49 protein-coding genes are annotated in these 56,128 nt (G+C 64.5%); 26 read left to right on the forward strand and 23 right to left on the reverse strand.

Annotated elements, in window-relative coordinates:
- Positions 1-84: 84 nt before the first annotated feature.
- Entirely contained in the window at positions 85-1,506 is a 1,422-nt protein-coding gene (locus tag NK214_RS10300; RefSeq protein WP_235087745.1) for a PLP-dependent aminotransferase family protein, read from the reverse strand.
- 208 nt (positions 1,507-1,714) lie between these two features.
- On the opposite strand from NK214_RS10300, the gene NK214_RS10305 reads away from it, so the two are divergent.
- Both NK214_RS10305 and NK214_RS10310 read left to right on the forward strand, forming a co-directional pair.
- Complete coding sequence (locus NK214_RS10305; protein WP_107799736.1) at positions 1,715-2,344, forward strand: LysE family translocator; 630 nt, start codon at positions 1,715-1,717, stop codon at positions 2,342-2,344.
- A gap of 144 nt (positions 2,345-2,488) precedes the next feature.
- Positions 2,489-3,121 (forward strand): bifunctional 2-polyprenyl-6-hydroxyphenol methylase/3-demethylubiquinol 3-O-methyltransferase UbiG, encoded by a 633-nt coding sequence (locus NK214_RS10310; RefSeq protein ID WP_107799735.1) that lies wholly within the window; start codon positions 2,489-2,491, stop codon positions 3,119-3,121.
- 186 nt (positions 3,122-3,307) lie between these two features.
- On the opposite strand, the gene NK214_RS10315 is transcribed toward NK214_RS10310, so the two are convergent.
- Positions 3,308-3,727 carry a nucleoside triphosphate pyrophosphohydrolase family protein gene (locus tag NK214_RS10315; RefSeq protein WP_253314412.1) on the reverse strand — a complete coding sequence of 140 codons (420 nt, stop codon included), beginning with the start codon at positions 3,725-3,727 and terminating at the stop codon, positions 3,308-3,310.
- Between the two features lie 118 nt (positions 3,728-3,845).
- Positions 3,846-5,138, reverse strand: a complete 1,293-nt coding sequence (gene aroA, locus NK214_RS10320; RefSeq protein ID WP_227104005.1) for a 3-phosphoshikimate 1-carboxyvinyltransferase — start codon at positions 5,136-5,138, stop codon at positions 3,846-3,848.
- A 229-nt stretch (positions 5,139-5,367) separates the two neighbouring features.
- Here aroA and cmk point away from each other — a divergent pair, with 229 nt between their 5' ends.
- The 13 genes from cmk (at position 5,368) to yfcF (ending at position 16,931) form a co-directional block, all read left to right on the forward strand.
- Complete coding sequence (gene cmk, locus NK214_RS10325; RefSeq protein WP_107799732.1) at positions 5,368-6,036, forward strand: (d)CMP kinase; 669 nt, start codon at positions 5,368-5,370, stop codon at positions 6,034-6,036.
- 92 nt (positions 6,037-6,128) lie between these two features.
- On the forward strand, positions 6,129-7,820 hold the full coding sequence (gene rpsA / locus NK214_RS10330) for a 30S ribosomal protein S1 (RefSeq protein ID WP_085951937.1): 1,692 nt from the start codon (positions 6,129-6,131) through the stop codon (positions 7,818-7,820).
- 7 nt (positions 7,821-7,827) lie between these two features.
- Entirely contained in the window at positions 7,828-8,142 is a 315-nt protein-coding gene (locus NK214_RS10335) for an integration host factor subunit beta (protein ID WP_019104286.1), read from the forward strand.
- Between the two features lie 135 nt (positions 8,143-8,277).
- On the forward strand, positions 8,278-8,571 hold the full coding sequence (locus NK214_RS10340; RefSeq protein WP_019104285.1) for a lipopolysaccharide assembly LapA domain-containing protein: 294 nt from the start codon (positions 8,278-8,280) through the stop codon (positions 8,569-8,571).
- 120 nt (positions 8,572-8,691) lie between these two features.
- On the forward strand, positions 8,692-9,852 hold the full coding sequence (lapB, locus tag NK214_RS10345) for a lipopolysaccharide assembly protein LapB (RefSeq protein WP_199225882.1): 1,161 nt from the start codon (positions 8,692-8,694) through the stop codon (positions 9,850-9,852).
- A gap of 183 nt (positions 9,853-10,035) precedes the next feature.
- Complete coding sequence (pyrF, locus tag NK214_RS10350; RefSeq protein WP_107799730.1) at positions 10,036-10,773, forward strand: orotidine-5'-phosphate decarboxylase; 738 nt, start codon at positions 10,036-10,038, stop codon at positions 10,771-10,773.
- 3 nt (positions 10,774-10,776) lie between these two features.
- Complete coding sequence (locus tag NK214_RS10355; RefSeq protein WP_107799729.1) at positions 10,777-12,096, forward strand: UDP-glucose/GDP-mannose dehydrogenase family protein; 1,320 nt, start codon at positions 10,777-10,779, stop codon at positions 12,094-12,096.
- Positions 12,097-12,104: 8 nt separating this feature from the next.
- Positions 12,105-13,067 carry a D-glycero-beta-D-manno-heptose-7-phosphate kinase gene (rfaE1, locus tag NK214_RS10360; RefSeq protein ID WP_304502833.1) on the forward strand — a complete coding sequence of 321 codons (963 nt, stop codon included), beginning with the start codon at positions 12,105-12,107 and terminating at the stop codon, positions 13,065-13,067.
- A 36-nt stretch (positions 13,068-13,103) separates the two neighbouring features.
- A complete protein-coding gene (locus NK214_RS10365) occupies positions 13,104-13,682 on the forward strand; it encodes a DUF924 family protein (protein ID WP_253314413.1) in 579 nt (192 codons plus the stop codon).
- A 55-nt stretch (positions 13,683-13,737) separates the two neighbouring features.
- Positions 13,738-14,733 carry an ADP-glyceromanno-heptose 6-epimerase gene (rfaD, locus tag NK214_RS10370; RefSeq protein WP_107799726.1) on the forward strand — a complete coding sequence of 332 codons (996 nt, stop codon included), beginning with the start codon at positions 13,738-13,740 and terminating at the stop codon, positions 14,731-14,733.
- Positions 14,730-15,173, forward strand: coding sequence for an NUDIX hydrolase (locus NK214_RS10375; RefSeq protein ID WP_253314414.1), 444 nt, complete (start codon positions 14,730-14,732; stop codon positions 15,171-15,173). The genes rfaD and NK214_RS10375 overlap by 4 nt, the downstream gene beginning before the upstream one ends.
- Positions 15,174-15,267: 94 nt before the next feature.
- Complete coding sequence (gene cysM, locus NK214_RS10380) at positions 15,268-16,152, forward strand: cysteine synthase CysM (protein ID WP_107799724.1); 885 nt, start codon at positions 15,268-15,270, stop codon at positions 16,150-16,152.
- A gap of 155 nt (positions 16,153-16,307) precedes the next feature.
- Complete coding sequence (yfcF, locus tag NK214_RS10385; RefSeq protein WP_235087755.1) at positions 16,308-16,931, forward strand: glutathione transferase; 624 nt, start codon at positions 16,308-16,310, stop codon at positions 16,929-16,931.
- Positions 16,932-16,966: 35 nt separating this feature from the next.
- On the opposite strand, the gene NK214_RS10390 is transcribed toward yfcF, so the two are convergent.
- From NK214_RS10390 to NK214_RS10400, 3 genes are all read right to left on the reverse strand, one after another.
- Complete coding sequence (locus tag NK214_RS10390) at positions 16,967-18,154, reverse strand: patatin-like phospholipase family protein (protein ID WP_107799722.1); 1,188 nt, start codon at positions 18,152-18,154, stop codon at positions 16,967-16,969.
- The gene (locus NK214_RS10395) at positions 18,151-18,933 is read right to left on the reverse strand and encodes a 3-hydroxybutyrate dehydrogenase (protein WP_253314415.1); all 783 of its coding nucleotides are present in this window, start codon (positions 18,931-18,933) and stop codon (positions 18,151-18,153) included. The genes NK214_RS10390 and NK214_RS10395 overlap by 4 nt, the downstream gene beginning before the upstream one ends.
- Before the next feature lie 112 nt (positions 18,934-19,045).
- On the reverse strand, positions 19,046-19,786 hold the full coding sequence (locus NK214_RS10400) for an acetoacetate decarboxylase (protein ID WP_107799720.1): 741 nt from the start codon (positions 19,784-19,786) through the stop codon (positions 19,046-19,048).
- A 323-nt stretch (positions 19,787-20,109) separates the two neighbouring features.
- Between NK214_RS10400 and NK214_RS10405 the strand changes: the two genes are divergently transcribed.
- Positions 20,110-20,889 (forward strand): HAD-IIA family hydrolase, encoded by a 780-nt coding sequence (locus tag NK214_RS10405; RefSeq protein ID WP_107799719.1) that lies wholly within the window; start codon positions 20,110-20,112, stop codon positions 20,887-20,889.
- A gap of 146 nt (positions 20,890-21,035) precedes the next feature.
- Here the strand turns inward: NK214_RS10405 and NK214_RS10410 are convergent, their stop codons facing one another.
- Entirely contained in the window at positions 21,036-22,301 is a 1,266-nt protein-coding gene (locus NK214_RS10410) for a DEAD/DEAH box helicase (protein WP_253314416.1), read from the reverse strand.
- Positions 22,302-22,462: 161 nt separating this feature from the next.
- Here NK214_RS10410 and hflX point away from each other — a divergent pair, with 161 nt between their 5' ends.
- Positions 22,463-23,851: a GTPase HflX gene (hflX, locus tag NK214_RS10415; RefSeq protein ID WP_253314417.1), complete on the forward strand. Its 1,389-nt coding sequence runs from the start codon at positions 22,463-22,465 to the stop codon at positions 23,849-23,851.
- Between the two features lie 294 nt (positions 23,852-24,145).
- Here the strand turns inward: hflX and NK214_RS10420 are convergent, their stop codons facing one another.
- Entirely contained in the window at positions 24,146-24,904 is a 759-nt protein-coding gene (locus tag NK214_RS10420; RefSeq protein WP_253314418.1) for an SDR family NAD(P)-dependent oxidoreductase, read from the reverse strand.
- A 127-nt stretch (positions 24,905-25,031) separates the two neighbouring features.
- Here NK214_RS10420 and NK214_RS10425 point away from each other — a divergent pair, with 127 nt between their 5' ends.
- Together NK214_RS10425 and NK214_RS10430 are read left to right on the forward strand one after the other, a co-directional pair.
- Positions 25,032-25,931 (forward strand): LysR family transcriptional regulator, encoded by a 900-nt coding sequence (locus tag NK214_RS10425; RefSeq protein ID WP_253314419.1) that lies wholly within the window; start codon positions 25,032-25,034, stop codon positions 25,929-25,931.
- 226 nt (positions 25,932-26,157) lie between these two features.
- Positions 26,158-27,075: a bestrophin family protein gene (locus NK214_RS10430; protein ID WP_107800197.1), complete on the forward strand. Its 918-nt coding sequence runs from the start codon at positions 26,158-26,160 to the stop codon at positions 27,073-27,075.
- A 111-nt stretch (positions 27,076-27,186) separates the two neighbouring features.
- Here NK214_RS10430 and NK214_RS10435 read toward each other — a convergent pair whose 3' ends face one another.
- The 4 genes from NK214_RS10435 to NK214_RS10450 all read right to left on the reverse strand — a co-directional run bounded on the left by NK214_RS10435 (position 27,187) and on the right by NK214_RS10450 (position 29,095).
- Entirely contained in the window at positions 27,187-27,759 is a 573-nt protein-coding gene (locus tag NK214_RS10435; protein WP_253314420.1) for an isochorismatase family cysteine hydrolase, read from the reverse strand.
- Positions 27,760-27,784: 25 nt separating this feature from the next.
- Positions 27,785-28,243, reverse strand: a complete 459-nt coding sequence (locus NK214_RS10440; RefSeq protein WP_253314421.1) for a MarR family winged helix-turn-helix transcriptional regulator — start codon at positions 28,241-28,243, stop codon at positions 27,785-27,787.
- A 78-nt stretch (positions 28,244-28,321) separates the two neighbouring features.
- Positions 28,322-28,732: a VOC family protein gene (locus NK214_RS10445; protein WP_253314422.1), complete on the reverse strand. Its 411-nt coding sequence runs from the start codon at positions 28,730-28,732 to the stop codon at positions 28,322-28,324.
- 39 nt (positions 28,733-28,771) lie between these two features.
- Positions 28,772-29,095, reverse strand: a complete 324-nt coding sequence (locus NK214_RS10450) for a thioredoxin family protein (protein WP_107800193.1) — start codon at positions 29,093-29,095, stop codon at positions 28,772-28,774.
- 153 nt (positions 29,096-29,248) lie between these two features.
- On the opposite strand from NK214_RS10450, the gene NK214_RS10455 reads away from it, so the two are divergent.
- On the forward strand, positions 29,249-29,608 hold the full coding sequence (locus NK214_RS10455) for a translation initiation factor Sui1 (protein ID WP_107800192.1): 360 nt from the start codon (positions 29,249-29,251) through the stop codon (positions 29,606-29,608).
- Between the two features lie 203 nt (positions 29,609-29,811).
- Here the strand turns inward: NK214_RS10455 and NK214_RS10460 are convergent, their stop codons facing one another.
- From NK214_RS10460 to NK214_RS10470, 3 genes are all read right to left on the reverse strand, one after another.
- Positions 29,812-33,702, reverse strand: coding sequence for an amino acid adenylation domain-containing protein (locus tag NK214_RS10460; RefSeq protein ID WP_253314423.1), 3,891 nt, complete (start codon positions 33,700-33,702; stop codon positions 29,812-29,814).
- Positions 33,703-34,404: 702 nt separating this feature from the next.
- On the reverse strand, positions 34,405-34,878 hold the full coding sequence (locus NK214_RS10465) for a single-stranded DNA-binding protein (protein WP_107800189.1): 474 nt from the start codon (positions 34,876-34,878) through the stop codon (positions 34,405-34,407).
- A 47-nt stretch (positions 34,879-34,925) separates the two neighbouring features.
- Complete coding sequence (locus NK214_RS10470) at positions 34,926-36,287, reverse strand: MFS transporter (RefSeq protein WP_253314424.1); 1,362 nt, start codon at positions 36,285-36,287, stop codon at positions 34,926-34,928.
- Positions 36,288-36,464: 177 nt separating this feature from the next.
- Here NK214_RS10470 and uvrA point away from each other — a divergent pair, with 177 nt between their 5' ends.
- Positions 36,465-39,296 (forward strand): excinuclease ABC subunit UvrA, encoded by a 2,832-nt coding sequence (gene uvrA, locus NK214_RS10475; protein ID WP_227103974.1) that lies wholly within the window; start codon positions 36,465-36,467, stop codon positions 39,294-39,296.
- 142 nt (positions 39,297-39,438) lie between these two features.
- The gene (locus NK214_RS10480; protein WP_081545504.1) at positions 39,439-39,885 is read left to right on the forward strand and encodes a VOC family protein; all 447 of its coding nucleotides are present in this window, start codon (positions 39,439-39,441) and stop codon (positions 39,883-39,885) included.
- A 55-nt stretch (positions 39,886-39,940) separates the two neighbouring features.
- On the opposite strand, the gene NK214_RS10485 is transcribed toward NK214_RS10480, so the two are convergent.
- Together NK214_RS10485 and NK214_RS10490 are read right to left on the reverse strand one after the other, a co-directional pair.
- Positions 39,941-41,287 carry an HD-GYP domain-containing protein gene (locus NK214_RS10485; protein ID WP_253314425.1) on the reverse strand — a complete coding sequence of 449 codons (1,347 nt, stop codon included), beginning with the start codon at positions 41,285-41,287 and terminating at the stop codon, positions 39,941-39,943.
- A gap of 159 nt (positions 41,288-41,446) precedes the next feature.
- Positions 41,447-42,226 carry an HAD family hydrolase gene (locus tag NK214_RS10490; protein WP_253314426.1) on the reverse strand — a complete coding sequence of 260 codons (780 nt, stop codon included), beginning with the start codon at positions 42,224-42,226 and terminating at the stop codon, positions 41,447-41,449.
- A 183-nt stretch (positions 42,227-42,409) separates the two neighbouring features.
- On the opposite strand from NK214_RS10490, the gene NK214_RS10495 reads away from it, so the two are divergent.
- Entirely contained in the window at positions 42,410-42,919 is a 510-nt protein-coding gene (locus NK214_RS10495; protein WP_253314427.1) for a GNAT family N-acetyltransferase, read from the forward strand.
- A 134-nt stretch (positions 42,920-43,053) separates the two neighbouring features.
- On the opposite strand, the gene NK214_RS10500 is transcribed toward NK214_RS10495, so the two are convergent.
- The 4 genes from NK214_RS10500 to NK214_RS10515 all read right to left on the reverse strand — a co-directional run bounded on the left by NK214_RS10500 (position 43,054) and on the right by NK214_RS10515 (position 48,040).
- Positions 43,054-43,257, reverse strand: a complete 204-nt coding sequence (locus NK214_RS10500; RefSeq protein WP_253314428.1) for a hypothetical protein — start codon at positions 43,255-43,257, stop codon at positions 43,054-43,056.
- A 188-nt stretch (positions 43,258-43,445) separates the two neighbouring features.
- Positions 43,446-43,667 (reverse strand): hypothetical protein, encoded by a 222-nt coding sequence (locus tag NK214_RS10505; protein ID WP_082151202.1) that lies wholly within the window; start codon positions 43,665-43,667, stop codon positions 43,446-43,448.
- A gap of 520 nt (positions 43,668-44,187) precedes the next feature.
- Positions 44,188-45,663, reverse strand: coding sequence for a YdiU family protein (locus tag NK214_RS10510; protein WP_253314429.1), 1,476 nt, complete (start codon positions 45,661-45,663; stop codon positions 44,188-44,190).
- A 97-nt stretch (positions 45,664-45,760) separates the two neighbouring features.
- Positions 45,761-48,040: a YgiQ family radical SAM protein gene (locus NK214_RS10515; protein WP_253314430.1), complete on the reverse strand. Its 2,280-nt coding sequence runs from the start codon at positions 48,038-48,040 to the stop codon at positions 45,761-45,763.
- A 538-nt stretch (positions 48,041-48,578) separates the two neighbouring features.
- On the opposite strand from NK214_RS10515, the gene NK214_RS10520 reads away from it, so the two are divergent.
- The 3 genes from NK214_RS10520 (at position 48,579) to ushA (ending at position 53,357) form a co-directional block, all read left to right on the forward strand.
- Positions 48,579-49,433: a Kdo hydroxylase family protein gene (locus NK214_RS10520; protein ID WP_253314431.1), complete on the forward strand. Its 855-nt coding sequence runs from the start codon at positions 48,579-48,581 to the stop codon at positions 49,431-49,433.
- A 469-nt stretch (positions 49,434-49,902) separates the two neighbouring features.
- The gene (locus tag NK214_RS10525) at positions 49,903-51,588 is read left to right on the forward strand and encodes a glutamine--tRNA ligase/YqeY domain fusion protein (RefSeq protein ID WP_227103963.1); all 1,686 of its coding nucleotides are present in this window, start codon (positions 49,903-49,905) and stop codon (positions 51,586-51,588) included.
- 122 nt (positions 51,589-51,710) lie between these two features.
- Positions 51,711-53,357, forward strand: coding sequence for a bifunctional UDP-sugar hydrolase/5'-nucleotidase UshA (ushA, locus tag NK214_RS10530; protein ID WP_253314432.1), 1,647 nt, complete (start codon positions 51,711-51,713; stop codon positions 53,355-53,357).
- 66 nt (positions 53,358-53,423) lie between these two features.
- Here ushA and NK214_RS10535 read toward each other — a convergent pair whose 3' ends face one another.
- The gene (locus tag NK214_RS10535) at positions 53,424-54,806 is read right to left on the reverse strand and encodes an FAD-binding oxidoreductase (protein WP_253314433.1); all 1,383 of its coding nucleotides are present in this window, start codon (positions 54,804-54,806) and stop codon (positions 53,424-53,426) included.
- 21 nt (positions 54,807-54,827) lie between these two features.
- Positions 54,828-56,081 (reverse strand): amino acid permease, encoded by a 1,254-nt coding sequence (locus NK214_RS10540; RefSeq protein WP_253314434.1) that lies wholly within the window; start codon positions 56,079-56,081, stop codon positions 54,828-54,830.
- Between the last annotated feature and the right edge of the window lie 47 nt (positions 56,082-56,128).

The following is a 56,128-nucleotide window of genomic DNA, read 5'->3' on the forward strand; positions in this document are numbered from 1 at the left end:
CGGCGGTGGCGCCGTCGTCCGCGCCGTCCTCTTCGCGCGCCGCGGTGCGCGCCCAGCCGCCGCGTAGCGGCCGTCCGGCCTGATTCAGTCGGCCATCTCTCCCGCCAGTTCCCCCACGCGCCGCAAGGCGCGTTCGTACGCCGGGTTCCACGGATAGCAGCAGGACAGCCGCACGCAATTGCGGTAGCGCCCCTTGGCCGAGTACAGCGTGCCGGGCGCGATGGTGATGCGTTCGGCCAGCGCCGTCTGGAACAATGCCATGGTGTCCACGCCGCTGGGCAGCTCCACCCACAGCAGGCAGCCGCCGGACGGCGAGGTGGCCCGCGTCTGAGCCGGGAAGCAGCTGGCGACGGTGCCGCGCAGCCTTTCCATCTGGCTCATGAAGTGGCGGCGGATCAGCCGCAGGTGGTGGTCGTAGCCGCCGGTTTCCAGATATTCCGCCAGCGTTTCCTCCAGTAAGCGCGGCTGGGCCAGCGAGCTGGCGAACTTCAGCCGCGTCACTTCCCGCAAGAAGCGCCCGGGCGCGATCCAGCCGATGCGAAAACCCGGCGCCAAGGTCTTGCTGTAGCTGGAGCACAGCAGCACCCAGCCGTCGCGGTCATAGGCCTTGACCGCGTCCGGGGTGGCGCCGTCGTAGTGCAGATCGGCGTGCGGCACGTCCTCGATCAGCGGCACCTGGTGCTCGTTGACCAGCGCCGCCAGCCTTTGCTTGGCCTCGGCCGGCATGGTGCAGCCCAGCGGATTGTGCACGGTGGGCATGGCCACGATGGCGTTCAGCCTTTTCTCCGACAGCAAGAGTTCCAGCGCGTCCAGCGACAGGCCGTTGGCCGGATGGGTGGGAATTTCGATCACGCTCAGGCCCAGGTTCTTCAGCGTGGGCAGCAGCGCGAAATAAGTGGGCGATTCCAGGCCCACGGTGTCGCCCGGCTTGCAGCAGGCGCGCAAGGCCAGTTGCAGCGCCTCGGTGCAGCCGTTGGTGATCACCAAGTCCTCGGCGGCCAGCACGCAGCCCCAGCTGACCGCGCGCTGGGCGATCTGGCGGCGCAGCCGTTCCGAGCCGGGCGGAAACGGGTAATCGGTGGTCAGCTCCGGGTGCTGGCGCAGCAGCCGCCCCATGATGTGCTTGAAGCGGGTGGTGGGGTAGAAGTCGCTGCCGCGCGGGCTGGCCAAGGACAGGTCGATGAAATCCTCCCGTGTCTGCGCCGTCATCACCGCTTCGATCTGGTCCACCACCTCGCCGGCGTGGTGGGCGGCGCTTTGCCGGCGCATGCGCGGCAGCGGCAGGGTGGCGGCGGATTTGACGTAGAAGCCGGATTGCGGCCGCGCCTCGATCAGGCCGCGGTCCTCCAGCGTGCGGTAAGTCATCAGGATGGTGGACGGGCTGACCTTGTGCATTTCGCAGGCCTTGCGCACCGAGGGCAGCCGTTCTCCAGGCTGCACCACGCCGGTCTGGATCAGGGTGATCCATTCGTTGACCAACTGCTGATAGAGGGGTTCGTCGCTCATGCTGGGGGCCTCGCTGACAGATGTGGGGTCGCCATCGGTACAATTTTCCGCAAAAACGACCATAACAGTTTTGAAATTGTAAAACTGTTATGGTTCCAATTCAATTTTTCTGAATCTGTATTCGATGTTGCGGCGGCGTTATCATGGCCAGCATTGAAAACATGTCGCGTCCGGATTGTCCGGCCGCTGGCTATGGTTTGGAGCGGTAATGAACTTTGTTGCGTTGGTGACTTATCTGTTGGTGATGTCGATCACGCCGGGGCCGAACAATCTGGTATTGGCCTCGTCCGGGGTCAATCACGGTTTTTCCCGCACGGTGCCGGCCTTGCTGGGCATGTCGCTGGGCCTGTCGGTGCAGGTGGGCCTGTTGACGGTGTTCCTGGGCAGCCTGGTCGCCGTCATCGCTTCGGTGCAGATTTACCTGGCCATGGCCGGCTGCCTGTATTTGCTGTGGCTGTCCTGGGGCATGGCGCGCTCGGCGCCGGCCGCGGGCGAGTCCGGCGGCGCGCCTATGGGGTTTTGGGGCGGGGTGCTGTTCAACTGGTTGAATCCCAAGGTGTGGCTGATGGGTTTCAATATCGCGATGGTGTTTCTGCCGGCCAAGATGAACGCCTGGCATGCCGGCCTGCTGTTCGCGGCGCTGACTTTCGTCATCGGCCTGCCGTGCATCGCGCTGTGGGCGGGGTCCGGCGTGGCCGCGCGCCGCTTCCTGGCGTCGCCGCGCCGGTTGAGGGTTTTCAATTGCGGCATGGCGGCGATGCTGGCGGGAACCGCGATCTGGCTGTTGCTGGAAATGCTGCCGGCGCAGTCCTTGCACGCGCTGCCGCAAATGATTTGATGAATAGCTAAATCGATAGGGATGTTCTTGCTGGGGACATCGTCTATGCTGTCCAAAAGGGTAGGTGGCTTATCGTACAGGTATCCTGGGACGCACCCGGGCCGGGGTAGGCCGTAGGCGGGCAGCCGAGACGGGGGCATCATCATGACAGCAGCGGGTTTCGACGGCGTGTATCGTTCGAGCACGTCCTTCTACGGGGACAAGCCGTCCCCATCCTTGGTCCAGTATCTGGAAAAATATCATGTGGCGGGCGACGGAGCCGGCCTGGATCTGGGCTGCGGCCAGGGTCGCAACGCCTTGTTTCTGGCTCAGCGGGGCTTCGCGATGACGGCGGTGGACGGTTCGGCGGAGGCGATCGCGAGTCTGGGCGAGGCGGCGGACGAGCGCAGGCTGAACGTGAGCGGCAGGGTGGCGGATCTGGCCGGCCTGGAACTGGAGCCGGGGCGTTTCCGGCTGATCGTCGCGAATACTTCGCTGGATCATTTGGGTGCGGACGAGGGCGAGGCGCTGGCGCGCCAGATGGCCGCCGCGCTGGAGCCGGGCGGCCATCTGTTCGTATCGGTGTTCACGGTCGACGATCCGGGGTGCGACGCCCTGGGCCGGGTGGCCAGCGAGACGGCCTCCTACGTCAAGCATTACTACCAGCCGGGAGAGCTGCGCCGTCAGTTCTCGGCGCTGAGCCTGCTGGCCTATCAAGAGGAGTATGCGCTGGATGTCGGCCATGGCCAGCCGCATTACCACGGCATCGCCCGGCTGTTCGCGCGGCGGGATCACTGAGCGCCGTTGCCGCCGACGCGCGGCGGGCTTTATCGGGCTCTCAGAACCTGTTTACGATCTCGCGAGCTCAAGGTGAGGCAAGGCGTTGCGGCTGAGAAAGCGGAATGTACACGTGGTGCATGAGCATTTCGAAGCGGTACTCGCCGCGTCACGTTTCACGACGCGCAGCAGAACGTAAACAGGTTCTCAGGACTCCAGCGCCCGGCGTATCACTCCTTCCTTGTCGGCCGGCCGCCAGTCGGCCGGCTTCAGCACCTTGCCGTCCTCGCGGCGCACAATCTTGCCGTCCACGCATTTGCGCATATTGGCGGCGTGGATCTCCCGCGTCATCTCTTCCAGCGGCAGGCCTTGCGACATCAGCAGGCCGCTGAGCACATTGAGCACGTCCACGCCCTCGGCCAGCAGCTCCGCCATCCGGCGCGCGCGTTCCGCTTCATCGCCGTCCTGGCGCTTGTAGTCGGCCAGCGCTTGCTGGAATTCCGCCAGCTCTTCGCCCAACATGGTCTCCCACATCGCCAGCTGCTGCGGCTGCCATTGCGGCTGAGCCGGGCTGGGGATGTCGAACTGCTGCATGAATTGGCGGCGTAGGGCGAAGAAGTTTTCCATTATTTAGCGTCTTTCTGTTTTTGTGATCCATATATTGTGTTTTATCGGCGGGCGGGGCGCAAGCGGCGGGCAAAACAAAGCCCCGCCGGGGCGGGGCTGGATCGGGGCGCCGCGGGGTTTATGCCTGAGCGCTCAGCGCGGCCAGCGCGTCGAAGTAATCGGGGAAGGTCTTGGCCACGCATTTGGGGTCGTTGATGGTGACCGGGGCGCCCAGCAGCGAAATCAGGGAGAAGCACATCGCCATGCGGTGGTCGTCGTAGGTGTCGATCTCGGCGTTCGGCGTCAAGGCCGGCGGCGGGGTGATGCGGATGTAGTCCTGGCCTTCTTCCACCACGGCGCCGACCTTGCGCAGCTCGGCGGCCATCGCGCTCAGGCGGTCGGTTTCCTTGACGCGCCAGCTCTCGATATTGCGCAGCGTGCTGGTGCCGTCGGCGGCCAGCGCCGCCACCGCCAAGGTCATCGCCGCGTCCGGGATGTGGTTGAAGTCGGCGTCTATCGCCTTGAGCGGGAGGCTGGCGCGGGCTTCTATCCAATTGGGCCCCATGCTGACTTCGGCGCCCATCAGGCGCAGCGCGTCGGCGAACTTGACGTCGCCCTGAATGCTGTCCGCGCCCACGCCTTCCACCCGCACCGGGCCGCCCGCCAGCGCGCCGGCGGCGAGGAAATAGGACGCGCTGGAGGCGTCGCCTTCCACGTGAACCTCTCCCGGGGAAATATAAGTCTGGCCGCCGGGGATGGTGAAGCGGCGCCAGCCGTCGCGCTCAACCCGCACGCCGAAGCGCGCCATCAGATTGAGGGTGATTTCGATATAGGGCTTGGAGATCAGCTCGCCGCTGACTTCGATGACCGCGGTTTCGCCGGTCAGCGGCAGCGCCATCAGCAAGGCGGTGAGGAACTGGCTGGACACATTGCCCTTGACCGGGATGATCCGGCCGGCCTCCAGTTGCGCCGGCGCGATGGTCAGCGGCGGGTAGCCGGGCTGGCCTTGGTACTGAATCTTGGCGCCGGCCACGCGCAGCGCGTCCACCAGATCGCCGATCGGCCGTTCGTGCATGCGCGGCACGCCGCTGAGTTGGTAATCGCCCTGCATCAGCGCCAGCGCGGCGGTCAGCGGGCGGAAGGCGGTGCCGGCGTTGCCGAGGAACAGGTCTGCGCTTTTAACCGGAAATTCGCCGCCCACGCCCTGCACGCGGAAGTCGCGGCTGTCGCCTATCTGTTCGATCTCCACGCCCAGCAGCTTCAGCGCCGCCAGCATGTGGCGGATGTCGTCCGAATCCAGCAGATCGCGCACCAGGGTGCTGCCGCTGCCCAGCGCGGCCAGCAGCAGGGTGCGGTTGGAGATGCTTTTCGAGCCGGGGAGCTTGATGGCGCCGGACAGGCGGAGGACGGGGGCGAGATGCAGTTGTTCCATGGCGGTTCGGGATCTTGTGTTCTTGGGGTTGGCGAAGGGCGACGCGGCGCCCGTCGGACAATGTAACCGCCAGGAAGGTCTTTGCGCAAACCCGCGTGGCGGCGCGTCGGCGCGGCGCGCGTCGTAGAATCTTGCTGCGCCGGCCCGCGGCTTTGAGATAAAATCGACGGTTTGGCCGGTTGCCCGTCGCGGCGGCCGGCGCGAATTTCTGCAAGGACATCGTCTGTACATGACCGCACCTGTCATCGCCATCGACGGCCCGTCCGCCTCGGGCAAGGGCACCGTCGCCGCCCTGGTCGCCGCGCGGCTGGGTTTTCATTATCTGGATTCGGGCTCGCTCTACCGGCTGCTGGCGCTGTTCGCGCAGCGTCACAATATAGGCTGGGACGACGAGCCGGGCCTGGCCGCGGCCGCCTCCGGCTTGCCGGTGGAGTTCGCCGACGGGGCGGTGTGGCTGGAGAGCAACGACGCCAGCGCGGCGATACGCAGCGAGGAAATCGGCATCGGCGCGTCCAAGGTGGGCGCGCTGCCGGCGGTGCGCGCCGCGCTGTTGCAGCGCCAACGCGATTTCTGCCAGTTGCCGGGCCTGGTGACGGACGGCCGCGACATGGGTTCGGTGGTGTTTCCCGCCGCCGCCTTGAAGGTGTTTTTGACCGCCAGCGCCGAGGAACGCGCCGAGCGCCGCTATAAGCAGTTGATCGGCAAGGGAGATTCTGCTAATCTCCCACGGATTCTGCAGGACATTATCGATCGGGACGCGCGCGATGCCGCCCGGCCGGTAGCGCCGCTGCGCCAGGAGCCGGACGCCTTTTTGCTCGACACCACGGAGCTGACCATCGACCAGGCGGTCGCACAGGTTCTACGTTGGTTCGAGGAAAGACAGGTCTCCGGCCTATGATTTTTTTGTCGGGTGAAAATGCTGCAAGGCAATAAACCCGTTGTGCAACCCTAACCCCGCACGCCGCAAGGCGCGCACCGAGAGTACGCTTGATGACTACCCTCTCCATGGAAAACTTCGCTCAGCTGTTTGAGGAAAGCCTGACCCTTCACGACATGCGCGTGGGCGAGGTGATCACTGCCGAAGTGGTGGCAGTTGATTCCAACTTTGTAACCGTGAACGCAGGCCTCAAGTCCGAGTCCCTGATTCCGGCTGAAGAATTCAAGAACGACCAAGGCGTGGTCGAAGTGGCCATCGGCGACTTCGTTACCGTCGCCATCGACGCGCTGGAAAACGGCTTTGGCGAAACCAAGCTGTCCCGCGAAAAAGCCAAGCGCCTGGCCGCTTGGGTGGAGCTGGAAGAGGCTCTGGAAACCGGCAAGATCCTGTCCGGTCTGATCAGCGGCAAAGTCAAAGGCGGCCTGACCGTTATGGTCAACGGCATCCGCGCCTTCCTGCCGGGTTCCCTGGTTGACGTGCGTCCGGTGAAAGACACCACCCCGTACGAAAACAAACAGATCGAATTCAAGGTCATCAAGCTGGATCGCAAGCGCAACAACGTTGTTGTGTCCCGTCGTTCCGTGCTGGAAGAAACCCTGGGCGAAGAGCGCAAAGCTCTGCTGGAAACCCTGAAAGAGGGCGCCATCATCAAGGGTATCGTCAAGAACATCACCGACTACGGTGCGTTCGTTGACCTGGGCGGCATCGATGGTCTGCTGCACATCACCGACCTGGCATGGCGCCGCGTGAAGCACCCGTCCGAAGTTCTGGCCGTGGGCGACGAAGTGGAAGCCAAGGTACTGAAGTTCGACCAAGAGAAGAACCGCGTATCCCTGGGTCTGAAGCAACTGGGCGAAGATCCGTGGGTGGGCCTGTCCCGCCGCTACCCGTCCGGCACCCGTCTGTTCGGCAAGGTGACCAACCTGACCGACTACGGCGCGTTCGTGGAAATCGAACAGGGCATCGAAGGCCTGGTGCACGTGTCCGAAATGGACTGGACCAACAAGAACGTACACCCGTCCAAGGTTGTTCAGGTTGGCGACGAAGTGGAAGTCATGATCCTGGAAATCGACGAAGACCGTCGTCGCATCTCCCTGGGCATGAAGCAGTGCCTGGCCAACCCGTGGAACGAGTTTGCCGACAACTTCCACAAAGGCGACAAGCTGAAGGGCGCGATCAAGTCCATCACCGACTTCGGCGTGTTCGTTGGCCTGCCGGGCGGCATCGACGGCCTGGTTCACCTGTCCGACCTGTCCTGGAACGAAGCTGGCGAAGAAGCCGTGCGCAAGTTCAAGAAGGGCGACGAGGTTGAAGCCGTTGTTCTGTCCATCGACGTTGAGAAAGAGCGCATTTCCCTGGGCATCAAGCAGATGGAAGGCGATCCGTTCAACAACTTCGTTGCGATGAACGACAAGGGCGCTCTGGTTAAGGGCACCGTGAAGTCCGTTGACGCCAAAGGCGCCGTCGTGACTCTGGACACCGATGTTGAAGGCTACCTGCGCGCTTCCGAACTGTCCCGCGACCGCGTGGAAGACGCTCGCTCCGTTCTGAAGGACGGCGAAGAAGTGGAAGCCGTGATCATTGCCGTGGACCGCAAGTCCCGCAACATCAGCCTGTCCATCAAGGCTAAAGACGCTCAGGAAGACAACGTTGCTCTGAAGAGCCTGTCCGTTGACAGCGCTTCCGCTGGCACCACCAATCTGGGTGCCTTGCTGAAGGCAAAACTGTCCGGCTCTAACGAGTAATTGAGACATGACCAAATCTGAGCTGATCGCTAGGCTGTCGGAACGACTCGCCGAGCGCAATTCTCAGTTGGTCTACAAAGACGCTGAGTTGGCCGTCAAAACCATTTTGGATGCGATGGCCAATAACCTGGCGCAGGGAAACCGGATTGAAATCCGCGGTTTCGGCAGTTTCGATTTGAACTACCGTCCGCCGCGGATTGGCCGCAACCCCAAGTCGGGCACCAGCGTCTCGGTTCCTGAGAAATATGTGCCGCATTTCAAGGCGGGTAAAGAATTGCGCGAACGCGTCGATCTGTCCCTGTTGGAGCAGAGCGAAGCCTAGGCGTTCAAGCCCTGTCTAGCGAATCCGAAGCGCCGCTTTTTGCGGCGCTTTTTCTTTGCGCGGCTGAAATTCCAGCTTGGGTTGCGCCGGGCTATCGTTTAAACTTGCACTCCGGCAAACAAATCGAGCGAGATCATGCGTTACCTGCTTCGTATCGTTGAATTGGCCCTGTTGGTATTCCTGATCGCGGTCACCGTGCAAAACAGCCATGCGGTTGAATTCAAATTGTTCTTCGGCCAGTCCTGGTCCGCGCCGCTGATTGTGTTTCTGCTGCTGTTTTTCGTGGTTGGCGCGCTGGTCGGTCTGCTCGCCACGCTCGGCTATTATCTGCGCAGCCGGAAAGAGCTGTCCCAATTGAAAAAAGAATTGCGCAACCGTCCCCCCGCCAGCAAGGTGATCAGCGACCCCAGCGACGCGATCGCCGATTGAGCCTAGCGCGAGCGGCGGAGCGAGCCGGCGCCGCGCCTAGGCGCCGCCGCGATGGAATCCGTCGTTCTTGATGATGCCGCCCGGGAGCGGCTGTTGTTGTTTGTCCGGAAAGGATTGCTGTTGGAACTGGATTTGTGGTGGTTGCTATTGTTTCCGGCCTTTTTCGGCCTGGGTTGGTTTGCCGCGCGCGTGGACATGCGCACGGTGCTGAAACAGGCGAAGGCGGTGCCGACCGGATTTTTCCGCGGCCTGGACGCGCTGGTGGAGGACAAGACCGATATCGCCGCCTCGGCCCTGGCCGAAGTGGCGCGCCAGCAAGGGTCGGCGCTGGAGTTGCAGCACACCTTGGGCAAGCTCTACCGCAAGCGCGGGGAGAACGACCGCGCCATCCGGTTGCATCAGCGCATGCTGGACGCGCCGGATCTGCCGGCCGAGCACCGCGACGCGGTGCGCTTCGAATTGGCCCAGGATTTCCGTAAAGCGGGTCTGGTGGACCGGGCGGAAGAGATTCTGATCAAGCTGCAGGACGGCAATATGGGCCTGGCCGCGCGGCGTCAGCTGCTGGACATCTACCAGCAGGACCGCGATTGGCACAAGGCCATCGCCACCGCCAAGGAGTTGCGCAGCGACGCGCATTCCTTCCAGCACGAGGTGGCGCAGTTCTATTGCGAACTGGCCCAGGGCGAGTTGTACAAATCCAATAGCGAACAAGCGCGCCACTATGTGGAAGAAGCGTTCACGGCCAACCGCAAGTGCGTGCGCGCCAGCTTGATCCTCGGAGATATCGAGTTCGCCGGCGGTCATGTGGAGGCGGCGATCGCGGCCTGGCAGAACATTGAAAAGCAGAATTACGAATACTTGTCGATGGCCGCCGAGCGGCTGTTCGACGCCTATGAGCGGCTGGACAAGCCGCTGGAAGGCATCGCCTTGCTGCGCGGCTATCAGAAGACATTCCCGCAGCTGGAACTGACCGATCTGCTGTACCAGAAGATCGCCACTTACGAGGGCGAGGAAAAAGCGCTGGAAGTGGCGCGCGAGGGCGTGCACGCCCGTCCCAGCCTGTCCGGCGTCTACCGCTTGATCGAGGCGCAGATGGACGAATTGAGCCCGGAAGGGCGGATGGACGCGGAAGTGGCGCGCGCCTTGGTGCTCAAGCACGCGCAGCGCCTGAGCGTGCACCGTTGCAAATGCTGCAACTTCCGCTCGCGCGCCTTCTTCTGGCATTGCCCGGCCTGCGGCGAGTGGGAGGGCTTCACCGCCAACCGGACGGAATCGCAGTAAGCAGCAGCGCCGCTGAACAAAACGCCTAGATGTACTGCTTACGTCTGCGCGCCTTGCCTCTGCTTCTCCGCGAGGTGTTGTCAGCGGCTTGGGCGTAGGGATAGTTGTGCAGCCGCCAGAGAGCGGCTGCGCTGATTTGAATACCGGCCGTCGGCGAGCGTCGGCGGCAAGAATGGAGCAAGCATGAATCCTTTGATCGCAGCCGACGCGGCGCAGCCGACTTCGCCCGTCGTCGTGGCCCTGGACTTTGCCGACGCGGACAGCGCCTTGCGCTTCGCCAGCCGCCTGGACCCGAGCGAGTGTCGCCTCAAGGTGGGCAAGGAGCTGTTCACCTCCTCCGGCCGTAGCCTGGTGGAGAGTCTGGTGGCCAGAGGGTTTCAGGTGTTTCTGGATTTGAAGTTCCACGATATTCCCAATACCGTGGCCCATGCTTGCAAGGCGGCGGCGGAAGCCGGCGTCTGGATGGTCAATGTGCACGCCTCCGGCGGCCGCCGGATGATGGAGGCCGCGCGCGAGGCGCTGGCGCCGTACAGCCAGCGTCCGCTCTTGATCGCGGTGACGGTGCTGACCAGCATGGAAGCGGCGGATCTGGCCGAAATCGGCATCGCCGCTTCGCCGCAAGAGCATGTGCTGCGGCTGGCCGCGCTGACCCGCGACTGCGGGCTGGACGGCGTGGTGTGTTCGGCCCAGGAAGCCGGCGAACTGAAAGCCGCGCTGGGCCGCGAATTCAAACTGGTGACGCCGGGCATCCGCCTGGCGGACAGCGTAGCCGACGATCAGCGCCGGGTGATGACGCCGACGACCGCGCTGGCCGCAGGCTCCGATTATCTGGTGATAGGCCGGCCCATCACCCGCGCCGCCGACCCGCTGGCCGTGTTGCGCGCGATCAATCAAGACATTCAGCACTATCAGGCTCAATAAAATATGAAAATCACAGTTATCGGTACGGGGTATGTCGGTCTGGTGACCGGCACGTGTCTGGCGGAAACCGGCTATCACGTGTGCTGCCTGGATGTGGATCCCAATAAGATCGCCATCCTGAAACAGGGCGGCATTCCGATTTTCGAACCCGGTCTGGAAGACATGGTGCGGCGCAACGTCGCCGCCGGCCGGCTCAGCTTCACCACCGACATCGCCGAGTCTGTGGCCTTCGGCGACGTGCAGTTCATCGCCGTCGGCACCCCGCCGGACGAGGACGGCTCCGCCGACCTGCAATACGTGCTGGCCGCCGCGCGCAATATCGGCCGCCACATGACGGACTACAAGGTCATCGTCGACAAGTCCACGGTGCCGGTGGGCACCGCCGACCTGGTCAAGGCGGCGGTGGCGGAAACCCTGGCCGAGCGCGGCGAGGCGTTGGAATTCAGCGTGGTGTCCAACCCGGAATTCCTGAAGGAAGGCGCGGCCATCGACGACTTCATGCGTCCGGACCGCGTGGTGATCGGCGTAGACGACGAGCGCGCGGCCGCGATGATGCGCCGGCTGTACGCGCCGTTCCAGCGCAATCACGAGCGCGTGCTGCTGATGGACGTGCGCTCCGCCGAACTGACCAAGTACGCGGCCAACGCCATGCTGGCGACGCGCATCTCCTTCATGAACGAATTGGCCAATCTGGCCGAGAGCCTGGGCGCCGACATCGAGCAAGTGCGGTTGGGCATGGGCTCGGATCCGCGCATCGGCTATCACTTCCTGTATCCGGGCGTGGGCTACGGCGGCTCCTGCTTCCCCAAGGACGTCAAGGCCCTGGTGCAGACCGCCAAGGAAAACGGCCATGACTTGCGCGTGTTGAGCGCGGTGGAAGAGGCCAACGATCTGCAAAAGCTGCGCCTGGTGGACAAGGTGCTGGCGCGTTTCGGCCAAGATCTGTCCGGCCGCCGCTTCGCGATGTGGGGCCTGGCCTTCAAGCCCAACACCGACGATATGCGCGAAGCGCCCAGCCGCGTGATCGCGGAAGAACTGAGCCGCCGCGGCGCGGAAGTGGTGGCCTTCGATCCGGTGGCCATCCATGAAGCGCAGCGGGTGATGGGCGACATCGCCGGCCTGAGCTTCGCCGACGACATGATGGCGGCGTTGCGGCAGGCCGACGCCTTGCTGATCGTCACCGAATGGAAGATGTTCCGCGCGCCGGACCTGAGCGCGGTCAAGCAAGCGCTGAAGCAGCCCTTAGTGTTCGACGGCCGCAATATGTACGATCCGGCCTGGATGCGCGAGCAGGGCTTCGATTACTTCGCGATCGGCCGCTGAGGATAATCATGGGCCTGATGCAAGACCTGGGGCTGGACAGCTCCAAACTGGCCGCCGAACTGGCGCAAGCGAAAGTCCTGGTGGTGGGCGATGTGATGCTGGACCGTTATTGGTTCGGCGACGCCACCCGCATTTCGCCGGAAGCGCCGGTGCCGGTGGCCAAGATCGAGCGCATTGAAGAGCGCGCCGGCGGCGCCGCCAACGTGGCGCGCAATATCGCCGGCCTGGGCGGCAAGGCCACCTTGCTGTCGGTGGTGGGCGACGACGAAGCCGCCTCGGCGCTGGAGCGCCTGCTGGCCGCGGACGGCATCGCCACCTCGCTGAAGCGCGACCCCAGCATCGCCACCACCATCAAGTTGCGCGTGGTGGCGCGGCAGCAACAGCTGATCCGCCTCGACTTCGAGGACGCGCCCAGCCATGAGATCCTGGCCGGCAAGCTGGAAGAGTATCAGCAGATCCTGGCCGAGCACGACGTGGTGATCCTGTCCGATTACGGCAAGGGCGGGCTGACCCACGTCAGCAAGATGATCGAACTGGCGCGCCAGGCCGGCAAGCCGGTGTTGATCGATCCCAAGGGCGACGACTACAGCAAATACGCCGGCGCCACGCTGTTGACGCCCAATCGCAGCGAGTTCCGCCAGGTGGCCGGCCGCTGGGCGTCGGAGAGCGAGCTGACCGCCAAGGCGCAGGCCTTGCGTGCGGACTTGGCGCTGGACGCCTTGCTGGTGACGCGCAGCGAGGAGGGCATGACCTTGTTCCGCGACGAGGGCGTGGTGCATCAGCCCACCTTCGCGCGCGAAGTCTACGACGTGTCCGGCGCCGGCGACACCGTGATCGGCACGCTGGGCCTGGGGCTGGCCGCCGGCCAGCCGCTGCCGGTGGCGATGAGTCTCGCCAACGCCGCCGCCGGCGTGGTGGTGGGCAAGCTGGGCACCGCGGTGTGCAGCCAGCGCGAACTTTTCGCCGTGTGATCCCGTCCAGTCAGGCTGGATCCTGAAGGAGAACCCATGCAGCACTATACCGATGCCATCTTGGCGTTCTGGTTTGGCGGCGGCGACGACAGTTTCCTGTCGGTGCCGCGCAGCGCCTGGTTCAAGAAGGATGAAGTGTTCGACGGCATTATCCGCGAACGCTTCCTGGACGCGTGGCGACAGGCGCGCGCCGGGGAACTGCCGGCGGAGGCCGGCGACGCTCGCCGCGGTCTGGCCTGGCTGATTCTGACCGATCAATTCCCGCGCAATCTGTTCCGCCGCTCGGCCGAGGCCTTCGCCACCGACGGCCAGGCGCTGGCGCTGGCGCGCGAGATAGTGGCGCGCGGCCTGGACCGGCAACTGCCGCATATCGCCCGCACCTTCGTCTATCTGCCGTTCGAGCACAGCGAGTCGCTGGCGGATCAGGACGAAGCCGTGCGTTTGTTTGAAACCATGGCCGAGGACGCGGCCATGGCGAGTTTTATCGATTACGCGCACCGCCACCGGGACGTGATCGTCCGCTTCGGACGCTTCCCGCATCGCAACGCCGCGCTGGGCCGGATGGACACGCCGGACGAGAAGGCCTATCTGGCCGAGCCCGGCGCCGGTTTTTAAACGCGCAGCAATATTCTCGCGCCGTCGGCGATGGCCGGCGGCGGAAAGGCAAAACATGACTATCGTCGTCACCGGCGCCGCCGGTTTTATTGGTTCCAACCTGGTCAAGGCGCTGAACGAGCGCGGCGTCACCGACATCATCGCCGTGGACAATCTGTCCAGCGGCGACAAGTTCCGCAATCTGGTGGATTGCGAAATCGCCCACTATATGGACAAGCACGACTTCCTGGCCTTGCTGCTGGAAGGCGAGTTTGAGGGCGAACTGTCCGCCATCCTGCACCAGGGCGCGTGTTCCGATACCATGAACCACGACGGCAAGTACATGATGGATAACAACTATCAGTACACGCTGGCCCTGTTCGACTACTGTCAGCACGAGGAGATTCAGTTCCTCTACGCCTCCAGCGCCGCCACCTACGGCAAGGGCACCGTGTTCAAGGAAGAGCGCCAGTACGAAGGTCCGCTCAATGTCTACGGCTATTCCAAATTCCTGTTCGACCAAGTGCTGCGTCAACGCATGAAGGAAGGCCTGAGCGCGCAGGCGGTGGGCTTCCGCTATTTCAACGTCTACGGCCCGCGCGAGCAGCATAAGGGCCGGATGGCCTCGGTGGCCTTCCACCACTTCAATCAGTATCGCGAACATGGCAAGGTCAAGCTGTTCGGCGGCTGGGACGGCTGGGGCAACGGCATGCAAAGCCGCGACTTCGTGTCGGTGGAGGATGTGGCCAAGATCAATCTGTATTTCCTGGACCACCCGGAAAAGAGCGGCATCTTCAACCTGGGTTCCGGCCGCTCGCAGCCGTTCAACGACGTGGCCGTGGCCACCGTCAACGCCTGCCGCCGCCATGACGGCCAGCCGGCGCTGAGCCTGGACGAGATGGCGGCTCAGGGCATCGTCGAATACGTGGACTTCCCGGACGCGCTCAAGGGCAAATATCAGAGTTTCACCCAGGCCGACATCGGCAAACTGCGCAGCGCCGGTTACGGCGCCGAGCTGTTTGACGTCGAGCAGGGCGTGGATCGCTACGTGGATTGGCTGATCAAGCAATGACGCTGCGCGTCCGGCAGGCGGCGCGGCTGCTGATGCTGGACCCGGCGGGCAGGGTGCTGCTCTTTCCCTACCAGCCGGCGGACCGGGCCGAATACTGGTTCACGCCGGGCGGCGAACTCGAAGCCGGCGAAAGCCTGGCGGACGCGGCCCGGCGCGAATGCCGTGAAGAGACCGGTCACCTTATCGCCGATCCCGGCTCGCCGGTGGCCCGCCGCTCATTCGAGTTGACGCTGTTGGACGGAGAACGGGTGCGGGCGCTTGAGCATTTCTTCCTGATCCGCGTCGAACACGCGAGGCTGGACGACGGCGGCAGGACCGCGCTTGAGCGGCGGGTGATGGGGCGGGGCCGTTGGTGGCCGCCGGAGGAACTAGCCGCGTCCGGCGCGCGCTATTTCCCTGAAGACTTGCTGGCGATGCTGGCGGAAGCGTCCGCGGGCTGATAGTTGCAGCAACGGTTATTTGCTTAGACATAAGGATTCCGTCTTTGCTGATAGCCAATCGGTATAATGGCCGTTCCCCGTTGGAGAACGCGTCGTGTACAAGCATCTGGAAGATTTCGTCGGCCACACCCCCTTGGTCAGACTCAAGCGCCTGCCCGGCGTCACCAGCAACATCGTGCTGGTCAAGCTGGAAGGCAATAACCCGGCGGGTTCGGTCAAAGACCGGCCGGCGTTGTCCATGATCCGTCGCGCGGAAGAGCGCGGCGAGATCCAGCCGGGCGATACGCTGATCGAACCCACCAGCGGCAACACCGGCATCGCGTTGGCGATGGCGGCGGCGATGATGGGCTATAAGATGATCCTCATCATGCCGGAGAACTCCAGCGCCGAGCGGGTGCAGGCGATGCGCGCCTACGGCGCGGAAGTGGTCCTGACCCCCAAGGAAGCCTCCATGCCGGGTTCCATCGACCTGGCGCGCAAGATGGAAGCCGCCGGCCAGGGCCGCATCCTCGATCAATTCTCCAATCCGGACAATCCGCTGGCCCACTATGAAAGCACCGGGCCGGAAATCTGGCATGACACCCGGGGCGGCGTCACCCACTTCGTGTCCAGCATGGGCACCACCGGCACCGTCATGGGCACCAGCCGCTATCTGAAGCAGCAAAATCCGGCGATCCAGATCGTGGGCGTGCATCCGGAGCCGGGCAGCCAGATCGCCGGCATCCGTAAATGGGAAGACCCTTACGTGCCCAAGATTTGCGACTTCTCGCAACTGGACGATTTGCAGCACGTCGGCCAGCAGGAGGCCGAGGATATGGCGCGGCAACTGGCGCGCGAGGAGGGCATCCTGGCCGGGCCTTCGTCCGGCGGCGCCTTGGCGGTGGCGCTGCGCCTGTCGCGTCAGCTGGAGAACGCGGTCATCGTCTCCATCATCTGCGACCGCGGCGACCGTTACCTGTCCACTGGACTGTTCGGCTGAGAGCGAGGGTTCACGCCCCTTCCGGCCAAGGCGCTTGTGAACCGCGTCACAAGACGGACGGCGCGGCGGAACGCAGTGTTCGCGTTTTGGCGCTGGCGTCCGGCGCCTCATGTCGCTAGCATCGGGAGTCCATTGTCCCCGTCCCGGAGGCTCCGATGCTGCTGCATGTCGATTCCCGTTTTCTCAGCCCTTACGCGCTGTCCGCCTTTGTCGCCCTGAAAGAAAAGGGGCTGACTTTCGAACTATCGACCGTCAGCCTGGAGGCGCAGGCCAATCTGGCGGCCGACTATCGGCGTCAGTCGCTGACCGCCCGCGTGCCCATGCTGGAAGACGGCGAGTTCCGTCTCAGCGAATCCTCGGCCATTGCCGAATATCTGGAAGACGCTTATCCCGAACGCGCGCGGCTATACCCGCAGGACTTGCGCCAGCGCGCTCGCGCGCGCCAGCTGCAAGCCTGGCTGCGCAGCGATCTGATGGCGCTGCGGGAAGACCGCAACACCGAGGTGGTGTTTCTGCGTCCGGCGGCGGGCACGCTGGCGCCGGAAGCGCGCCAGGCGGCCGGCAAGCTGATCGCGGCCGCGGAGCAATTGCTGCCGGCCGACGGCGGCGAGCTGTTCGGCGCCTGGTGTCTGGCCGATACCGATCTCGCGCTAATGCTGAAACGGCTGCAATACGACGATGCGCTGCCGCCGCGTTTGGCCGCCTACGCCGAGCGCCAATGGCGGCGGCCGGCGGTGCAGGACTGGCTGGCGCTGGGACGGCGGGCGGCCTCGGCTTGAAAGGCTGAGCGCGCGCCCGCGCCTGGACTGCCGTTTCAGCGATGCACGTCGTGGGTGACGAAGGGCCGGTCCGGCGACGGCATCTCCAGCCAGTCCGGATGGCGTAGTGTGCGGCGGATGTCCTGATAGCCGCTGGCCCAGTGCGCGCGCATGGTCTGGGCGCCGAATTGATAATCCTTGTGGTGGTCTTCGTACTCCTTGTCCTGGTAGATCAGGTGTATCACCTTCAACAGCCGGCCGCAGGCCAGTTCGTGGGCGTGGCGGTAGGCCGGGTGTTCGCGTTGCGCCTCCGGCACCAGTTCCATCAGCTGCCGCAGTAAGCCGCGATAGTTCTGTTCCCGTTTCATCGTGTCGGTGATCTGCCGGGTGCGGCTGGAGTACTGGATGTCCTTCTGCCGCATCGCGATCGCCTTCATGTCCGTGGGCGGTTCGCCCTTGGCGCTCCACAGGTCCACCTGGAACACCAGCGAGTTTTTGCGCGGCTCGGTGCTCAGTATCTGCTTCAGCGGCGTATTGGACACCAGGCCGCCGTCCCAGTAGTACTCGCCGTCGATCTCCACCGCCGGAAAGCCCGGCGGCAGCGCGCCGGAAGCCATGAAATGCTCGGCGCGCAGTTTTTGGCGGGTATTGTCGAAGTAGACGAAGTTGCCGCTGCGCAGATTGACCGCGCCCACCGACACCCGCATCTGATCGCTGTCGTTGATGCGGTCGAAATCGGCGAAACGTTCCAGCGTGCCCTTCAGCGGCGAGGTGTCGTAAAGGCTGCAATTGGCGGGCGAGGGCGCGCCGCTTGGCCAGGGCGAGCGCGGCAGGAAGAAGCCGTTCTGGCCCTCGGTCAGCGCGCGCCAGGCCTCCCAGCTCGCCATCAGTCCGTTCAGCCCCGCCGGCCAATGGTGGGTGTCCAGTTGGCTGAAGGGGCTGGCCGGCAGAAACGGCGGCCGACAGATGGTGTCCCAGAAGGCGCGCAACTGCTCCACCCGCCGCTCCGGCGGGTTGCCGGCGATGATGGCGGCGTTGAGCGCGCCGATGGAAATGCCGGCCACCCAGTTGGGGTGCAGCTCGGCCTCGGCCAGGCCCTGATAGACGCCGGGCTGGTAGGAGCCCAGCGCGCCGCCGCCCTGCAGCACCAGCGCCAGCACCTGGTAGCGGTGGCCGGGCGGCAGGCTGCGGCTCTGGTACAGGCCGCCGCTCTGCGGGCAGGCGGGGTTGTGCGGCGGCGTCATTGCATATACCAGCCGTGGCTGACAATCACCGATTGTCCGGTGAGCGCGGCGCTGGGGAAGGCGGCCAGGAACAGCGCGGTCTGGGCCACGTCTTCCACCGTGGTGAACACCCCGTCCACGGTATTGCCCAGCATCACGCGCTTGATCACTTCTTCCTCGCTGATGCCCAGCTCTTTGGCCTGCTCCGGAATCTGCTTCTCCACCAGCGGCGTGCGCACGAAGCCCGGGCAGATCACGTGGGCGCGCACATTGTATTCCGCGCCTTCCTTGGCCAGCACCCGGCACAGGCCCAGCAGCGCGTGTTTGGCGGTGACGTAGGCGGATTTGAGTTTGGACGCCTCGTGGGAGTGCACCGACCCCATATAGATCACGGTGCCGCCGCGCTTGTCCTGATACATATGGCGCAGCGCGGCCTTGGTGGTGAGAAAGGCGCCGTCCACGTGGATGGCCTGCATCTTCTTCCAATCGGAAAACGAGTAGTCCACCAGCGGGTTGACGATCTGGATGCCGGCGTTGGAGATCAGGATGTCCAGCCCGCCCAGCGCGTCCACCGCCGCCTGGGTGCCGGCGTTGACGGATTCCTCATCGGTCACGTCCATCGCCACGCCCACCGCCTTGCCGCCGGCGGCCTTGATCTCTTCCGCCGCGGCCTGCGCCGCCGTCAGGTTGATGTCGGCGATGGCCACCGCCGCGCCGGCGCGGGCGTAGGTTTCCGCAATGGCTTTGCCTATGCCGCTGGCCGCGCCGGTGATCAATGCCACTTTGCCGTTCAATTGCATGCTGCTCTCCTTGTCGTCGGGTGGGGTGCGCCACGTAGCGGCTTGGCGCCGGTTTCCGCCTCGTCTCGTCCTTGCTCGCGAGACTTTGAACAGGTTCTGTAAGTACAGGCGCTTAGTTCAGGTAATCGAATTCCACTTCGCCCAGGCCCAGGGTCAGGTCGGCGACGATGTGGCGCGCCTCCACCACTTCCAGCACCGGCAGTTCCGCCACCGGGGCCAGCGCGTGGGGGAACAGCGCCAGCGCCGCCGGCCCGCTCCAGGCGCCGTGCACGGTGACGTCCTTGAGGTGAAAGCGCACCAGCTCGCAGATGCGAACGCTGCCGTCCACATGCGGGATGATCTTCAAGAGGAAGTTGGGCGTGTTGACCATGGAGCGCTGCAGCGCGCTGGCGTCCTGGGCGTGATGTTTGTAGCCCATGGTGGCGGTGGCCACCCGCACCGGGCCGTAGTCCAGTTCGCCCACCAGGGTGTCGGTGCGCACTTGCAGCCGCGGGCAGGCCAGCTTCTTGGGAAAGCCCCACAGTTCGCGGCCGCCGGCGATGGGCGGGTGGTCGTTCAGATACATCGCGTGAGTGTAATTGCCGGCCACGCCACCCAGCAGAACCGGGATCACCTGGCCGCTTTCGGTGTAGTCGCCAAAGCCGGTGGAGTCCGGCATGCGGATGAACTCGAAGTTCACCAGATCCGAGGCCGGCTGCAGCGGTTCCGGCACCGCCTCGCGCAGCTTGGCCGGATCGGTGCGATAAGTGATGATGAAGAATTCGCGATTGGTGAAGCGGTAGGGGCCGCGGGGGAAGGCGGGGTTGGTCAGCGGCATGGCGAAGGCCTGCTCGCGGATGGCGTCGATGTTCATACGTGCTGCGCTCCCTGGATGGCAAAAGGTCGCGCCGGGACGGCGCGGCCGCTGCTGCGAAAGGAGCCCGCCGGCGGAACGGCCCGACGGGCATGCGTGCATCTGGCTCCGATGGTACAGGCAAAGATCCCATACAGATAGCTTGGCGCGGCGTCGCCTGTCCATTGGGACGACGCCGCGCGCCCGGCCGCTGTCTTTCCGCTCGGCGGCAAGGAGGGCGTCGGCCACCGCGCCGCCGTGCTATGCTGTCGCCGTTGCGGCGAATGAGCCGCGGCCCGCCACCGTGCCGGCGGAGTCGGCACTTGCAGTTTTGGATGGACCGTATGAGCAAAAGCATCATTTCCGACATGGACGGAGTGATTTATCGGGGCAAGCAACTGATTCCGGGCGCGCGCGATTTCGTCAACCGCCTGACGCAGGGCGGCACGCCCTTCCTGTTTCTGACCAATAACGCGGAGCAGACGCCGCTGGATCTGAGGCTGAAGCTGGAGAGCCTGGGCATCAACGGCGTGACGGAAGACAACTTCATCACCAGCGCGATGGCCACGGCGATGTTTCTGCGCAGCCAGACGCGCAAGGCCATGCCCACCGCCTACGTGGTGGGCGGCGCCGGCCTGATCAACGAGCTGTACAAGGTGGGGTTTTCCATTTCCGAATCCCATCCGGACTACGTGGTGGTGGCCAAGTCCCAGACCTTCAGTTTCGAGCAGATCAAGAAGGCGGTGCGTTTTATCGACCAGGGCGCCAAATTCATCGGCACCAACCCGGATATGATCGATCCGATAGAGGGCGGCGGCTACGAGCCGGCCGCCGGCACGCTGCTGGCCGCCATCGAGGCCGCCACCGGCAAGAAGCCCTACATCGTGGGCAAGCCGAACTCGCTGATGATGATGCTGGCCACCCGCAAGCTGGGCGTGCATCCGGAGGAGGCGGTGATGATAGGCGACCGGATGGACACCGACATCGTCGGCGGCATAGAAGCCGGCATGGGCACCGCGCTGGTGTTGTCCGGCGTGTCGTCGCGCGAATCCATGGAGCAGTTTCCCTACCAGCCGGACTATGTGTTCGAGAGCGTGGCGGAGATTGATCCGGGGGCCTTGTAAGAGCCTGGCTACGTTCTGTTGCGCGTCGCGAGGCTTTGAACAAGCCATGGCCGGTCAGGCCGGCGTCGGACGAAAACAGGGCCGCTCCCGTTTGGGGGCGGCCCTGTTTGTTTGCCGTCTAGATCCCGCTCGGCCCGGCGAGGCGCTCAGCGCTGCTCGGCTTGGGCCGCGGCTTCCCGCAATTTGTCCTTCTTACTCTTGCGTTTGCCCTTGACGCCGCCGTTGTCGGCTGCCGGGTTCGTGGCGGCGCTCGCGGCCGCGGCCGGGCTGGCGGCGACGGGTTCGAAACCGGCGATCCGTTCGCGCGGCAGTCGCAGTTGCTGGCGTTTCTCTATCAATTGGAAATGTGCGGCGCAATCGGCGCTGACGAAGCTGATGGCCTCGCCGCTGGCGCCGGCGCGGCCGGTGCGACCGATGCGGTGGGTGTAGTCCACCGGCGAGCGCGGCAGATCGTAGTTCACCACCACCGGCAGGCGGGCGATGTCGATGCCGCGCGCGGCCACATCGGTGGCCACCAGAACTTGCAGACGGCCGGACTTGAGGTCGGCCAGCACCTGGCCGCGTTGTCCCTGGCTGCAATCGCCGTGCAGCGCGGCGGCGCGGACGCCGGCGGCCTGCAGCTTGCCGGCCACTCGGTCTGCGGTGTGGCGGCTGGCCACGAAGACCAGAGCCCGCTCCCAGCCATGGGTGTGCAGCAGATGGCGCAACAACATGGTGCGCCGGCCGGCGTCCACCTCGATGACGCGCTGGCGGATGTCCGGCGCGGCGACGTCGCCGGGCTCGATGTCGATATGCCGCGGCTGGTTCAGCAGTTGCTCCGCCAGCGCGCGCACGGCGGGCGGGAAGGTGGCGGAAAACATCAGGTTTTGCCGGTAGGGCGGCAGCTGCGCCAGCACGCGGGCCAGTTCGTCGGCGAAACCGAGGTCGAGCAGGCGGTCGGCCTCGTCCAGCACCAGGGTGTCGACGGCGGCGAGCCGCAGCGCATTGTGCGCCAGCAGGTCCAGCAGCCGGCCGGGCGTGGCCGCCACGATGTCGGCGCCGCCGCGCAAGGCCATCATCTGAGGATTGATGGAGACGCCGCCGAAGACCACGGCGATCTTGGGCCGGCGCGGCAGGCCCTGGGCCAGCTGGCGCAGGGCGTCGCCCACTTGCGCCGCCAGTTCCCTGGTGGGGAGCAGGATCAGCGTTTGCGTCTGGCGAGGCGAGGCCTGGCGGCCAGCCAGCCATTGCTGCAACAGCGGCAGGCAGTAGGCCGCGGTTTTGCCGGAACCGGTTTGCGCGGTGGCCAGCACGTCGTGGCCTTGCAAAACGGCGGGGACGGCGGCGAGCTGAACCGCGGTGGGGGCCGGGTAGCCCTGATCGCTGGCGGCCTGGGCCAGGGCGGGCGACAGGCCCAGTGAGGTGAATGACATGGATTGGCGTTGACGGCGATGTACTTGAAGCGGCAGGAGTATCGACGCTGCCCGCGGCCGGGTCAAGCGGGGCGTGGCGTCGCCGCAACGCGCGTTGCGCAGCGGGAAGTCCCGTTTGCGAGTACTATCTGGGCTCGCTATCAAGTTAAAGTCATACGCACATGCAAACAGAAGTCAAAGAGAAACCCCGCTACGCCCTGGTGGCCTCGGTCCAGTTGCCCGATGTCAGCGATGTCGAGTTCGAGGCCTCGCTCACCGAGCTGAGCGAACTGGCCAAGACCCTGGGCTTCCAAGTGGTGCGGACCTTTGTGCAAAAGCGTAACAGCTTCGACCGCACCGCCTATATGGGCGTGGGCAAGCTGGAGGAAATCAGCCAGTTCGTCAATCGCGGTCTTCGCAACGACGAGCTGGAGGACGCGCCGCCGGTCTTGGACGCCGGCACGGTGGAGATCGACGCCTTGCTGGTGGACCACGAAATCTCGCCGTCGCAGGCGCGCAATCTGGAGCTGGCCGTCGGCTGCGAGGTGATGGACCGCACCATGGTGATTCTGGAGATCTTCCACCGCAACGCCCGCTCGCGCGCGGCGCGCGCCCAGGTGGAAATCGCCCGTCTCGGTTATATGGCGCCGCGCTTGCGCGAGGCGGCCAAGCTGGCCGGGCCGCAAGGCCGGCAGCGCAGCGGCATGGGCGGGCGCGGCGCCGGTGAATCGCATACCGAGCTGGATCGCCGCAAGGTGCGCGACCGCATCGCCGAGCTGCAGCGCGAAATCGTCGCGATGGAGCTGGAGCGCAAGACCCAGCGCGCGCGCCGGCTGGAGCGCCAGGGTCAGGGCCTGGGCGGGGTGTCGCTGGTGGGCTACACCAATGCAGGCAAGTCCACGCTGATGCGCGCCTTGACCGGCAGCGAAGTGCTGGTGGCCAATAAGCTGTTCGCCACCCTGGACACCACGGTGCGCGCCATCTACCCGGAAAGCGTGCCGCGGGTGCTGGTCAGCGATACCGTGGGCTTCATCAAGAACCTGCCTCACGGTCTGGTGGCCTCGTTCAAGTCCACGCTGGAAGAAGCGCTGGACGCGGCCCTGCTGCTGCATGTGATCGACGCCAGCGACCCGGGCTTCCAGCGTCAGTTGGAAGTGACCGATGAGGTCTTGAAGGAAATCGGCGCCGACGAAGTGCCGCGCATCCGGGTGTTCAACAAGATAGACCATGTCGGCGACGCGGCCGAGCAGGCGGCCTGGGCCGCCGAGCTGCGGCAACGCTATCCGGACTGCGTGGTGATGAGCGCGCGCCACCCCGAGGAAGTGGCGGCGCTGCGCGCGCTGATTGTGGCCTTCTTCCAGCGAGATCTGGAGGAAGGCGAACTGCTGCTGCCATGGTCCGCTCAGCAACTGCGCGGCGAAATCTACAGCCACTGCCAGGTGTTGGAAGAACGCGCGGAGGAAGAGGGCAGCTGGTTCCGCGTGCGCGGCGAGCCGGACAAGCTGCGCAGCCTGCGCGAGCAGTTGAACCCCGGCTCGCAGGGGCGTCAGAAGGAGTATTGGGAAGTCTGAGAACCTGTTCAAAGCGTCGCGGGCAAGAACGAGACAAGGCGAAAACGGCTGAAGAAGCGGAATGCAAACGTGGTGCATGAGCGTTTCGATACGATATTCACCTTGTCGCGTCTTTCGGAGCACAACAGGCATTGAACAGGTTCTTAGTCTGCGAGCACGTCCCTCCCCACTCTGATTTTCGGCGCAGCGTTCGTCCTGCTGCTCAGGACCGTCCCGATAATCCAGATCCCTATCCGCTTAAGCGGATTCAATATCTTGGGCAATGGTCCCGAGCCGCAGAGATTGTTGCTTCTTTTAAAGGAACATGCCGCCGGAGGCTTCCACGCGCTGACCGTTGACCCAGGCGGCGCCGTCGCTGAGCAGGGTGGCGATGGCGCCGCCGATGTCGTCGGGGCGGCCGACGCGGCCCAGCGCGGTTTGCGCGGCGATATGGGCGTTGACCTGTTCGTTGTCGCGCACCAGGCCGCCGCCGAAGTCGGTTTCAATCGCGCCGGGGGCGATGACGTTGACCGCGATGCCGCGCGGCCCCAGCTCCTTGGCCAGGTAGCGGGTCAGCACCTCCACGCCGCCCTTCATCGCCGCGTAGGCGGCGTAGCCGGGCAGGGCGAAGCGGGTCAGACCGGTGGAGACGTTGAGAATGCGGCCGCCGTCGGCGATCAGCGGCAGCAGCGTCTGAGTCAGGAAGAACGGGCCTTTGAGCTGGATGTTCATCAGTTGGTCGAACTGCGCCTCGCTGGTGTCGGCGAAGGCGGCGTGGATGCCGATGCCGGCGTTGTTGACCAGAAAATCGAAGTCGGCGCGTCGCCATTGCTCGGCCAGCGTCTGGCGCAGCCGCTCGGCGAAGGCGGGGAAGCCGGCGCTCTGGCCGACGTCCAGCGCCAGCGCGGCGGCCTGGCCGCCCAGTGCTTGGATCTCGGCGACCACCGCCTCGGCGTCGGCGGCGCGGCTTTGGTAAGTGATGACCACGTCCACGCCCTGGCGCGCCAGGTGCAGGGCCGCGCTTTTGCCCAGGCCGCGGCTGCCGCCGGTGATGACTGCGATTTTCTTGCTCATGGGAATCTCCTGTAGGGGGCGGGTGCAGGCTTGGACCCGATGAGCTCAGTTTATTGTATGGTTTTTGATAAACAAATATGATTATTTAAATTATAGTGTTCGTATATTGATAACAATTGGCGGCGGCATGAACAAGCTGGAAGCGATGCAGATTTTTGTCCGGGTGGCCGAGTTGTCCAGCTTCACCCAGGCGGCGGACAGCTTGGGCCTGCCCAAGGCCAGCATCTCGGTGGCGGTCAAGCAGACCGAATCCTGGCTGGGCGCGCGCCTGCTGCACCGGACCACGCGCAAAGTGCAGATGACCCAGGACGGGCAGGCTTTTTACGAGCGTTGCAAGGACGTGCTGGCGGACATGGACGAGTTGCAAAGCATGTTCCAGCGCGGCGAGGAGGCGCTGGGCGGGCGGCTGAGGGTGGACATGCCCAGCGGCGTGGCGCGCTATCAGGTATTGCCGCGGCTGGACGAATTCCTGCAGCGCCACCCGCGTTTGGAGCTGGAGCTGAGCAGCACCGACCGCAAGGTGGACATCGTGCGAGAAGGTTTCGATTGCGTGCTGCGCGTGGGGGAGCTTGGCGACTCCAGCCTGGTGGCGCGGCCGCTGGGACGTTTTCGGCAGCTCAATTGCGCCAGCCCCGGCTATCTGGCGCGTTACGGCGCGCCGGCCGGCCTGGAGGACCTGGCGCGGCACCGGCTGGTTCACTACGTTTCCACCCTGGGCGCGCGCCCGGCCGGCTGGGAGTGGCGGGACGGCAACGGCAGCCATTGGCTGGCCATGGCCGGCAGCGTCATCGTCAACAACGCCGACGCCTACCAGGCCGCCTGTCTGGCCGGGCTGGGCCTGATTCAGGCGCCGGAGTCCGGCGTGCGTCATTTGCTGGACAGCGGCGAACTGGTGGAAGTGCTGCCGGACTACCGCGCCACGCCGATGCCGGTCACGCTGTTGTACGCCCACCGCCGCAACCTGCCGCGCCGGGCGCAGGTTTTCATGGATTGGCTGGCGGAGGCGCTGGCGCCGCATCTTGTGTGAATCGGGCGCAAACATGGCGGCGCAGGGGCAAGCTGCCCTATCATGGAGGCCGGTCAACCATTTTAGAACCTGTTTACGATCAGCTGCGCGTTGGCGATACGGCGTTGAAAACCCCTTCGAAATGCTCATGTACCGTGTGTACATTCCGCTTTCTCAGCGGTTTTCGCCTTGTCTCGCCTTAGCTCGCGAGATCGTAAACACGTTCTTACTTCGTCATATTCCCGCCATGATTGTTAGATCCACTTCTTCCTGGCTGCGCCTGTTGTTTGTCTGGCACGGTTCGGTGCTGCCGCGCATCATGCCGCGCCTGCTGCTGGTCTTCTTCATTTCCATCGCCGCCGCCGCCGTGCGCGGCTGGTGGCTGAGCGAACACGCGGACTCCGCGCTCAGCATTCCCGCCTTTACCTTGATGGGGGTGTCGCTGGCCATCTTCCTGGGTTTTCGCAACTCGGTCAGCTACGAGCGCTTTTGGGAGGCGCGCAAGCTGTGGGGCAGCTTGCTGATCGTCAACCGCTCGCTGGCGCGGCAGGTTCTGTCGCTGGCGCCGGACAATGCGGACGCGCGGCGTCTGATAGACGGCTGTTGCGCCTTCGCCTACGCGCTCAAGGCGCAGTTGCGCGGCGACGACGCCGACGCCCATCTGCGCCGTTTGCTGCCGGAGGAGATTCTGGACAAGGCGTTGGCGGCGCGCTTCAAGCCGGCGCTGATCCTGTCCTGGCTAGGGCAATTGGCCGCGCGCATGCGCGGCGACGGCGTGTTGGGCGATATGCAATGGCATGCGCTGGACCGTAATCTGAACTCGCTGTCGGAAGTGCTGGGCGGCTGCGAGCGCATCGCCTCCACGCCCATTCCCTTCACGTACCGGGTGCTGCTCAACCGCACCGTCACGGTGTACAGCCTGCTGTTGCCGGCCGGCCTGGTTACCAGCATAGGCTGGCTGACGCCGGCGATCGCGGTCTTCATCGCCTACACCTATCTGGCGCTGGAAGTGATAGGCGAGGAGCTGGAGGAGCCGTTTGGCAAGGAGGGCAACGATCTGCCGCTGTCCGCGCTCTGCCACGGCATCGAAGCCTCCTTGCGCGAGATGCAGGGCGAGGAAGTGGCGGCTCCGGCGCCTTCGCAGCAGGGCATTTATCTGTATTGAGCCATCGAGCCGCATAGCTTAGAACCTGTTTACGATCTAGCGGGCTAAGGCGGGGCAAGGCGTACTCATCGTGCCGCATCTCACGAAGCGCAGCAGGTCGTAAACAGGTTCTTACAGCGCGGCCAGCTCGTCCAGGCTGATGATGCGGGCTATCGTCGCCAGCTGGCGCATCGAGATCTGATGCTCTTCCTCGCTGACGGCGGCGCAGCCGTCCTCCAGCACCAGCACCTGGTAATCGCGGTCGTGAGCGTCGCGCGCGGCGGCCTGCACCGCCCAAGTGCTGCTGACGCCGGACAGGATCAGGCGTTCGATGCGATGGGCGCGCAGCACCGCTTCCAGCGAGGTGGCGTAGAAGGCGCTGACGCGCGGCTTGATCACGATGGCGTCTTCCGGCCTTACGTCCAGCTCCGGGTGGAAGGCGGTGCCGGGGCCGGACAGATCCAGCGCGCCGAATTCGTGAGCGCGGCCGAACAGCGGCGAGGCCTTGGGTTGTTCCACATAGGAGGGCGCGAAGCCCACTTTCACCTGCGCCACCAGCCAGCGGCGGCGGCGCGCCTCGGCGATAGCCTGGTTGGCGGCGGCGATGACGCCGCGTTGACGCGCGTGCTCGGCGCAGCGGGCGACCTTGCCACCGTCCATCATGATGTCGCGGATATAGTCCAGTCCGATAAAAGCGGTGTTCATCGCTGAGTTCCTTATGGCGTATTGATCAAGACCGGCGAACGGCCGGCGTTTCTGTTGCGGCCAGTTCCGCCAGCAGCTCGCCGGCGGCGAGCAGCAGTTCCAGGCGCTGCGGCGGCAGTCCGGCCAGCGCGGCGCGCAGCCAGTCGTCTTTGCGCAGGCGGTGAGCGTCAAGGACCTGGCGGCCGGCGCCGCTCAGGCGAATCCGGACTTTGCGGCCGTCTTCGGGGTCGCCGGCGCGCAGAATCAGGCCGCCGGCGTCGAGTTCGCGCAGCAGGCTGGCCAGGTTGGAACTGCGCAGCTTTTCCGCGCGGGCCAGCGCAGACGGCGTTGCGGCGCCGTCCGCGCGTTCGATGCTGGCCAGCAGCGAAAGCTGGGCAAACGGCAGTTCGTCGTCCTGGGCCTCCTGGCGCAAGCGGCGCGTCAAGGCCATCAGTTGCAGGCGCAGCCGGGACACGGCCTCCGCCGGGATCGATGAGTTAGGCATTTTTCTATTTTAACATAGCTATGTTTGTATAGATAAATCGGCGAGAAAACGGCGCCGCCAGCGACGCCGAGGCCGGCTCTAGCCTTGTTTCTGACAGTTGCTCATCCAGCGTATGCCGAAGCGGTCCACCAGCATGCCGAAGCGGGCGCCCCAGAAGGCGTCGTGCAGCGGCTCGTTGATCTGGCCGCCCTGGGCCAGGGCTTCAAAGATCGCGGTCTGCTCCGCCTCGCTGTCCAGCATGAAATTCAGCGTGATGTTTTCACCGATGGCGGGCGTGCGGCCCGGCATGCCGTCGGAGGCCATGAAATGAACGCCTTCGGCTTTGAACTCGGCGTGCAGAATCTTGTTCTTGGCCTCGTCCGGGCTGGGGAAGTCCGCGTCGCCGAAGCGCATCAGCGCCACGATTTCTCCGTTGAAGCATTGGCGGTAGAAGGCCAGCGCCTGTTCGCACTGGCCGTGGAAGTTGATGTAGGGCAGCAGGGTTTTCATCAGGGAGACTCCTGGTGGGTGGGGAGGGGCGGCCGTGTTTCAGGCTTGCAGGCATTGCCGCAGCGCATTGTTGACGGCTTCCACCGTTGCCGGCCGGGTCAGGCGAGCGGTTTCCTGGCCGTGGCGCAGGAAAATCAGCGTAGGCCACAGCTTGACGCGGTAGCTGCGTCCCAGGCGGCGGCCCGGCCCGTCTTCGATTTGCAAATGACGGACGTCGGGATAGGCCGCCAAGGCTTGTCGAATCAGAGGCTGAGCCGCCTGGCAGTGGCCGCACCAGGGCGCGCCGAATTCCAGCACGGTGACGCCGGGCTGGGCATCCAGTTCGGCGCGTTCCGGCGCCGGGTCGCGATAAAGCTTGTCCATGGTCAGGCTGGGGCAAGGGTGGATTTTAAATATGCCAAAGGACTTGCGTATTTGCCAGCGCCGTGATGAGAGGGCTGGCGGGGCGGGCTTGCCAAAGCCGGGCAAAACCGCGACGATGCAGGCCGTTTCATCAATGGCTCGGGGTTTGAACTCATGAAATCGCGCAATGTTTCCGGCGGCTTGGTGTATTCCACCGAACACGGCCGCATGTGTCCGCAGTGCGGCTTTGCCGTCGCCCAATGCCAATGCGGCAAGCAGGAGGCGCCGGCCGGCGACGGCGTGGTGCGGGTGCGCAGGGAAACCAAGGGCCGCAACGGCAAGGCGGTCACCGTGATTCAGGGCGCGCCGTTGAACGCGCTGGAACTGGCGCAGCTGGGCAAACAGCTGAAAAACGCCTGCGGCAGCGGCGGCACGGTCAAGGACGGCGTCATCGAGATCCAGGGCGATCATTGCGAGCAGGTGCAGGGTTTGCTCAAGCAGCGCGGCTGGACGGTGAAGCGCGCCGGCGGCTAGACGCGCTCCAAAGCCTGTAGCGCCTTGTCGGAGACGAGGCGGCGGGCATGTTTTTGAAATGTTCATCACCGTACGGCCCTGCCGCTTTTTCAGCGGCAGGGCCTTGTCTCGCGCTGGCTTGCGAGGTTTTGGAACAGCGGCTTGGGATTGAGCCGGAATGAAAAAGCCCGCGGCGTGCCGCGGGCGGGGCGGGGCGATGGGGCTTAGGCCGGCTGCGCCTGCCGCTGCGGGCTGGGGCTGAGCGGCGTCCGTCGCTGCAGCTCGGCGGCGAATTGCGCGCCGAATTGTTCCAGATATTGGCGTTGCAGCAGGCATTCATGCGGCGCGTTCACCTCGTACTCAATCAGCTTGCCGGAGACGTAAGGCTGCCAGAGCGACGGTTGCTGGTCTTCGGGGCGCAGGATGTCGGTGGTGGCGCGGATGAAGATCAGGTCGCCGTCGTAACGCTGGTAGCGGCAGCGGGCGAGCAGCTCCAGCATCAGCTTGGAGTCGTTCACCAGCCGGGTCAGAAACTCCTCGCCGACCTGGCTGCCGCCCAGCGCTTCTTCCATTGCGCTCTTCAGCCCCTTGATGCCGGCGCGCGGCGCGCCGACGATGGCCCGGGTCATGCGGGTGATGATGGTGGCGTCGTCCAGTTTCAGCGAGGCCGGCCCGCCCTGCAGCGGATAGCTGTCGAACATGCACAGGAAGCTGACTTCGTGGCCGTCGGCCTGCAGCATGGCGGCCAGGCGCAGCGCCAGATTGCCGCCCACCGACCAGCCCGCCAGCTGATACGGCCCCTGCGGCTGCACCGCCTGGATGCGTTGCCGGTACTCCTCCGCCAGTTCGTCCAGCGATTCGACGACGCGTTCCGGGTCGCGCAGTATCGGCGACTGGATGGCGTACAGCGGCTGGTCCTCGGGCAGGAAGGGCAGCAGGCCGGCATAGGGCCAGGCGATGCCGCCGCCCGGGTGAATGCAGAACAGCGGCGGGCGGCCGCCCTGGGCGCGCAGCGGCAACATGGCGTCGAAAGGATCGCTGAAAGCGGCGGGCCGTTGCAGGCGCAGGGCCAGCTGGCGCGGCGTGGGGGCGGCCAGGAAGTCGGCGATGCCCAGCGAGACGCCGAAGGTTTCCCTGACCCGGTTGATCAGTTGCAGCCCCAGCAGCGAATGGCCGCCCAGCGCGAAGAAGTTCTGATTGGCGTAGACCTCGCCGCATTCCAGCGCCGTTGCGAACAAGCGGCACATGATTTCCTCTTCAGGCGTGCGCGGCGGAGCCTGTTCGCCGTCGTCCAGCAGCGTCGGCGTCGGCAGCTCGCCGGTGGCCAGCTTGCCGTTGGGCGTCAGCGGGAAGACGGGCACCACCATGATGACGCTGGGGATCATATGATGAGGCAATTGCCGGCTCAGTGCCTGTTTCAGGCCTTCGCTGTCCAGGTCCAGCTGTTGGTTGGCCACATAGCCGACGATGGCCGGACCGTGGGGCAGGTTCCGCAGCAAGGCGACGGCGTCCTCTACGCCGCCGCAGCCCAGCAGGGCGTTCTTGATTTCGTCCAGCTCGATGCGCAGCCCGCGCAGCTTGATTTGATTGTCCTGGCGGCCCTGATAGTGGATGCGGCCGGCGTGGTCGAAGAACACGCGATCGCCGGCCCGGTACATGGTGTCGGCTGGGTCCAGCAAATCGGGAACGAAGCCTTTGGCCGTCAGCTCCGGACTGTTGCGGTAACCCCGGGCCACGCCGGGGCCGCCGATGAACAGATCGCCCCAGGCGCCGGGCGGCAGCAGCCGCTGCCGCGGGTCCACCACATAGAGCCGGGTATTGGCGGTGGCGGGCCCGATGGACAGGTCGCCGTCGCCGTAGTCGGCGTTGATCGAGGTGGCGAAGGAGGTTTCGGTCGGTCCGTAGACATTGAGCAGGCGGCAGTGGGAGAAGCGCGCCAGCAGCGCCGGCGTGCAAGGCTCGCCGCCCAGCATCAGGACGGTGTCTTGCGGGAAGTCCTCGGTCTGGTGGTAGGCCAGCAGGCTGGGCGTCATGACCACGAGCTTGATGTTTTCCCGTTTGACCAGCGCGGCCAGCGGTTTGCCGGGCGCGCTGGCGACTTTGTCGCAGATGACCAGGGTGGCGCCGGCCAGCAGCGTCATCATGATTTCCAGCACTGACATGTCGAAGCCGGCGGCGATGAATTGCAGCACGCGCTGGCCGGCTTGCAGCCCCGCCGCCCGGATGGCGGTGTCGGCGATGGGCACCAGGTTGCGGTGGCTCACTTCCACGCCCTTGGGCTTGCCGGTGGAGCCGGAGGTGTAGATCAAATAGCCGGGCGCGGCGGGGTCTACGCGGGGAAGCGGTAGGGCGGCCGGCGGCAGCGCGTCCAACGCCGCGGCGTCCAGGAGCAGCTGTTTTTCCGGCGCGATCCCTGCCTTGACGGCGCCGCCGCCGGCGACGATGACCGCAGCCGGCGAGGCGTCGGCCAGAATGTATTCGATGCGGGCTTCCGGCAGGTCGGGGTCCACCGGCACATAGCCGGCGCCCAGCTTGAACAGCGCAACGGCCGCGACCGCCCACTCTATGTTGCGCGATACGATGACGGCGACATCGTCCCCGGGCCGCACGCCGCGCGTCAGCAGCAGGCTGGCCAGGCGGTTGGCGCGCTCGTCCAGCTCGGCGTAGCTGAGTTCGCGCTCTCCCTGGCGCAGCGCCGGCCGATGGGCGTGGCTTAGCGCAGAGGCGGCGAAGGCGTCGGCGAAGACCGGTTGCGCGTCGGCGCGCGCCGGCAGCAGATAGCGGCGTTCTCGTTCGCCCGGCAGCAGCAGTTGGTAATCCGCGGCGAGGGTTTCCGGGTTGGCGACGAAATGCTCGAGCAGCAGGATCATCCGCTGATAGTGCAGTTCCAGCGCCTCTAGCGGGTAGAGATCGGCGTTGGCGTTGAAGCCTATCTCCAGCCGCCCGTCGGCGTTACGGTCGAAAATGTCGATGCCGAGATGATTGGCCGGACCGTTGGCGACATTCTGCACCGTGGCTTCGCAGCCGTCGAAGCTCACTTCCTGGTCATAAGCCACGATATTGAGCAGGGTGTTGAACAGCGGCTTGTGACCGCGTTCCGCGTACAGGTCGCGGATCATGGCCTCCGAGCGGTAGCCCTGATGCAGCAGATGGCGGCGCAGCTGGCGCTGGATGTCCGCCGCAACCGACAGCACCGTGGCGTCCGGCGCGAAGGAGATGCGCAGCGGCAGGATGTTGGCCACCATGGCCGGAATCTCGCGCAGGGCTTTCAGCTGACGGGCCGCCACCGGCATGCCCACCGCCAGTTCGCTCTGGCCGGTCATGCGGTGCAGATAGGTGGCGCAGGCCGCCAGCAGCAGGCTGGACAGACGCAGGCGGTGTTGGCCGGCGGTTTCCCGCAGCCCGTCCACCGCCGCGCCGGAGAAGGCCTTGCGCAGGCGGTTCAGCTTGCGCAGGGGCGCGTCGCCGGGGACCAGTTGAGTGGCGTCGGGCAGGTCCAGGCAGTATTGGCGCCAGTAAGACTGGTCCTTGAGATAGGACTCGCTCTGGCGATAGGCCTGCTCCGCCTCGAACACCTGGCTCAGCGGCTGCGCCGGCAGCGCTTCGATGGCTTCGCCGCGCGCCAGCCGGACATAGCAATCGGTGATGTGCTTGAACAGGATGGCGTGGCCGAAACCGTCCACCACCAGATGGGAGCCCAGCTCTATCATGCGGTGGCGACGGTCGCTCAGTTTGACGATCAGATAGCGGATCAGCGGTTGTCGGGCCAGGTCCATATCGTCGGCCAGCAAGCCGTTCAGCATGGCGGCGTAGGCCTGCTCGGGGTCCGCTTCGGCCGATAGGTCGCGCCAGGAGAAATAGGCGTCGTGCAATTCGGGGCGCAGGTGCTGCCGGTATTGGCCGGTGACCGCGTCCGTTTCGAAGGCGGCGCGCAGGGTTTCCACTTGTCTGCACACGGTCTTGATGGCCTGTTCCAGCAGCGGGGCCTGCAAGTCGCCGGTGAATTCGATCACATCGCACAGGTGATAATGGAGATTACGGCCTTCCTGGCCGATGGCCAGGCAGACTTCCTGCTGGGCGGCGCTCAGCGGGCAGATCGATTTATCGTCTAGCATAATGTTTCCAATATAGTTTTTACAGTTGTTGATATTTATTTAAAATAAAGTTAAGGGCGAATGAAGGCGCGACAAAAAAGAAGGACGCGTCGCCGCTATCGTTGCGGCTTTAGTACGGGATGGGTTTTACGGGCGGCGGAAAGGCCCGGAGAGGGGCGGGTCGGTTGGCGACGCCGTGGATTGGCGTGGCTGACGGAGTACGGTGCGCGATGCGGCGTTTTTCATGGGTGCCCTGCACATGTCGTATAAGACAGGCCGAATATGTCGTTTTGATAATACGTGGAAATTATATCAATATGGCATGAAATTGACACAGTAAAATTCACTCGACATATGTCGGCGAAGTGGATTTGTCTCATTTGTGCAAACGCACATTTTGAGAGCGTCGATATCGGCTCAAGTACAGCCAAAGCTAGACACGGCAGGCGCTTAATGTTCCGAGATAGTACGATGCGGCGCAGCACGCTGCGCCTTGGCTTGGCGGCGGACTGGGGCGGCGGGAGGGCGATGCATGCCGATTGGCGAACAGAGGAGGACGCTGACGCGCTTGCCAGCGCGGCGTTCAAGTCCGGCTTGCCTCCGGTCCGGATAAGCGGGGCGGGCGGGGGTTAGGCGAAACAGCAAAGAAAAAGACCGAAACCCGGCGCCATCCGCTGACGGCGCCCTGTATTTCGGTCTTGTTTGACAGTGACGATCCGGTGTTTAGAACGGAATGTCGTCGTCCATGTCGTCCAGTTGCTTGGGCGCCGGGCGCTGCTCCTGGCGGCGCGGCGCGGGCGGGGCTTCCTGGCGCGGGGCCGGGGCGTTGTAGCCGTAACCATCGTCCATGCCGCCGCCGCTCATGCCGCCGCCGGAACCGCCCATTTCATTGCGGCCGCCCTGCAGGCTCAGTTCATTGACGCGCACGTCCGGGGACAGGCGTTTATTGCCTTCTTTGTCCTGCCATTCGCGCAGGGTCAATTGGCCGTAAACGGTTACTTGCTGGCCTTTGGCCAGGTAGTTCTTCAGCGATTCACCGCGCTTGCCCCATACCTGGCAGCTGAACCAGTTGGTGCTCTTGCGCTCGCCAAAGCCGATGTCGCTGGCTACGCGGAACGACAGTACCGGCTCACCGCTGGGGGTGTAGCGCAGTTCGGCGTCGGCGGCCAGACGGCCGTCAAAGGTGATGCTGTTCATCAGATGTCTCCGAATAAAAATCTAAATATTTGGCCTGTCGCCGCAGCTCAGAACGTGGCTCCGATCAGGCGCTGCACCGTCGCCTCGTCCCACTGCCGCTGCGATACCTTCAGGTAGGCCACGCGGTCTTCCAACACGACCACGGCTTCATGCACGCCGGTCACGCCGGCCAATTGGCGGGACAGATCGCCGGCGTCGCCACGCCAGTCCTCGCCGATGTGATACATCACCGAGCGCACCGGCTTGGGCGGCCGCATGGCCAGCGACCACAGCAGCCAGGTGAGCATCAGCAGGCTGGTGAAGCCGAACACGCCGGCCGGACCATAGCGGGTGTACAGCCAGCCGCCGACGGCCGCGCCCAGGAACAGGCCAAGGGATTGGGCGGTATTATACACGCCAATCGCGGTTCCCTTGGCATCCGCCGGGGCGATCTTGGAAATCAAGGACGGCAGCGTGGCTTCAAGAATATTGAAGGCGATGAAATACAGGCCCAGCCAGGCCACGATCTGCCAGAAGCTGTCCAGCGCCATCGCCATGCCCAGTTGGGCGGCGGCCATCAGCGCGATGGCGCCGACGAACACCTGCTTGAGCCTGGCCTTTTTCTCGCCGTAGATGATGGCCGGCACCATCAGCAGGAAACCGATCACCGTCACCGGCAGATACACCTGCCAGTGTTGGGTCTTGTCCAGATGCGCGGTCTTGATCAGCGCGAAGGGGATGGTGACGAACATCGCCATCTGCGCTGCGTGCAAGGCGAAGATGCCGTAATTGAGCTGCAGCAGCTGCGGGTCTTTCAGCACCGCCGGCAGCCGTTTGGCGTTGGCCTCGGTGTCGGAATGGAAGCGGGAGCTGACCGGGTCCGGAATGATCAGCCAGACGCCGATCAGCGCCGCCAGCGACAGCACGCCGGTGAGCGCGAAAATGCCGTTGACCCCGATGTATTTGGCCAAGAGCGGCCCCAGCACCAGGCTGGCGGCGAAGGTGGTGCCGATGGACATGCCTATCATCGCCATCGCCTTGGTGCGGTTTTCCTCGCGGGTCAGGTCCGCCAGCAGCGCAGTGATGGCGGCGGAAATGGCGCCGGCGCCCTGGATGACCCGGCCCACGGTCAGGGTGGCGATGTCGTGCGCGCCGGCGGCGACGAAGCTGCCCAGCGCGAACAGCAGCAAGCCGCCGTAAATCACCTTTTTGCGGCCTATCTTGTCGGAGAGCATGCCCAGCGGCAGTTGCAGCAGGGCCTGGGTCAGGCCGTAACTGCCCAGCGCGATGCCGATCAGCGTGTGATTGTCCGCGCCTTCCAGGGTTTGGGCGTACAGGGCGAATACCGGCAGGATCAGGAACATGCCCAGCATGCGCAGGGCGTAGATGCCGGCGAGGCCAAGGCTGGCCCGGAGTTCTGTTGCGTTCATTCTTGTGTGCGTCGTTTGTGTTGCTGGCGGGCTGCGGCCTGCGGGCCGCGCCCCATGGTTCTAGTAACGGTCCGGCGCCGTTCCGGATGACGCCGCGCGTTAAAGACTGGTGGAGTCAGACTTGCCAAGTCAGGTATATTAACAGGTTCCCTGACCGACGGTGAGTTACGCTCCAATATGGACAGCATTCGCATTCGCGGCGCACGCACGCACAATCTGAAGAACATCAACCTGGATTTGCCCCGCCACCAATTGATCGTGATTACCGGCCTGTCCGGCTCCGGCAAATCCTCGCTGGCCTTCGACACCCTGTACGCGGAAGGGCAGCGCCGTTACGTGGAAAGCTTGTCCGCCTATGCGCGCCAGTTCCTGCAATTGATGGAAAAGCCGGACGTGGACCTGATCGAAGGCCTGTCGCCGGCGATCTCCATCGAACAGAAGGCCACCAGCCACAACCCGCGTTCCACCGTGGGCACCGTCACCGAAATCCACGACTACCTGCGCCTGCTGTACGCGCGCGTCGGCGAGCCGCACTGCCCGGAGCACGGCGTGCCGCTGTCCTCGCAAACCGTCAGCCAGATGGTGGACCATGTGCTGGCCTTGCCGGAGGAAAGCCGGGTGATGATCCTGGCCCCGGTCATCGTCGGCCGCAAGGGGGAGAATCTGGACTTGTTCGAAGACCTGCGCGCCCAGGGCTTCGTGCGGGTGCGGGTGGACGGCGAAGTGTTTGAACTCGACGCCGTGCCCAAGCTGGACAAGAACAAGAAGCACACCATAGAAGTGGTGATAGACCGCCTGAAAGTGCGCGAGGACATGAAACAGCGGCTGGCGGAAAGCTTTGAAACCGCGCTGCGCCACGCCGAGGGCCGCGCCATCGCCGTGGAAATGGACAGCGCCAAGGAACACTGGTTTTCCGCCAAGTTCGCCTGCCCGGTGTGCTCCTACAGCTTGCCGGAGCTGGAGCCGCGGCTGTTCTCCTTCAACAACCCCATGGGCGCCTGCCCCAAGTGCGACGGCCTGGGCGAAATCACCTTCTTCGATCCGCGCCGCGTGGTGGCGCATCCGGAACTGAGCCTGGCCGCCGGCGCGATCAAGGGCTGGGACAAGCGCAACCAGTTCTATTTCCAGATGCTGATGGCGCTGGGCGAGCATTACGGTTTTTCCGTGGCCGAACTCGCCTTTGAAGACCTGCCGGAAAAAGTGCGCAACGTGGTGCTGCACGGCTCCGGCCGCGACAGCATCGAGTTCAGCTATATGTCGGAGAAGGGCACCAAATTCAGCCGCGCGCATCCGTTTGAGGGCATCATCCCCAATCTGGAGCGCCGCTACCGCGAAACCGACTCCTCCGCGGTGCGGGAGGAACTGGCCAAGTACCAGAACAACCAGCCCTGCCCGCACTGTCAGGGCTCGCGGCTGCGCCTGGAGGCGCGCCATGTCTTCGTCGGCGACAAGACGCTGTACGAGATCAACCAGATGCCGCTGAAGGATACCGCCGGCTTCTTCGCCCAACTGGCTTTCAGCGGCCAGAAACAGGCGGTGGCGGAGAAAATCGTCAAGGAAATCAGCGAGCGGGTGTCCTTCCTCAATAATGTGGGCCTGGACTACTTGAACCTGTCCCGTTCCGCGGACACCCTGTCCGGCGGCGAGGCGCAGCGCATCCGCCTGGCCAGCCAGATCGGCTCCGGCCTGACCGGGGTGATGTATGTGCTGGACGAGCCGTCCATCGGCCTGCATCAGCGCGACAACGACCGCCTGCTGGCCACCTTGATGCGGCTGCGCGATCTGGGCAATAGCGTGATCGTGGTCGAGCACGACGAAGACGCCATCCGCGCCGCGGACTACCTGGTGGACATGGGGCCGGGCGCCGGCGAGCACGGCGGCGAAGTGCTGGTGGCCGGCACCCCGGCGGAAGTGGCCGCCTGCGCCCATTCCGTCACCGGCGATTATTTGTCCGGCCGCCGCCGCATCGCGCTGGGCGGCGAGCGCCGCGAGGTGGATCCGGAGCGCATGCTGCGCCTGATCGGCGCCAGCGGCAACAACCTCAAGGACGTCACCCTGGACCTGCCCTTGGGCATGCTGGTATGCATTACCGGCGTATCCGGCTCCGGCAAGTCCACATTGATCAACGACACCCTGTACAAGATCACCGCGCGCGAACTCAACGGCGCCAGCGAAGAACCGGCGGCCTATCAGGACATCCAGGGCCTGAAGCAGCTGGACAAGGTGATCAACGTAGACCAGAGCCCGATCGGCCGCACCCCGCGCTCCAACCCGGCCACCTATACCGGGCTGTTCACCCCCATCCGCGAACTGTTCGCCGGCGTGCCGCTGTCGCGCGAGCGCGGCTACGGGCCGGGGCGCTTCTCCTTCAACGTCAAGGGCGGCCGCTGCGAGGCCTGCCAGGGCGACGGCGTGATCAAGGTGGAAATGCACTTCCTGCCGGATGTCTACGTGCCTTGCGACGTATGCCACGGCAAGCGCTACAACCGCGAAACCCTGGAAGTGCAATACAAGGGCAAGAGCATTCACGAAGTGCTGGAAATGACGGTGGAACAGGCGCTGGACTTCTTCAGCGTGGTGCCCACCGTGGCGCGCAAGCTGAAAACGCTGATGGACGTGGGCCTGGGCTATATCCGCCTGGGGCAGAGCGCCACCACCCTGTCCGGCGGCGAGGCCCAGCGCGTCAAGCTGGGGCTGGAATTGTCCAAGCGCGACACCGGCCGCACCCTGTACATCCTGGACGAGCCCACCACCGGCCTGCATTTCCATGACATCGACCTGCTGTTGCAAGTGCTGCACCGCCTGCGCGAAAGCGGCAACACCGTCGTGGTGATCGAGCATAATCTGGACGTGGTCAAAACCGCGGACTGGCTGATAGATTTGGGGCCGGAAGGCGGCGCCGGCGGCGGTCAGATCATCGCCACCGGCACGCCGGAACAAGTGGCGGCCAATCCGGTCAGCCATACCGGGCGCTACCTGCAGCCTTTGTTGCAGCGCGAGCAAGGCTGATGGCAATCAAGTACAATGCGCGGATAGACAGCTTGCTGTTATAAAGAAATACCGGCGGCGGCAAGGGGCGAACGGCGTCGCCAGCCCAGCTGGACGGCGCGTCGCCCAAGGGCCATCGCATCAAAAACAATATGAGGAAGTCATGCTGACTTTAGGCAAGATCGATCACATCCACATTCGTGTGACTGACGTGCCCAAGGCCCTGAAATGGTATCAGCGCGTGCTGGCCATGGCCCCGGACCCGCGCTACAAGCACATGCGCGAAGGCCCGCACGGAGCGGTGATGTTGGCCAACGCCAACGGCGCGGTGCGCCTGGCGGTGAGCGAAGACAAGAGCGGGGCGGCCAATCATCAGGGCGATATCGCCTTTGTGGTGAGCGGCCAGGATTTTCTGGAGTGGATAGACCAGCTGGCCGGCGAGCGCGTCACCAATCGCGACGGCCAGACCATCGCCCGGGACTCCGTGCGCGACCATCGCTTTTTCTGCTCGCTGTCCTTTGTCGATCCCTTCGGTAATCCGTTCGAGATCGTCAGCTACGATCACACCTGGCTGGTGGGCAAGCTCAAGCTGAACGAACAGCTGGAGTGACAACCGTCATCCGCAACTAAAACCGCCGGTCTTGCGCCGGCGGTTTTTTATGCGCTCAAGACAGCGCGCCCTCCTGGCGCAGCACTTGTTCCAGCGCGGCGAAGCAGGCGGGGTCGATGGCGCTGCCCAGGTGCCGGCGCATGATGTCCAGCGTTTGCGGCGCGGGGGTGGCCGGGTGGTAGGGGCGTTCCGCGTTGATGGCGTCGAAGATGTCCGCGGCGGTGATGATGCGGGTTTCCAGCGCGATGGCGTCGCCGGACAGGCCGCGCGGGTAGCCGCCGCCGTCCGGGCGCTCATGGTGGGCGCCGGCCACCCAGGCCAGTTCGGCGAAGTGTTCGATGCGGCCCAGGATGGCTTCGGTGTAAGCGGCGTGGCGTTTGACCGCCTCCCATTCGTCCGCCTCCAGCTTGCCGGGCTTGTCCAGTATGGTGTTGCTGACGCCCAGCTTGCCCACGTCGTGCAGGAGCGCGCCGCGTTTCAGCCAGCGTCGCCGTTCCTGGCCCAGTTCCAGTTCCGCGGCGATCTGGTCGGCGTAATGGCCCACTCTTTGGCTGTGGCCGGCGGTGAACGGGCTTTTGGAATCCACCACCTGGCCGAAACCCTCGGCGATCTCGTCCAGATAGTCCTCGTCCAGCGGCACCGCGTATTGGGCCGGCTCCAGCCTCAGCACCGCCTGGTCGATGTCGTCGGCCTCCAGCTGCCGCCAGAAGTCCGGCCGGGCGCCTACGCGGCGGAAGGCGGCCACCAGTTCCGGATCGAACCAGCCGCCGGCGCGGCGCAGCGCCTGCTCCAGAGCCGCCTGGCGGCCGTGGGTGATGTGGAACACGTCTATCACCTGGGCCAGCAGCGCGATGCGCGAATTCAGCGGAATGGCGTCGCCGCGCAGCCCCAGCGGCCGGCCGGAGCCGTCCCAGTGTTCGTCCAGCGATTGAATGCCGCGCGCCACGTTTTCATTGAAACGCAGCTGGCGGGCGATGTCGGCGCCGCGGTGGCAGCGGGTGTTGATCAGTTCGTCCGCCATCGTCCTGCCGTGGCGCAGCACTTTGAGAACGGAGGCCGCGCGCCGCGCCCAGCCCTCGCTGTGGGTGCCGGTGTTCTTGAACACAAAGCCCAGTAGCTGCGGCAGGCCGGCACCCACTTGCTTGAAGTCCTGTTTGAAGCTGCGATCGTCGGTTTGGTACAGCTCGCAAATGCGCGCCGCATTGCTGCTGCAGCCCAGGTCCTTGAGCAGGATGGCGTAGTACAAATCCCATAGCCGCTGCGGCGGCAGATCGATGTATTGGCCGATATGCATGCCTATCCAGCAGCTGCGGATGCAGTGGCCCTCGGGCTGGCCTTCGGTGATGTCCAGCGCGTAGCTGAGCGAGCTGATCAGTTCGGACAGCTTCAAGGTGGCGGCCATGGGCGCTCCACGGGGTTGAGGCGGGCAGGGAGACTGCGGGAACCTATTTGGAGCCGCTCACAAAATTTCGCAGAGCACCTGAGGCAAGTCGGTACAACGCGGCATCAGGGTTTTTGTGAGCGGCTCTTACCTTCTTTATCCTCGGCGGAGCGCGTTTTTTCAATCCCGCCACGCCGGCGCGTGCTCGCGGCTCAGCCGCGCGATGGCGTCCACCAGCCGCGCTTCAATGTCCTGGTCCAGCGGCAAGCGCTCGCTGGCCAGTTCCGCCAGCCGCGGATGGGCGCCCACCTGCACCGAGTGGCCGGCGTCCAGGAACATGCTGACGTCGTTGCTGTCGTTGCCGAAGCAGATCAGCTCCTCGGCGGCGATGCCGCATTGGCGCAGCGCGGCCATCTTGCTGACGCCGGCGGCGGTGATGTCGAAGATCTGTTCGTCGGAATGGTGGTGCAGCTCCACGCCGGCGTGGGCGTCCAGTTCCCGGCGCAGGCCGGGGACGTCGGCGCAGGCGGTGATCAGCAGCTTGGCCGGCTGGCGGATGTCTTCGGCGCCGACATGGCTGGCCAGTTTGCCGGGGTCCACCTTGTTGAGGAAGGGGTGGCTGGCGTCGCCGTTGTAGTGGTAGTTCCAGCTCAGGTCCACCAGATAGGACGCGGCGAAGCGTTGCGCCAGTTGGGTGACGTCGGCGAACACCGGGTCCGGGATGGGGTTCAGCCGGTGCAACTGGCCTTGCCGATGGCTCATCGCGCCGTTGGCGCCGATGATCAGCACATCGTGGAAGCGGGCATCCAGCAAGGGCAGGATGTCGCGGTAGGGGCGGGCGGAAGCGAAGCCCAACTGGTGGCCGTGCCGGCGCAGGCTGTCCAGCGCGTCCTGGATGGCCGGGCTGATGGTCCTGCCGTTGAAGCAAATGGTGCCGTCGATATCAAAGATGAAGTGCATGGGGTCTCGCTGCGGGAAGGTGGCGACGGCGGGTTTTTAGCGTCGTTTTATGATGTTTGTATTCTAACTGTCTTGGCAACTCGGGTGAAGCCGCCGCGCTGAATCGAATGCCTCCGGACTTGTCGGCGAGCGGTATCGCCCACATTTTCCTTTTATGACTGTTCAACCTGGAGAGTGCCGCGCATGAGCCAAAACGTTTGTTTGGACCCGTTGACCGCCGCCGATTTTTCCGCCCTGGCCGAACTGGCCGGCGAGATCTGGCATCAGCATTTCATCAGCATGATTAGCCGCGAGCAGATCGAATACATGCTGGCCGGCCGTTATGTGCCGGAAAAGCTGTCCGCCTATCTGGACGCGCCGGACCGCTGGTTTGGCCTGTTGAGGCTGGACGGCAGGCTGGTGGGTTATTGCAGTTACGCGCTGACGGCGACGCCGGGGGAGATGAAGCTGGAGCAGTTGTATCTATTGGCGGAGACGCGCGGCCGCGGCCTGGGCGCTTATATGCTGGACGCGGTGGAACGGGCGGCGCGGCAGCGCGGCTGCCATACCCTGGTCTTGACGGTGAATAAGCACAACGCCGGCGCCATCGCGGTGTACAAGCAGCGTGGTTTCACCTTGCGGGAGCAGGCGGTGTTCGACATCGGCAACGGCTTTGTGATGGACGACGACGTGATGGAGAAGCGCTTGGCTTGAAGGCCGCTGCGTAGTCTTCAAGAGTGGCCAACTGAAGGGCGCAAGGCGGAATGCCTTGCGCCTTTTCCGTTTAGGAGCCGGATTCAGAACCTTAGGGTTCTGTCACGGGTCTCCTCCTGCCACATCGCCTCCAGCTAGCTGTGGTACTCATTGGCAATCCAGCCGGCGGCGTGACACAGGCCTTTAAGTTGTACTAGATCCGGGCGCGGCAGCGCGATCTGCTGGTGCATGCTGACCAGCAGCGGGCGCAGTAAATCCAACGCTTCCAGGCCGTTGGCCAGCGCGTCCGCGGTTTCTAGTTTGGAGAGGGGGGCTGCGGGGAGGGGATGTTTATCCATGATGAACTCCTGACATGGCGTTCCGAGGTCACTTTAGCGGTGCGTTCGGAATAGGGCTGAGAAGCCGCGACTGACGAGCGCGGGTTTCGCCTGACAGGTGTGTTCAGCACCAAGAGGGAATCTAGCAGAATGAATAGGAATGGGTAAAGCGATGGGAGGCAATATTTTATCGCCTCCATCAGGTGCAGCTATTTCACCTTGGTTGGCTTGCCCTGAGTTTCCATTAGTTGAGCAAATTTTGTCCACGAGAGACGATGTTTGTTAACCGAGTTACCTGAGGGAAGCCATTCGATGTTGCCTTTGCTGATCAATAGCTTGCCAAGTCTTGTGCTATCAACCTTAACTTCGATCTCAACGTCTTTGTGAAGGATAATTTTTTCACTCAGGTTTAAAAGTACTTGATGAGCCATAAACCATCTCCATTTTTTACGAGGCTAAGTTTAAGTAGGCTGGTTTTAAAGTGTGGTGCACTTAGAGGTAGGGTACCTCTTTGGTAAGCTTTTTGTCATATTTTGATGGTCGGAAAGTTCATCCCGCTCACGTTTTTTAGAGGTGGGTGATCAGCTGCATGGTTGATGAACTAGGCTAAACGCAAAGGAAGGCATGCTTTCGATGTGGCCCAACTCCCTTCATGCCTGCTGACGGGTGGCAGGTCCGAGGTTTTAAGCGGCTGTTTTGTTTGAGCGATTTGACGTTAGCAAATCGCGCGTCCAGCCTCGCTTCGGACCTGACGGGTCCCGGCGGGTAGCCGTAGGCCAGGCTTGCAGGGTGGCCTTTAAGTGAAGAGGATATTTGGCCAAGCAAATACCCTCTTCCTGCTTGCCGGGCAGCCCTGGCAATGAAAACCATCATCCGCGTAGCGGATTCGATGTCTTGCCTTGAGCAATACCCTCGGGCCGCAAAGATCGGGAATAGGTTCTAGGGAGTTGCTCAGGTGCCACAGAAGGTCCGATACCCCTGCGCCACTTCCGGCGCGGCCGGCAGCGTGTAGCGCTCCAGGCCGGCGCGTTCGGTGAACGGTTGACGCAACACGTCCAGCAGCGCCAGCGTCGGGCCCATGTTGCCGTGGTCGCTGGCGGCGGCCAGCGCTTCTTCCACCAAGTGGTTGCGCGGGATGTAGAGCGGGTTGGCCTGGCGCAGCGCGGCGGCGCGTTCGGCGGCGGCTTGCGGTTCGGCGTCCAGCCGCTGGCGCCAGCGCGCCAGCCAGGGCGCGGCGGCGGCAGGGTTGTTGAAGAGCTGAGTCAGTGCCTGGTCTTGGCCTTCGGCGGCGTCGGCCAGCCGGCGCCAGGCCAGGGTGTGGTCGGCGTCCTGGCGCGCCAGCAGCGCCAGCCAGTCTTCGGCCAGCTCCTGGTCGATGTCCTGCGCCTGGCTCAGGCCCAGCTTGCGGCGCGCCTGTCGCAGCCAGTGGGCCTGGTAGCGCTCGGCGAAGTCTTCGATGACGGTGGTGGCCGCCGGCACCGCGTTCTTGGGCTCGTCCGGGTCCAGCAGCGGCAGCAGGGTTTCCGCCAGCCGGGCCAGGTTCCATTGGGCGATGGCCGGCTGGTTGCCGTAGGCGTAGCGGCCGCCGCTGTCGATGGAGCTGAATACGGTGGACGGATGATGGACGTCCATGAAGGCGCAGGGGCCGTAGTCTATGGTTTCGCCGCTGAGCGCCATATTGTCGGTGTTCATCACGCCGTGGATGAAGCCGGCGTGCATCCAGCGGGCGATCAGTTCCGCCTGGCGTTCCGCCACCGCTTGCAGCAGCGCCAGATAGGGCTGCTCGGCATCGGCCAGTTCGGGGTAGTGGCGCGCCAGGGTGTAGTCGGCCAGCCGGCGCAGCATGTCGCGTTCGCCGCGGAGGGCGAAGTACTGGAAGGTGCCGACGCGCAGATGGCTGGCGGCGACGCGGGTCAGCACCGCGCCGGGCAGCGCTTGTTCGCGGTAGACGGTTTCGCCGGTGGCGGTCACGGCCAGCGCGCGGGTGCTGGGGATGACGAGCGCGTGCATGGCTTCGCCGATGATCAGTTCGCGCAGCATCGGCCCCACTGCGGCCTTGCCGTCGCCGCGGCGCGAGAACGGAGTGCGGCCGCTGCCCTTGAAGGCGATGTCGCGGCGTTGGCCGTTGCAGTCGATGATTTCGCCCAGCAGCAACGCGCGGCCGTCGCCCAGCGACGGCGACAGGCCGCCGAACTGGTGGCCGGCATAGGCTTGGGCCACCGGCTTGGCGCCGGCCGGCAAGGCGGCGCCGGAGAAGGCGGCGGCCAGCTCGGCGGTGTCGGCCTGGGCGCTGTCCAGGCCCAGCTCTTGCGCCAGTTCGGTGTTCCAGTACAGCAGGGCCGGCGCGGGCGGGCGTTCTGGCTGCACCGGCGCGTAGGCGTCGGGCAGGTCGCGGGCGTAGCTGTGGTCGAAGTCGATGTGGATCATGGCGGGCTCGCTGGGCGGAGTATGGGATTGAGACGCCGGCAGCGGGGCAAAGTGCCCGGCCGCCGGCCGGCAAAAAGCCGCCCGTGGGCGGCTGGATTTAACGACTGCGGCCCTTGCCGGCCGGTTTGCTGCCGGGTTTCACGGGCTTGCCGCGTCCGGCCGGCGCTTGGCCGGCGCCGGGCTTGGACATGGCTTTGGCCTGCGCGGGCTTGCCGCGCTGTCCGTGACCGGCGGGGGCGGCGGCGCGCTGGCCTGGGGCCTTGTTGCGCGACAGCGGCGCACCCATGCGGTGGCGCACGGCGGCGGCCTTGTCGCCCGGCGGCGTCGGCGGAATCAGGCAGTGCTTGCTGTGGCCGATCAGGTCGCTTCGGCCCATCTGAATCAGCGCGTCGTGGAGGATCTGCCAGTTGTCCGGGTGGTGGTAGCGCAGGAAGGCCTTGTGCAGTTTGCGGCGGTAGCCGTCGCGCACCACGTCCACTTTTTCCGAGCTGCGCGACAGGCGCTTGAGCGGATTGCGGCGGGTGTGCCACATGGTGGTGGCCATCGCCATCGGCGTGGGGGTGAAGGTTTGCACCTGGTCCAGGCGGAAGTTGTTCTTCTTCAGCCACAGCGCCAGGTTCATCATGTCTTCGTCGCTGGTGCCGGGGTGGGCGGCGATGAAGTAGGGAATCAGATACTGTTCCTTGCCGGCCTGACGGCTGAAGCGTTCGAACAGTTCCTTGAACTTGTCGTACGCGCCCATGCCCGGCTTCATCATCATGGAGAGCGGACCGTCCTCGGTGTGTTCCGGGGCGATCTTCAGATAGCCGCCCACATGGTGCTGCACCAATTCCTTGATGTACTCGGGCGAACGCACGGCCAGGTCGTAGCGCAGGCCGGACTGGATGTTGATCTTCTTCACGCCCGGCAGCGCGCGCGCCTTGCGGTAAAGCTGGATCAGGTGGCTGTGGTCGGTGTTCAGGTTTTCGCAGATGTCCGGGAACACGCAGGACAGCTTCCTACAGGAGCGCTCGATCTTCGGGTCCTTGCAGGAGAGGCGGTACATATTCGCGGTCGGGCCGCCCAGGTCCGAGATATGGCCGGTGAAGCCCGGGGTCTTGTCGCGGATTTCCTCGATTTCCTTGAGGATGGACTCCTCGGAACGGCTCTGGATGATGCGGCCTTCGTGCTCGGTGATGGAGCAGAAGGTACAGCCGCCGAAACAGCCGCGCATGATGTTGACCGAGTACTTGATCATTTCCCAGGCCGGGATATTGGCGTCGCCGTAGCTGGGGTGCGGGTTGCGGGCGTAGGGCAGGCCGTAGACGTGGTCCATTTCCTCGGTGGAGAGCGGAATGGGCGGCGGGGTCAGCCACACGTCGCGCTCGCCGTGCATCTGCACCAGCGCGCGGGCGTTGCCGGGGTTGGATTCCAGGTGCAGGGTGCGGCTGGCGTGGGCGTACAGCACCGGGTCGTGGGCCACGGCCTCGTAGGCCGGGATGCGGATCACGGTCTTGGCGCGTTCGGCGCGGCGCTTGGCCAGGCGCTCTTCGCGGGATTCGATGCGGATCACCTGCGGCTTGGACGGGTCCTGGTCCTTGGTGGCTTCGGCCGCCTGTTCCGGGATTTCCTGGTAGGGGTTGAGGTGGACGTCCACCTTGCCCGGCAGGTCCACCACGCTGGAGTCCATTTCCTGCCATTCTTCATCCGGGCGCCAGCCGTGCTGCACGATGAAGGCGGTGCCGCGCACGTCGCGGATCTCGCTGAGCTTCTCGCCCCTGGCGGCGCGGTGCGCCACTTCCACCAGCGCGCGTTCGGCGTTGCCGTACAGCAGCAGATCGGCCTTGGAGTTGATCAGCACCGACGGGCGCACTTTCTCGCTCCAGTAGTCGTAGTGGGCGATGCGGCGCAGGCTGGCCTCGATGCTGCCCACCATCACGCCCACGCCGGGATAGGCTTCGCGGCAGCGCTGGGCGTAGACGGTGACGGCGCGGTCCGGGCGCTTGTTGGCCGCGGCGTGCGGGGTGTAGGCGTCGTCCGAGCGCGGGCGGCGGTCCGCGGTGTAGCGGTTGATCATGGAGTCCATATTGCCGGCGGTGACGCCGAAGAACAGATTGGGCTTGCCCAGCTCGCGGAAGGCGTCCGCCGAGTGCCAATCCGGCTGGGCGATGATGCCCACGCGGAAGCCCTGGTCTTCCAGCAGCCGGCCCACCAGCGCCATGCCGAAGCTGGGGTGGTCGATATAACCGTCGCCGGTGATCAGGATGATGTCACAGGAGTCCCAACCCAGCTGCTCCATTTCGGCGCGGGTCATCGGCAGGAACGGGGCGGCGCCGAAGCGGCTGGCCCAGTACTTGCGGTAGGAGGTGATCGGTTTGGCGGCGTGTGCGGTCGTCATGCTGGCAAAAGGCTGAAGTTCAGACAACCCGCTATTATGCCATAGTTGCCGCTTGCTTGTGGATTAAGCGCTTGTTTTTTATTGGAAATTGCCTTGGTTGCAGTAGGGTTTTGCCGCAAGGGCGGTTTTGCCCATCAAAATCAAGGCGCTGCGCGCCCTGGCCGCAGGAACGGGAAGCCGGGGTTCCCGCATGACATTCCCCGGCCGCAGGCGTATCCTAGCGGCCCGCTTGCAGGGCCGGTAAACGGCTTGGCGGGGCGGGGCGGCCGCTTAGGGCCTGTTCAAAGTCTGCTGCGCTTCCGTGAGACGCGGCACGGTGTGCGCCGCATGCGACATGCTCCCGTGTCACGAGCGCATGCCGGGTTCTCAGCGATTTTCGCCAAGTTATGTCTCGCGCGTGCTCGCGGGACTTTGATGGACAGGTTCTATAGACGCGGCCGAGGGTGAGCGACTTGTAAAGCGGGTCTGGCCTCGGGCCAGTCGGCTTTGTCAGCCGCTCCTTGCCGCGTGGAAATCATTGTTTCAGCTAGGAGCTCAGATGACGAGCCAGATCGTATGGGTGGACGGCGCGGCGCAAGGCCGCTATGTGGATGAGTTGGAGCAGGGCAAGGTCTTGTATCTGCCCAGCTTCGATTTCAAGCTGCTGGCCGAGGAGGGCCGCTTGCTGGACCCGGCCGTCGCCGATCCCAAACGCAAGAACATCAGCCTGGAGCCGGACAACGGCGCCTTGCACGGCGTGGTGGGCGGCGCGGAACGGGAGGCGGAGGTGCGCGGCTTGATCGCGCGTTACCAGCGGGCCGCCGCGGATCTGGCCGCGCGCTTGTTGCCGGAATACCAGGGCAAGCTGCGCGCGGCGCCCACCAGCCTGCGGCTGATGCGGGTGGAGGACCGTCGGACGTCCTGGCGCAAGGACGACAGCCGGCTGCATGTTGACGCGTTTCCGTCCCGTCCCAATTACGGCGAACGCATTCTGCGGGTGTTCTGCAATATCAACCCCGATGGCGAGCCCCGGGTGTGGCGGGTGGGCGAACCGTTCACCGATATGGCGCGGCGCATGTTGCCGCGGGTGCCGCGGCAGTGGCCGGGTTCGGCGGCCTTGCTGGCGGGCTTGAGGATCACCAAGCGCAAGCGCAGCGCTTACGATCACATCATGCTGCATCTGCACGACGCGATGAAGGCGGACCTGGATTATCAGCGCCAATGTCCGCAGGAAACCATGCCGTTCCCGCCCGGTTGCGCCTGGGTCTGTTTCTCGGATCACGCGTCGCACGCGGTGATGTCAGGCCAGTTCATGCTGGAGCAGACTTTCTGGTTGCCGGTGGCGGAGATGCATGATCCGAAGCGTTCCCCACTAAGGTTGTTGGAAAATATTGCTGGCAAGTCTTTGGTTTAACGAGATATCTATGTTTTTTTGGTTGAAAAAACGATTGAGTGGGCGGGGAGAGGCTGCTCGCGAGGTGCCTGCAAAGCGGTCAATGAATCCGAAAGGATTTAGCGAGGAGCGACTGCGCTGTTTGGGAGAGGCTGCGGATGATCATGTCTGGGGCAACCGGGACGAAGTGTTGGCTAGCAGGGAGTGTATTTGTACTGCCTGTTACTCCCGATTTCCTCCCTCCGCAGTGTTGAGATGGCAGGATGATGGTGGTTCCGCGATCTGTCCAAACCCAGGCTGCGGTTTGGGTGGATCGGTATTGGGAGATGCCTCCGGTTTGTGTCTGGACGACTACGATTACTTAATGTTTGCTGACAGGCAAAATTGATGCTTTGCCAGTATGCGGGAAGGTTGGTGCGAGGGGCCTCAAGTATTGGGCAAAAATCGGTTACAATCTTCGATTAGTCATAAACTCGCACCGCACAAAACAATGAGCACGGAAAACAACGCGCCGGTTGTCAGCAACTTCATCCGCAACATCATTGACGAGGACCTGGCCTCCGGCAAGCACAGCAGCATCGTCACCCGCTTTCCGCCGGAACCCAACGGCTTCGCCCATATCGGCCACGCCAAGGCCATTTGCCTGAACTTCGGCCTGGCCGAGGACTACCAGGGCAAGTGCAATCTGCGCATGGACGACACCAATCCGGAGAAAGAGTCGCCGGAGTACGTGCAGTCCTTCATCGACGACATCAGCTGGATGGGTTTCAAGTGGGACGGCGACGTGCGCTTCGCTTCCGACTACTTCGACCGCCTGTACGGTTATGCTGTGGAGCTGATCCAGGCTGGCAAGGCCTATGTGGACGATCTGTCCGCCGAGGAAATGCGCCAGTACCGCGGCAGCCTGACCGAGCCGGGCAAGAACAGCCCCTACCGCGAGCGCAGCGTGGAGGAGAACCTGGACCTGTTCTCCCGCATGAAAAACGGCGAGTTTCCGGACGGCAGCAAGACGCTGCGCCTGAAGATAGACATGTCTTCCGGCAACATCAATCTGCGCGATCCGGCCATCTACCGCATCCGCCGCGCGCATCATCACCGCACCGGCGACAAGTGGTGCATCTACCCGATGTACGACTACACCCATTGCATTTCGGACGCCATCGAGGGCATCACCCACTCCTTGTGCACGCTGGAGTTCGAAGACCATCGTCCCTTGTACGACTGGGTGCTGGACAATATCAGCATCGGCTGCCATCCGCGTCAGTATGAATCGTCGCGCCTGGAACTGCTGTATACGCTGACCTCCAAGCGCAAGCTGCTGGCGCTGGTCAACGAGGGCGCGGTGAGCGGCTGGGACGATCCGCGCATGCCCACCGTGGCCGGCATGCGCCGCCGCGGCTACAGCCCGGCCGGCATCAAGCTGTTCGCTCAACGCATCGGCGTGTCCAAGAGCGAAAACATCATCGACATGACCATTCTGGAAGGCGCGGTGCGCGAGACGTTGGAAAACGATTCGCCGCGCGTGATGGCGGTGGTGAATCCGCTAAAAGTGACGCTGAGCAATTACGACGCCGCCGTCACCGCCAGCCGCAGCGCGCCCTTCCATCCGCATCATCCGGAGTTCGGCGAGCGCGAAGTGCCGATCGCCCGCGAGATTTGGATTGAGCAGGACGACTTCGCCGAAGTGCCGCCGCCCAAGTGGCAGCGCCTGACCGTTGGCGGCGAAGTGCGCCTGCGCTACTCCTACGTGATCAAGTGCGAGGAAGTGGTCAAGGACGCGGCCGGCAAGGTGGTGGAACTCAAGTGCAGCATCGACCACGACACGCTGGGCAAGAACCCGGAAGGCCGCAAGGTCAAGGGCGTGATCCACTGGGTGTCCGCCGAACACGCGATTGAGGCCGATGTGCGCTGGTACGAGCGCCTGTTCACCGAGCCGCGTCCGGACGCGGTGCGCGGCGAGGACGGCGAATATCTGGACTTCCGCCAGTTCCTGAACCCGGAATCGCTGAAGCTGGTGCCGACCTATGTCGAGGCCTCGGTGCTGCAGGCCGAGCCGGAATCCCGCTTCCAGTTTGAACGCCTGGGTTACTTCGTCACCGACCGTTACGAGCATCAGCCGGGGGTCAAGGCGGTGTTCAACCGCAGTGTGGGCCTGAAGGACAGCTGGAGCAAATAAGCTTGGACGCCCGGCCGGAAGCTGTGCGCGTCCGGCGAGGGAATGACTTTCAGCAATGGCGGGCCCGCGGGTCCGCCATTTTTGCGGCGTGCATGCATTCCAATAAAAACCAAGGATCAACGATGAAACTATCCGTGAAACCGCTTGCCCTGTCCCTGTTGGCCGCCGGCCTGCTCTCCGCCTGCGCCGCCACGCCCGGCAAGGGCAATTATGTCGAAGACAAGACTTACAAGATCACCATCCTGCACACCAACGACCACCACGGCCGTTTCTGGCCCAATAGCGACGGCGAATACGGCCTGGCCGCGCAGAAGACCCTGGTGGACCAGGTGCGCGCCGAGGTCAAGGCCGATGGCGGCTATATGCTGCTGCTGTCCGGCGGCGATATCAATACCGGGGTGCCGGAGTCCGATCTGCAGGACGCGGAGCCGGATTTCCGCGGCATGAGCCGCATAGGCTACGACGCGATGGCGGTGGGCAACCACGAGTTCGACAAGCCGGTGCCGGTGTTGATGAAACAGCGCAAGTGGATCAACTTCCCCATGCTGTCCGCCAACATCTACCAGGATGGCAAGCGCATGTTCGACCCGTACGCGATGTTCAATCTGGGCGGGGTGAGGGTGGCGGTGCTGGGCCTGACCACCGACGACACCGCCAAGATGGTGAACCCGGAGCAGGTCAAGGGCATCGAGTTCCGCAGCCCCATCGCCGAGGCCGGCAAGCTGGTGCCCGAGCTGCGCCAGCAGGCCGACATCGTCATCGCCGCCACCCATATGGGCCATTACACCGACGGCCAGCACGGCGTGAACGCGCCGGGCGACGTGGAGATGGCCCGCGCGGTGAAGGGGCTGGACCTGATCGTGGGCGGCCACAGCCAGAACCCGGTGTGCATGAAGGCGGAAAACCAGCGCGACGACGCCTATGTGCCGGGCGCGCCCTGCGCGCCGGACCGCCAGAACGGCGCCTGGATCGTGCAGGCGCACGAGTGGGGCAAATACGTGGGCCGCGCCGATTTCGAGTTCCGCAACGGCAAGCTCAAGCTCTCCAAATACCAGCTGATTCCGGTCAATCTGAAGAAAAGCGTCAAGGGCGCGGACGGCAAGGATCAGAAAGTGCCGTACACCCAGCTGATCGAGGAAGACGGCAAGCTGCGCAACTTCCTGCAAAGTTATCAGAACAAGGGCCAGGCGGCGCTGGATGTGCCGGTGGGGCGGACCAGCGCCAAGCTGGACGGCGACCGCGGCGTGGTGCGCAGCCAGCCCACCAATCTGGGCGTCTTCGTCAGCCGGGTGATGATGGACAAGGTCAAGGCGGACTTCGCCGTGTCCAATTCCGGCGGCATCCGCGATTCGCTGCCGGCCGGCGCGATCAACTACCGCGACGTGCTGAAGGTGTTCCCCTTCGGCAGCACCCTGGCTTATGTGGACCTGGACGGCCGGGAAGCGCTGGATTATCTGAAGGCCGCCGCGCGGATGACGCCCGGCGCCGGCGCCTTCGGCCAGTTCGCCGGCGTCAAGCTGAGCATCGTCGGCGGCGAGCTGCGGCAGGCGCTGATCGGCGGCCAGCCCATCGATCCGGCCAAGACCTACCGGATGGCGATCAACAGCTTCATCGCCGCCGGCGGTGACGGTTACCCGCTGATGAACAAGCACCCGGGCTTCGTCAATACCGGCTTTGTCGATGCGGAAATGCTGCGCGAGTACATCGCCGCGCATTCGCCGATAGACGCCGGCGCTTACGCGCCCGGGGACGCAGTGACGCGCAACTGAGCGCGGTCAGAGCGGTGCCGGTCATGAAAACCGCAGCCAGGGAGGCTGCGGTTTTTATTTGGGCGTCTAGCCCTTGTCCTCCAGGCCGGCCGGCGCCAGCCGGCTGAGCAGGCGGTCCAGGCCGGCGGCGGGGCGTCGTTCGGCCTCAGCGGCCTCCTTGCGCAGCACCGCGGCGCGGACCAGCTTGCCGCCCAGATAACGAAAAGGCTCCGGCGGGAATTGGCGCACAGCGCGGCCCACCAGCGGGCAGCGGCTCCACGCATCGTCCAGATCCAGCGCCAGGCTGCTGAGAATCTGCGCGCCGATGCGGCTGGGGCCTACGCCGTTGCCGCTCCACCCTATGCCGTAGACGAGGTGGGGCGCGTCCGGCAGGCGGCCGAATAGCGGCAGGCTGTCGTAGCTGCGGTCTATGGGGCCGGACCAGCTGTGCTCAACGGCCACGTCGGCCAGCGTCGGGTAGACGCGGCGGAAGTCGCTCTCGGTCAAGGCGTTCAGCGCCGGATCATCGTCGAAGCCCGCGTCGATGCGGCTGTTGAAGCCAAAGCGGCCGGTGCCCTTGCCAAAGACGATGCGGTGGTCGCGGGTGGTGCGGTAATAATCGACCAGCAGTTGCGAATCGGTGATGGCCTCGCCGCCGGTCCAGCCTATCGCCGTCAGCCGCTCGGGAATAGGCGGCGTAGCCAGCAGGGTGCTGGTGACGGGCAGGACGCTGCGCGCCAACTCCGGGACGGAAACGGCCCAGGCATTGCTCGCGATCACGACTTTGTCCGCGCTCAGCGTGCCGCCCGGCGTGATCAGCCGGGCCGGCTGTCCGCGTTCTATCCGCCGCACCGGACTGTGTTCGAAGATGCGCACGCCGTTTTCCAGCGCGACGCGGCGCAGGCCGCGCGCCAGCCGGGCCGGCTGCACGGTGGCGTTGCCGGTCTCGATCACGCCTTGCAGGTGTTGCGGCGAGCCGCTGCGGCGGGCGACTTCCTCCGCCGGCAGCGGCACGAAAGTGGGGTGCCCCAGGCGCTCCGCCAATTGCTGCACGTCAAGCCAGGCGCCGTGCTGCGCCGGGGTGGTGGCGGTCCACAGCCAGCCGGCGCGGCGGAAGTGGGCATCGATGGCGTGTCGGCGGCAAAAGGCGTCGATATCGTCGATGGCCTGTTCTGAGGCCTGAACCAGGCGCAGCGCCTCGCCCGGGCCGCAGATGGCGCTCAGAGAACGGATCTTGGGCCACCAGGACATGACGAAGCCGCCGTTGCGGCCGGAAGCGCCGCCGCCGCAGACATCCTGCTCGACAATGGCGATTTGCGTGGCCGGGCGTTTTTCCAGTATCTGCAGCGCGGTCCACAGGCCGACGAAGCCGCCGCCGATGATGGCGATGTCCACGTGCAAGTCGCGGTCCAATGCATTGCCGTCAGTCAGGTCGGCGGAGACTTCTTGCAGCCAGAGAGAACGTTTCATATGCGGGCTTTCTTGGGGGTGTTACCAACTAGCCGGCAGCCAGCCCATGGCGGCGGCGATGGCGTACAGGCCGCTGCCGGCGAAGGTCGCCGCGATCAAGGCCTGGATCAGCGGATGGGCATACCAACCGCAGCGGAAGGCGGGAACGGTTTCGCCGTGGCGGCGCGCCCGATTCAGCAGGATGATGGGCATGATGCCCATCAGCACGCTGCCGAAGGTGCCGGCGAAGTACAGCGCGCCGACAAAGCTGGAGGCGCCGGAATAGGCGAACAGAAACGGCGGCAGCGCGACCGCCGCCAGCACCAGGCAGCGTTTGACGGGGTGGCCTTCCGGGCCCAGCCGGAAATGGTCGAAGATATTGGTGAGCAGGCAGCCGCCCAGCCCCCAGTAAGAGGTCATCATGGCCAGCAGCGCGAAGATATTGGCGGTGTAATACGCCCAATTGCCCAGGGCGCGCCCCCAGTTGAGCGTGGCCACCTGGCTGACGTTGTCGTTGCCGACCAGTGCGATCACCGAAGCGGGAATGGCCGCCACCAGCAGTAAAGTGGCCAGCATGCCGGCCACGATCAGGCGCGGCAGTTGACGGGCTTGATGCTGATTGCCGCGCACCAGTTCCGGCACCAGGAATTGCGCGCCAAAGACGAAGACCGCCAGATTGAACACCGGGATCACGTATTCCCATTCCCTTTGCAGCAGATAGGCGACGTTGGACGAGGGATGGGAGATCGTGGCGAAAATGAGGACGAGGACGATGGTCATCATCGCGCCGCTGATCAGTTTTTGGCCGGCGCCCAAGGCTTTCAGGCCCAGATACAGAATCAAGGCGGAGGGAATGAAGAACAACAGGCTGCCCAGCTGCGGGCTTAGGCCGTATTCATTGAAGAAATCGGCGAGGATGTTGCCGCTGCCGCTCATATAAGCGGTGAGCGCGCCATAGCTGTTGGCGGCGACGGCGATGAAAATCAGCCAAGCGCCGATGCTGCCCAGGTAGCGTTGCGCCAGGCCGCTGAGCTGGTGATTGCCGCGGGTGCGCAAACAGGCCTCGGCGGTGTAGAGCATGGTGATGATGCAGATGACGCACGTGAGGATCAGGCAGGCCAGCAAGGGCAGGTAACCCGTTTTGCGGGCGGCGAAAGCAATGCCCAGCACGCCGGCGCCGATATTGGTGCCGACGATGATGCCTATGGTTTCCAGGGAGCCGATGGGGTGAACTTCCAGGCCGGAATCCGTGGACGGGTTTTGATTGACGGGAAGTGGGCGGGTGCTATCTAACATGCATTTTTCCTTTTAATTTAATATATTAATTATTTATTGTTTTATTG

Origin of the sequence: Chromobacterium sp. S0633 (assembly GCF_024158805.1) — a bacterium.
GTDB lineage: Bacteria > Pseudomonadota > Gammaproteobacteria > Burkholderiales > Chromobacteriaceae > Chromobacterium.

Excerpts from the sequence above, each read along its gene's own strand:
- yfcF (WP_235087755.1), top strand. The coding sequence starts at position 16,308 with ATGCTGCTGCATGTCGATTCCCGTTTTCTCAGCCCTTACGCGCTGTCC.
- NK214_RS10490 (WP_253314426.1), bottom strand. The coding sequence starts at position 42,226 with ATGCACTTCATCTTTGATATCGACGGCACCATTTGCTTCAACGGCAGG.
- NK214_RS10430 (WP_107800197.1), top strand. The coding sequence starts at position 26,158 with ATGATTGTTAGATCCACTTCTTCCTGGCTGCGCCTGTTGTTTGTCTGG.
- NK214_RS10485 (WP_253314425.1), bottom strand. The coding sequence starts at position 41,287 with ATGGCCGCCACCTTGAAGCTGTCCGAACTGATCAGCTCGCTCAGCTAC.
- NK214_RS10500 (WP_253314428.1), bottom strand. The coding sequence starts at position 43,257 with ATGGATAAACATCCCCTCCCCGCAGCCCCCCTCTCCAAACTAGAAACC.
- NK214_RS10395 (WP_253314415.1), bottom strand. The coding sequence starts at position 18,933 with ATGCAATTGAACGGCAAAGTGGCATTGATCACCGGCGCGGCCAGCGGC.
- NK214_RS10310 (WP_107799735.1), top strand. The coding sequence starts at position 2,489 with ATGACAGCAGCGGGTTTCGACGGCGTGTATCGTTCGAGCACGTCCTTC.
- hflX (WP_253314417.1), top strand. The coding sequence starts at position 22,463 with ATGCAAACAGAAGTCAAAGAGAAACCCCGCTACGCCCTGGTGGCCTCG.
- NK214_RS10465 (WP_107800189.1), bottom strand. The coding sequence starts at position 34,878 with ATGAACAGCATCACCTTTGACGGCCGTCTGGCCGCCGACGCCGAACTG.
- aroA (WP_227104005.1), bottom strand. The coding sequence starts at position 5,138 with ATGGAACAACTGCATCTCGCCCCCGTCCTCCGCCTGTCCGGCGCCATC.
- NK214_RS10540 (WP_253314434.1), bottom strand. The coding sequence starts at position 56,081 with ATGTTAGATAGCACCCGCCCACTTCCCGTCAATCAAAACCCGTCCACG.
- NK214_RS10450 (WP_107800193.1), bottom strand. The coding sequence starts at position 29,095 with ATGGACAAGCTTTATCGCGACCCGGCGCCGGAACGCGCCGAACTGGAT.
- NK214_RS10470 (WP_253314424.1), bottom strand. The coding sequence starts at position 36,287 with ATGAACGCAACAGAACTCCGGGCCAGCCTTGGCCTCGCCGGCATCTAC.
- NK214_RS10425 (WP_253314419.1), top strand. The coding sequence starts at position 25,032 with ATGAACAAGCTGGAAGCGATGCAGATTTTTGTCCGGGTGGCCGAGTTG.
- NK214_RS10375 (WP_253314414.1), top strand. The coding sequence starts at position 14,730 with ATGACGCTGCGCGTCCGGCAGGCGGCGCGGCTGCTGATGCTGGACCCG.
- pyrF (WP_107799730.1), top strand. The coding sequence starts at position 10,036 with ATGAATCCTTTGATCGCAGCCGACGCGGCGCAGCCGACTTCGCCCGTC.
- NK214_RS10335 (WP_019104286.1), top strand. The coding sequence starts at position 7,828 with ATGACCAAATCTGAGCTGATCGCTAGGCTGTCGGAACGACTCGCCGAG.
- ushA (WP_253314432.1), top strand. The coding sequence starts at position 51,711 with ATGAAACTATCCGTGAAACCGCTTGCCCTGTCCCTGTTGGCCGCCGGC.
- rfaE1 (WP_304502833.1), top strand. The coding sequence starts at position 12,105 with ATGGGCCTGATGCAAGACCTGGGGCTGGACAGCTCCAAACTGGCCGCC.
- NK214_RS10505 (WP_082151202.1), bottom strand. The coding sequence starts at position 43,667 with ATGGCTCATCAAGTACTTTTAAACCTGAGTGAAAAAATTATCCTTCAC.
- NK214_RS10305 (WP_107799736.1), top strand. The coding sequence starts at position 1,715 with ATGAACTTTGTTGCGTTGGTGACTTATCTGTTGGTGATGTCGATCACG.
- NK214_RS10420 (WP_253314418.1), bottom strand. The coding sequence starts at position 24,904 with ATGAGCAAGAAAATCGCAGTCATCACCGGCGGCAGCCGCGGCCTGGGC.
- NK214_RS10495 (WP_253314427.1), top strand. The coding sequence starts at position 42,410 with ATGAGCCAAAACGTTTGTTTGGACCCGTTGACCGCCGCCGATTTTTCC.
- NK214_RS10535 (WP_253314433.1), bottom strand. The coding sequence starts at position 54,806 with ATGAAACGTTCTCTCTGGCTGCAAGAAGTCTCCGCCGACCTGACTGAC.
- NK214_RS10515 (WP_253314430.1), bottom strand. The coding sequence starts at position 48,040 with ATGACGACCGCACACGCCGCCAAACCGATCACCTCCTACCGCAAGTAC.
- NK214_RS10435 (WP_253314420.1), bottom strand. The coding sequence starts at position 27,759 with ATGAACACCGCTTTTATCGGACTGGACTATATCCGCGACATCATGATG.
- NK214_RS10445 (WP_253314422.1), bottom strand. The coding sequence starts at position 28,732 with ATGAAAACCCTGCTGCCCTACATCAACTTCCACGGCCAGTGCGAACAG.
- NK214_RS10355 (WP_107799729.1), top strand. The coding sequence starts at position 10,777 with ATGAAAATCACAGTTATCGGTACGGGGTATGTCGGTCTGGTGACCGGC.
- cmk (WP_107799732.1), top strand. The coding sequence starts at position 5,368 with ATGACCGCACCTGTCATCGCCATCGACGGCCCGTCCGCCTCGGGCAAG.
- rpsA (WP_085951937.1), top strand. The coding sequence starts at position 6,129 with ATGACTACCCTCTCCATGGAAAACTTCGCTCAGCTGTTTGAGGAAAGC.
- NK214_RS10340 (WP_019104285.1), top strand. The coding sequence starts at position 8,278 with ATGCGTTACCTGCTTCGTATCGTTGAATTGGCCCTGTTGGTATTCCTG.
- uvrA (WP_227103974.1), top strand. The coding sequence starts at position 36,465 with ATGGACAGCATTCGCATTCGCGGCGCACGCACGCACAATCTGAAGAAC.
- NK214_RS10400 (WP_107799720.1), bottom strand. The coding sequence starts at position 19,786 with ATGAACATCGACGCCATCCGCGAGCAGGCCTTCGCCATGCCGCTGACC.
- NK214_RS10460 (WP_253314423.1), bottom strand. The coding sequence starts at position 33,702 with ATGCTAGACGATAAATCGATCTGCCCGCTGAGCGCCGCCCAGCAGGAA.
- NK214_RS10455 (WP_107800192.1), top strand. The coding sequence starts at position 29,249 with ATGAAATCGCGCAATGTTTCCGGCGGCTTGGTGTATTCCACCGAACAC.
- NK214_RS10520 (WP_253314431.1), top strand. The coding sequence starts at position 48,579 with ATGACGAGCCAGATCGTATGGGTGGACGGCGCGGCGCAAGGCCGCTAT.
- rfaD (WP_107799726.1), top strand. The coding sequence starts at position 13,738 with ATGACTATCGTCGTCACCGGCGCCGCCGGTTTTATTGGTTCCAACCTG.
- NK214_RS10365 (WP_253314413.1), top strand. The coding sequence starts at position 13,104 with ATGCAGCACTATACCGATGCCATCTTGGCGTTCTGGTTTGGCGGCGGC.
- NK214_RS10315 (WP_253314412.1), bottom strand. The coding sequence starts at position 3,727 with ATGGAAAACTTCTTCGCCCTACGCCGCCAATTCATGCAGCAGTTCGAC.
- NK214_RS10300 (WP_235087745.1), bottom strand. The coding sequence starts at position 1,506 with ATGAGCGACGAACCCCTCTATCAGCAGTTGGTCAACGAATGGATCACC.
- NK214_RS10525 (WP_227103963.1), top strand. The coding sequence starts at position 49,903 with ATGAGCACGGAAAACAACGCGCCGGTTGTCAGCAACTTCATCCGCAAC.
- NK214_RS10390 (WP_107799722.1), bottom strand. The coding sequence starts at position 18,154 with ATGACGCCGCCGCACAACCCCGCCTGCCCGCAGAGCGGCGGCCTGTAC.
- NK214_RS10440 (WP_253314421.1), bottom strand. The coding sequence starts at position 28,243 with ATGCCTAACTCATCGATCCCGGCGGAGGCCGTGTCCCGGCTGCGCCTG.
- NK214_RS10510 (WP_253314429.1), bottom strand. The coding sequence starts at position 45,663 with ATGATCCACATCGACTTCGACCACAGCTACGCCCGCGACCTGCCCGAC.
- NK214_RS10405 (WP_107799719.1), top strand. The coding sequence starts at position 20,110 with ATGAGCAAAAGCATCATTTCCGACATGGACGGAGTGATTTATCGGGGC.
- NK214_RS10410 (WP_253314416.1), bottom strand. The coding sequence starts at position 22,301 with ATGTCATTCACCTCACTGGGCCTGTCGCCCGCCCTGGCCCAGGCCGCC.
- NK214_RS10480 (WP_081545504.1), top strand. The coding sequence starts at position 39,439 with ATGCTGACTTTAGGCAAGATCGATCACATCCACATTCGTGTGACTGAC.